Source organism: Acidimicrobiales bacterium (assembly GCA_035546775.1).
In the GTDB taxonomy this organism is placed as follows: domain Bacteria; phylum Actinomycetota; class Acidimicrobiia; order Acidimicrobiales; family JACCXE01; genus JACCXE01.
On record DASZWD010000033.1, the window covers coordinates 1 to 45,608 of the forward strand.

Genomic DNA, 45,608 nt, shown 5'->3' on the forward strand with positions numbered 1-45,608 from the left:
TGGCGGAGGGGGTGGGATTTGAACCCACGGTGAGGTTGCCCCCACAACGGTTTTCGAGACCGTCCGATTCGGCCGCTCTCGCACCCCTCCCGGTACTGCAGGTGTAACAGCGGAGCGATCAGATTACAGATTTCGGCGATCGGCGAAGAAGCCTGAGAGCAGGGCGGACGCTTCGTCGGCTCGCACGCCGTGCTGGAGTTCGACCGTGTGGTTGAGCCGGGGATCGCTGCAGAGGTTGTAGAGCGACCCGCAGGCGCCTGCTTTCGGGTCAAATGCGCCGAAAACCAGCCGTTTCACCCGCCCCGCGACCAGGGCGCCGGCGCACATCGGGCACGGCTCGAGGGTGACGACCAGCGTCGCGTTGGACAGGCGCCAGGTGCCGAGGGTTGCAGCTGCGTCACGAAGCGCGAGTACCTCGGCATGGGCGGTGGGGTCGCCAGTAAGCTCCCGCTCGTTGTGGCGCTGGGACACCACCTCTCCTTCTCGCAGTACGACCGCGCCGACGGGTACGTCGCCGTGGGCGACGGCCGCGGCCGCCTCGAGGAGGGCGATTTCCATCGCCGCGTCGTCGGTCATCGAATTTCCTCGCGTTCTTTTCGGGTGCAGCAGGAACTCACAGGTTCCCGGCCGAACTCTTCTTACATCGATCACTACGTTCGGGCGGCGCTGGGGCCGTCCGGTCGTCTCGAATGCCGGAGCTATCGCAGGGGTCTGATCGCGACATGAGGGGTCTCCGGCGTCGGGTAGCAGCGGCAGTAGCCGTCGCAACGGTCATGGGGCTGCTCGGGGGCGCGCCGGTGCACGACTTGTCGTCGCTGGCGCAGCGCGCCCGTGGCACCGACCACCTGCCCCGCACGTCGCTCTCGCAGGACATGGCGCTGGCGCCGGTCGATCCGGTGGCCTCCGACGGTCTTACGACGCAGGTCTCGGTCCTCCAGTCCGACACGGTGCCGGTCGACTCCGTGATCAAGACCGCGCCGCAGCAGTTCCACGGCGCCGCGCCGGCCCGCGTCGCTCCGCCGTCGTCGCTGGGCGACAGTTCGGTGTCGGCGCAGAGTGCACGCCAGGGCGGTACGTGGGCCGTCTCCATCGGCATCAACGACTATCCGGGCACCGAGAACGATCTGAGCTCGGCGGTCAACGACGCCAACGACGTCGTGCAGGCGCTCGAGTCCCTGGGCGTTACCGGTGACCACATTCTCGAACTGCGCGACGGTCAGGTGAACCGCAGCACCCTGTTGCAGTCGGTGGCGTGGTTGGCCAATCACGCCGGACCCGACGCGGTCGCGGTCTTCTTCTACGCCGGTCACGTCCGCAAGACGCAATATGGCAACGAGGAGATCGTGACGAGCGATGGCTCCTCGGTTTCCGACGCCGAGCTGGCGCGCGGCCTCGACCGCGTCGCCGCCAACCATGCGTGGATCGGCATCGCGTCGTGTTACGGCGGTGGTTTCACAGAAGTGCTCGACCGGCCGGGCCGCGTCCTGACCGCCGCCGCTGGCGCCAACTCGCTCGCCTACGAGAATTCGTCGATCGGACGCAGCTACATGGTCGAGTACATGGTGCACCAGGCGATCATCGAAGGCCGCGCGTCGACGACCGTGGAGACGGCGTTTGACTACGCAGTGCAGCGCATCCAGCAGGAACACCCCGGCCGTGAACCCGTCGAGTACGAGACAGGCAACGGCGCGCTCGACCTGCGCCCGCCCGGTGCGGGGGCGCCGCCGCCGCAGTTCGACGGATCAGGTCCCGCCCCGTCGAACTCGCAGTCGCCGCCGACCACCGCCGCGCCCGAGTCGGGTGGCTCCGGTACCGGCCAGCACTGCACCGGCAAGGGCCTCTTCCGTTACTGCACGAACTAGGACGGCTCGTCGACGAGTTCGATCGGTAGCCCGAAGGCCTTCTCGAACAGGCCGCGCTTGCGCCGCACGCCCCACCGTTCGAGGTCGGTGTCCTCGCTGCCTTCGATCACCAGTTCCACCTTGTCGTCGCGCACGACGGCCGTGACGAGGTCGACGGCGTCGTTGTGGCTGCGGTCGAGTCCGTCGGCGACGCGCAGGATGGCCACCAGTTTGGTGACGCGGTCGCGCTCGTCGTCGTCGAGCTGGCGCATCGGTTCGTAGGACGCCGGCTTCGGCGTGCCGCGGCGATGGAATCGGCAGATCGTCGCCAGCATCACCACTTCTTCGGGCGGGAAGCCGCGCAGGCGGCCGTGCTCGATCAGGTAGGCGCTGTGCTTGTCGTGATTGTCGACGGCGACGTGTTCGCCGATGTCGTGGAGCCACGCCGCGTGCTCGAGCAGTTCGCGGTCGACGGGCGACAGGCCGTGCAGGGCGATGGTGTCGTCGAAGATGGCGGTGGCGAAGCGGGCCACTTGATGGGCGTGCGCTTCGTTGCCGCCGTAGCGACGGAACAGCGCGTGCACGCTCTCGCGTCGCATCGAACGCGGGTCGACCCAGTCGAGCGCGTCGTGGTGCCCGATGGCGTCGAGGATCATGCCCTCGCGCATCGACCACTCACTGACCGTCAACTCGTCGAAGCCGAAGAGCTCCATCGCCACCTGCAATACGACCGAGCCCGCGGGCATGATGTCGGCGCGTCGGGCGTCGAGTCCTTCGATCGAGCGACGCTCGGCGACGGTCATTGTCTGCATGTCCTTGTGCACGCGCTCGAGTTCCTTCGCCGTCACCGTCAGCTGGTGCAGCGCGTTGGGAGTGGCGGTGGCGATGGTGGGCGCGGCGAGGCGGGCGAGCGACGTCAGGGTGCCGCTGGTGCCCACGAGCATGCCCGGGCGGAAGCGCTTGGTCGCTTGAGCGACGGGACCGAGCAGCGCGCGCGCCCGGTCGCGCACGCGGGTGAGCTCGATGGGATCCGGTGGGTCCGACGTCATGAACTCGGCGGTGAGCCGCGCCGCGCCGAGCTTGAGACTGGTGGCCCACAACATCCCCGAGGCGTCGCCCACCGACACCTCGAGGCTGCCGCCACCCTGGTCGATGCACACCGCCGGCGGTTTGTCGATGAGCACGCTGGCGCGCACGGCGGCGAAAATCAGGCGCGCCTCGTCGAGCCCGGTGATGACCTGGATGCCGACGCCCGTCTCCTGCTCGATCAGATCGACGACCTCCGCGCCGTTCTCGGCTTCGCGCAGCGCGGAGGTGGCGTAGACCACCCATTCGTCGACGCCGATCGCTTCGCCATGCGCCCGCATGCGGCTGATGCTTTCGATGGCGGCATCGACCTTGTCGGGCGGGATGCGATGGGTGGTGGCGACGCTCTCGGCGAGGCGCAGCACGTCCTTCTCCCGCAACAGCGTCTCGAAGTGCCCGTCGGCGTGCGCCTCGACGACGATGAGGTGAAAGGAGTTGCTCCCGAGGTCGAGAGCGGCGATGCGCATCCGTCACACCGTACGCCCGCCGGCGCGGCGGCTAGCGCGATCGACCGAGACGCGGGCGCCAGCGCCGCAGCGGCGAGATCGCCGCGACCGCGTCGGTGCGGCGCGAGCCGCGTGCCAACGCCGCGTCGCGCAGCTTGCGCTGGCTGTCGACGAGGTTGTCGCCGATGAGATGGAACCAGTTGCCGTCGGGTTCGAGCTGCCACGCCGAGATGTCGTCGGCGAAGTCGACGTCGATGATCTCCTGCAGCCGGTCCTTCAGCGCGTCATCTTCGACCGGCATGACGACTTCGATGCGCCGGTCGAGGTTGCGTGGCATGAGGTCGGCGGATCCGAGGAAGAACGTCGGCGGCGTCGTGACGCCGCCGAACATCCACAACCGCGAGTGTTCGAGGTACCGGCCGACGACCGAACGCACGCGGATGTTCTCTGACAGTCCCTTTACGCCGGGGCGCAGGCAGCAGATCGAGCGCACCAGCAGGTCGACGCGCACGCCGGCGTTCGACGCGTCGTACAGCGCGTCGATGACGGTGGTGTCGACGAGGCCGTTCATCTTCATCACGATGCGGCCGTTCGTGCCGAGCGCCGCTTGCTCGGCGATGAGTTCGAGCAAGCCGCTGCGCAGGCCGTGCGGGGCCACAAGGAGCTTCTGGTAGCGGGTGTGGCGGCTGTAGCCCGTCAGATAATTGAACAAGTCGTTGAGGTCGTTGCCCACGACGGGATTGGACGACAGCACGCCGAGGTCTTCGTAGATGCGCGCCGTGCGCGGGTTGTAGTTGCCCGTCCCGATGTGCCAGTAGCGGCGGATCTGGCCGCTCTCCTGGCGCACGACGAGCGCCGTCTTCGAGTGCGTCTTCAACCCGATGAGGCCGTAGACGACGTGCACGCCCGCTTCTTCGAGAGCGCGGGCCCACTGGATGTTCGCCTGCTCGTCGAAGCGCGCCTTCAACTCGACGAGCGCTACGACCTCTTTGCCGCGTTCGGCGGCGGTGATGAGCGAATTGACGATCGGGCTGTCGCCCGACGTGCGGTAGAGCGTCTGCTTGATGGCGAGCACACGCGGGTCGAGGGCCGCCTGACGGATGAACTCCTCGACCGAGCTGGCGAAGGAGTCGTAGGGGTGGTGCACGAGCACGTCGCGGTCGCGCAGCACGGAGAAGAAGTTGGTGGGCTCGTCGTCGGAGCGCATGAGCCGCGGCTGGGTGACCGGCGCCCACGGCTCGTCTTTCAGGTCCGGGCGGTCGAGCTCGGCGATCTGCCACAGCTTGCCGAGGTCGAGTGGACCGGTGATGCGGTAGACGTCGGTGTCGTCGAGTTCGAGTTCGCGCACCAGCAGCGCCAGCAGGTCCTCGGGCATGTCGGCGTCGACCTGCAGCGTGACCGGCGTGCCGAAGCGGCGCCGCCGCCGGACTTCGACCTCGATGGCTTCGAGGAGGTCGTCGGCTTCGTCTTCTTCGAGAGCGAGGTCGGCGTTGCGGACGACTTTGAACAGGTGGTGCGACTCCACGACCATGCCCGGGAACATCTCGTCGAGGTTGGCGGCGATGATCTGCTCGAGGGCGACCCAGCGCCGCCCGTCCTCCAGCGCCACGAACCGGGGCAGCACCGCGGGGACCTTGATGCGGGCGAACCGCACCTCGGTGTCGCTCGGGTCGCGCACGGCGACCGCGAGGTTGAGCGACAGGTTCGAGATGTAGGGGAACGGATGGCCGGGGTCGACGGCGAGGGGCGTGAGGACGGGGAAGACCTGCTCCTCGAAGATCGTGGAGAGGTACTGCTGGTCGCGGTCGGTGAGGGCGGCGTACTCGCAGAACTCGATGCCGGCGTGCTTGAGCGCCGGCATGACGTCGTGGGTGAAGCAGCGGGCGTGGTCGAGCATGAGCCGGTCGGCGACCTGATGGATGGCGACCAACTGCTGGCGGGCGTCGAGCCCGTCGGCCGACTTGACCACCACGCCGGCGGCCAGCTGGTCCTTGAGGCCGGCGACGCGCACCTGGAAGAACTCGTCGAGGTTCTGGGCGAAAATGGCGAGGAACTTGACCCGCTCGAGCACGGGCAGGTTGGCGTCGCCCGCCAGGCGCAGCACGCGGGCGTTGAACTCGAGCCAGCTGAGTTCGCGGTTGAAATAGCGCTGCTCGGCGTCGGCCTCGTCGACGAGGTGGAGATCGGCAGCTCGCTGTGCCACGGAGCCACCCTAGGCACCGGAAAAGTGAACGGGGGATGAACAATCCCAACGCGATGGGGTCCGGCCATCCAGAGCGACGACCAGGCGACCCCTGAGTGGGGACAGGGCGCCGCGTGCCGGAGATCGGAGGACGACTTGTCGCGCCACAACGTCGAAGGGTCCGGCCATCCAGAGCGACGACCAGGCGATCTGCGGCACACAGCGTTATCCGCTGAGAGCTGCTGCCTTCCGGCCCTGACTCGGTTCACGGGGACGCCGTTGCGCAGGACCCGGCCGCCGCACTGCATGGTCGGACCCACTCAGAGGATACCTTTACTGGCTGCGTTCACCGAAAGGTGGGCCTCGGAGGGATGCGAGAGCGGCCGAATCGGCACGACTGGAAATCGTGTGTCCTGCAAGGGACCGTGGGTTCAAATCCCACTCTCTCCGCCGAAGAAACGAACACGTCGCGCATCGCGGCCGCTCAGTTGACTTGGCGACCGCCGGCGCTCCAGTAGCGCGCCCGTACCGCTTTGCGGTCGGGCTTGCCGAGACCGGTGAGCGGCAAGTCGGCCACGACCTCGAGCGTCTTCGGCGCGTACACCTTGCCCTTGCGTTCGCGCACGAGATCGATCAGCGACGCCGGGTCGGGCGTCGCGCCCGGGCGGGCGACGACGAAGGCGGTGACGGCTTCGCCCCAGCGTTCGTCGGGCACGCCGATCACGACGGCGGTGGCGACCTCGGCGTGGCTCGTCAAGACGTCCTCGATCTCGCGGGGGTAGATGTTGAACCCGCCCGAGATGACCATGTCCTTCTTGCGGTCGACGATGTAGAGGTACCCCTCGTCGTCGGCCGTCGCCATGTCGCCGGTGTGCAGCCAGTTGCTGCGGAACAACTCCTCGGTCAACTCGGGCCGCTTCCAGTAGCCGTGGGTGACGATGCGGCCGCGCACGCAGATCTCACCGGGCTCGCCGACCGGGACGGGTCGGTCGTCGTCGTCGAGCAACGCCACCTCCACGCCCGGTAGCGGCCGTCCGCACGAGCCGAACAGGTGCGGGCGGTTGACGTCGTGCTCCTGCTTGCGCAGCGTCGTGATGCACGCCGGAGCCTCGGCCTGGCCGTAGAGCTGGAGGAACACCGGACCGAAAACGTCGAGCGCCTCCCGCAGTCGCGTCGGGCTCATCGGCGCGGCGCCGTAGACGATCGTCTCGAGGCTCGACAGGTCAGCCGTGCGCACGCGGGGATGGTCGAGCAGCACGTAGAGCATCGTGGGCACCATGAACGTCGAGGTGATGCGGTGCCGCTCGACCGCGTCGAAGAACGACTCCGCGGTGAAGCCGCGCTGCAACACGATCGTGCCGCCCTGCATCCACGTCGGCAGGACGAACGCGACGGCTGCGTGCGAGATCGGTGTGGCCGCGAGGAAGCGCATCTCGGCGGGCAGCTGCCAACCCGAACAGATCAGGTTGTTCATCTCCACGACCGTGCGGTGGCGCTGCATGATCCCCTTGGGCAGGCCGGTCGTGCCGCCCGAATAACCGAGGCTGCACAAGTCGTCGGCCTCCGCCTGCGAGCGCAGCGGGCCCGCCGGCTCTGCGTCGGCGAGCGCGCTCAGGTCCTCGCCGACGTCGCAGGGCCCGACCGACAGGACGTGCTTCAGTCCCGGCACGCGGGCCGCGATCTCCGCCGCCGCGTCGCGGTACAGCGAGGGGTCGAACACGAGGCCGAGGGCTTCGCAGTCTTCGAGGATGAACGCCTGGTCGTCGACCGCGCCGAGCGGGTGCAGCGCGCCGGCCCAGCTGGCGAGGGTGCGCACCGCTAAGCCGACGAGGAGGGGCTCGGTCATGTTGCCGGCGAGCACCATCAAACCGTTGCCCCGCCCGAACCCGAGCTTCGCCAGCGCGCTCGCCAGCTGCGAGATGCGGTCGCGCACCTGCGCGTACGTGAGCTCGACGTCGCCGTCGACGATGGCGACGTGGTCGGGGTAGCGCTCGAGCGCCCACAGCACGAGGTCGACGTAGGTCGCATCCCGGCGCAGTACTTGGTCGTTGACGGTCACCGTCGTTGTCTCCCCCTGCACGTCGAACCCGCGCACATTAACGTGCGTTTACGCTCGGCAGCAACGAGGGGAGGGCGTATGGGCGACGACACCGAAGCGCGCGACGCGGCGTGGTGGTCGGGTGATCCGGCGCGCACGCCGGCGCGGATGTACGAACGGTCGGTACGCACGAGTCACTACGTCACCGTCCGGGATGGCACGCGCATCGCCGTCGACCTGTATCTGCCCGCGGGCGCGACGGGCCCGGTGCCCACGCTCCTGACGATCACGCCGTACTTCCGCTCGATGGAATTCCGCGCCCCGGTCTTGAAAGCGGTGTTCCGGGCGGCGGGCATGGCGGCGACGGAGTGGGGGCACGAAATGGCGCGCTTCGGCTTCGCCACCGTCCTCATGGACATGCGCGGTGCCGGCGCGTCGTTCGGCCAGAAGAAGTCGATGATGATGTTCGACGTCGTCAACGACGGCTACGACGTCATCGACTGGATCGTGGCCCAGCCGTGGTCGAACGGGCGCGTCGGGTCGACGGGCATCTCCGCGCTGGGCATGACGGGCCAGTGGTTGGCCACGAGCAAGCACCCGGCGCTCAAGGCGATCGCGCCGCGCTTCACCGTGTTCGACATGTATCGCTCGCTCCACTGCAACGGCGTCCACTGCCAGCGCTTCGTCGCCGACGTCGGTCGAATGCTGCGGGCGATGGACTCGAACCGGTTATGGGACACCGTCGAGAACCCTGCGGCCAAGGCGATGTTCTTCGCGCTCGTGCAGGGTGTGACGCCCGTCGACGACGACAAGGGACGCAAGTTGCTCGCCGCCGCCGTGGCCGAGCACGCCGACAACGAGGGTTTCGACGAGGACATCAGCGGCATCAGCTACCGCGACGACCTGTTGCCCGTCGCCGGCGGCGGCGCCACGCTCGACACGCAGGCGCCCGCGACCCACGCCTCCGACATGGAGGCCGCCGGGATCCCGATCTACGCCTACGGCGGTTGGTACGACGCGGCGTTCGGCCGCGAGATGATCAGCCTGCACAACACCGTGCGCACGCCGGGCAGCCGGTTGGTCCTCGGCCCGTGGGATCACGGCGCGAAGAACGACTGCAACCAACCGGTGAGCGGCAAGCGGCCCTCGGCGTTCGACCAAGCCGGCGAGCTGGCGCGGTTTTTCGACCTGCACCTGCGCGACGTCGACCACGGCGTGATCGCCGAAGACCCCGTGCACTACTTCACCATGGGCGAGTGTGTGTGGAAGTCGGCGCCGGCGTGGCCGCCGCCGTCGGAACCGGTGCGGTGGTTCCTCGCCCCGGGCAACGCGCTGTCCACGTCGCCGCCGGCTAACGCGGCGGTCGACGCGTACCGCGTCGACTTCGACGCGGGTACGGGCGTGTGGTCGCGCTTCGGCAAGCACCTGTCCGGCGGGTTCGACCCGGCGTCGTATCCCGAACGCGCCGACCGCGACCACAAGCTGCTCGTCTACGAAACGGCACCGTTTGCCGAGCCGACAGAGGTGACCGGCCACCCGGTCGTGCGCCTGTTCGTGACGTCGTCGGAACCCGACGCGTCGGTGATCCTGTATCTCGAGGACGTCGCGCCCGACGGCACCGTCGTGAACGTCACCGAAGGCCACATGCGCCTGTCGCACCGCAAGCTCGCCGACCCGCCCGACTTCTGGCACACCGGCCCCTTTCACAGCGGCAAGCGACAGGACTGCTCACCGGTCACGCCTGGCGAAACGGTGCAGCTCGACTTCGACCTCATCCCGGTGTCGTGGTTGTTCTGCCCGGGCCACGCGCTGCGCGTCGCCATCGCCGGCGCGGACAAGGACAACTTCGTGCGCATCCCGGCCACCGGCGACCCGGTCCTCGAGTTCGGGCGCGGGGGTGACGCCGCGTCCTACGTCGAGTTGCCCGTCGTCGCGCGGTGAGCGCCACCACCGACACCGCCTGGTTCACCGGGCCACCGAGCGCGAGCCTGTGTTCTGTCGCACCCGAAACGGGTGCGACAGAACACAGGCTCGGCTCTAGCCAGCAGCCGGCACCCATCTACAGCGGCCACACGCGCGAGTCGCGGTACATCACGATGAGCGACGGCACGCGCCTGTCGGCCGACCTGTACATGCCGAAGGGCCTGCCGATGGGCGAGCGCATCCCGGCGCTGATCTCGCAGACGATCTACGGGCGCGGGCTCGAGTTCCGCACGCGGCTGTTCGAGCGGTTGGCGCGGCGTCTCATGCCGGGCGTCATCGACATCGGCGAGGACATGGCGCGTTACGGCTACGCGACGGTGGTGGTCGACCTGCGCGGCTCGGGCGCGTCCTTCGGCAACAAGCGTGCTCACCTCATGCCGGACGCCGTGGCCGACGGCGCGCAGGTCATCGACTGGATCGTCGCCCAGCCGTGGTCGAACGGCCGCGTCGGCGCCACCGGGATCTCGGCGTTGGGGATGGCGGCGATGTGGCTGGCGACGTCGGGTCATCCGGCGCTCAAAGCGGCGGCGCCGCGCTTCAGCATCTTCGACATCTTCGCCGGCACGCATCCTGGCGGGTTGCTGCTGAAGAACCTCGTGGGTGACGTCGGCGCCCGCCTGCGCGCCCTCGACCAGAACCGCGTGCACGAAGGCGGCGGTGCGCCGGTGACGAACGCGCTCATTCGCCTGCTCGTGCGCGGCAACCGTCCCGTCGACGCCGATCGCGACCGTTCGCTGCTCGCGCATGCCGTCGCCGCGCGCGGCGACAACGAGTATTTCGACGAGACGATCGCGTCGAGCCGCTACCGCGACGACGGTCCGGTCGCCGACGGCATGCCGTTGCTCGACGCGCTGAGCCCGGCGACCCACGTCGACGCGATCGCGGGCGCGGGCGTGCCCGTCTACACCGTGGCCGGCTGGGCTGACTCGGCGTTCACGCGCGAGATGGCGAACATGTTCGCGACGCTGAGCCCGCGCGTCCCGGGCTGCCGGCTCACGATCGGTCCGTGGGATCACGGCGCAGCGCGGTTGCGCAGCCCGATGCAGGACAAGAGCCGTGCGCCCGACTTCGACTTCGCCGCCGACCTCGTGCGCTTCTTCGACCTGCACTTGCGCGACCGCGACTGGGGCCTGGCCGACGAGGCGCCCGTGCACTACTTCACCCACGTCGAGGAGCGGTGGCACGAGGCGGACTCGTGGCCGCCGCGTGCGATGCCGCAGGTGCTCTACGCGGGTGACGGCTGCCTGCTCGTGCGCGAACCGCCGGCGGGAGCGGGCGCCGACCGGCTGGTCGTGGCGGGCGACGCCGGCGCGGGGCGACACTCGCGGTACGCGTCTCCCGGCCTCGGGCGCGCCGCGACCGAAGAGCCGGTCGAGGCGACGCCGCCGGGTAGCAGCCTGCTGTATCGCAGCGACGCATTCGGCGAGGACACCGAGGTCACCGGGCATCCGTCGGTCACGCTGTTCGTCGGCTGCGACCGCGACGACGCCGCGCTGTTCGCCTACCTCGAAGACGAAGGGCCCGACGGCGCCCGCCGCCACGTGACCGAAGGGTTCCTGCTGCTGAGCCTGCGCGAGGTGCACGCCGACGCGCCGTACACCCAGGCGGGGCCGTGGCGGCCGATGCGGCGTGCCGACGAGGAGCCGATGAAGCCCGACGCCGTCGAGGAGATAACGCTGGACCTGCTGCCGGCGTCGTGGCTGTTCGCCACCGGTCATCGCGCCGTGTTGCGCGTCGTGGGCGCTGACCCCGCCAACTTCGTGACGCCGCTCGAGCCGGCCCCCACGCTCACGCTGCACCGCGGCGTCGACCGACCCTCTCGGCTCGTCCTTCCCGTCGTCGAAAGGAGCTGACCGTGCACGACGAACTCGCGTTCACGCCCGCGCTCGAGTTGGCGCGGCGCATCCGCGCCAAGGAGTTGTCGCCGGTCGAACTGGTGACGGCGTACCTCGAGCGCATCGAGGCGCTCGACCCGCAGATCAACTCGTACATCACCGTGGCGGCGGACCAGGCGCTCGCGGCCGCGGCCGACGCCGCCGAGGCGGTCGGCGGTGACGAGTTGCCGCCGCTGCACGGCATCCCGATCGGCATCAAGGACCTCATCGACACCGCGGGCATCCGCACGACCTGTGCCACCGCGGCGTGGCGAGAGCGGGTGCCCGCAGTCGACGCCGCGGTCGTCGCCAAGCTGCGCGCCGCGGGGTGCGTCATCCTCGGCAAGCACAACACGCCCGAGTTCGCGGGCGGCACCTTCACCGAGCCGCTCGCCTACGGCGCGTGCCGCAACCCGTGGAACCTGCAGTACTCGCCCGGCGGATCATCCGGCGGTTCGGGCGCCGCCACCGCCGCGGGATTGTGCGCGCTGGCCCTCGGCAGCGACGACGGTGGTTCGATCCGCATCCCGTCGGGGTGGGGCGGGCTCGTGGGCATCAAGCCGACGCGGGGCCGCGTCTCGGCCGCGCCGGAACCGTCGGCGCTGTACTACACGCCCGGCCCGATGGCCCACACCGTCGCCGACGCCGCCGCCATGCTCGACGCGATCTCGGGCTATGTCGTGGGCGACGCCTTCTGGGCGCCGGATCCCGCCCGGCCGTTCCTCCAGGAGGTCGGCGCCGACCCCGGCCGGCTCCGCATCGCCTTCACCACCGCAGGTGCCGACGGGGTGCCGATCGCGCCGGGTAACGCGGCCGCGGTGCACGCGACGGCGCAGGTGCTCGCCAGGCTCGGCCACGACGTGTTCGAGGTCGACGACTGGCCGGGGCGCGGCATGTTTCCCGACGACCGCGCCCTCGGGCTGCACGCGGTGTACGGCGTGCGCTTCGCCGCGCTGACCGACCACGGCGAGATGCCGCCGGCCGACACGCTCGAACCGGGCCAGCAGATGCTCACGATGATCGGCCGCGACGTGAAGGCGACCGACCTGTTCTACGCGTCGTACCTCGAGGGAAAGTCGGCGCGCCAGATCGTCGCGGCGTTCTTCGACCGCTGGGACGTACTGCTCACACCGGTGATCGCGTCGCAACCGACGACGATCGGCGAGATCCAGGCGGACCCGGCCAAGGCGCTGGGCCTGCTCCAGTCCATCCAGTTCACCGGGCAGTTCAGCCAGACCGGTCAGCCCGCGATCGCGGTGCCGGCCGACGTCGACGGCGACGGCCTGCCCGTCGGCGTGCAACTCGTGGGCCGTCCGGCCGACGAGGCCACGCTCATCCGCGTCGCGTCACAACTCGAAGTCGCACAGCCGTGGGCCGGCCGCCACCCCGCGCTGGGTGGTGCGACGACCTAGGGAACGTCGATGAGGCCGCCGGTGTAGCGGTAGCACGTGCACGCGTCGACGAACGCCAGCGGGCGTGCCTGGCGGGCGCCGTCGTAGCGGCCGGGACCGAACCGTGTGCCGAACGTCCACGGCGAGTCGTAGCTGGTGCCGAGCGTGTCGACCGCGGCCTTCAGTCCTGCGGCGGTGAAGACGGGCGACTTGTCGAGGGCGGCCTTGAGGAAGAACAGCCCGTCGCAGTACCGCTTGACCTCGTCGCCGTTGCGCCGCGTGATGGCGTAGCAGAGGTCCTCCGCCGGGTTGGTCCCGTGGGCGATCTCTTTGTAGAAGAGGTCCGAGGCCGGGAGCCACCCCAGCCCGATCGAGTTGTGGAGTTGTTCGGCGGGAGCGTTCTGCGTCACGAACGCCGGCACCTCGAGGCTGTTGAGCGCGTAGCGCGGGTTGTAGTTCTGCGAGTTGGCCGACGGCATGAACACAAACGGGATCGCCCCGCCGGTCGGCGACAGGATCACGTGGTTGATGCCCTCGGCCTTGAAGCGCAGCACGGCGTTGGACGCTTGGGTGAACAGCGCACCGACACCGGCGGCGGAATCGGGCGCATTGAACGCGACTTCGTCCGCGAGCTTGACGCCGTGCGCCGACAGGTGCGGCTTGATCACGTCGTTGGTGAAGTGGTGGTACACGCCGGTGTCCATCTCGACGAGACCGACCTTGGCGCTCGCGGCAAAGTAGCCCTGCGCGAACAGCGTGTCGATCCAAACGCCGAGGCGCTCGGCGCTGATCATGAAGGGCTGGAAGACCAGGCCCGGGTAGCGGTCGTACATCGTGTGGTCGAACAGCACCGCGGTCTGCGCGAGGAACGGCGTCCCCGACTTGGCGAGACAGTCGACCTCGTTGTCGGCGAGCACGGTGCCGATGACGGCGAACACCTTGTCGTCCTGCGTGAACGCGGTGCAGGCCTGCTCGGCTTGCGACTGGAACGTGCCCGCGGTGGGATCGGTGGAGTGATACACCGCCGTCACGGCGCGTCCGCCGATGCCGCCGTGCGTGTTGATCCACGACACGATCGGCTCGATGTAGGTCTTCCAGTCGTCGCCCGTCAGGTTGTTGGCACCGAAGGCGGCGTATGCCGCCGAGAGGTTCTTCGGATACCCGAAACCGATCTTGACCGATCCGTTCAGCGCGCTGTTGGGGGCGGCGGCCGGCTTCGGGGCCACCGCCTTGGTGTCGGCACCGGCGCCACCGGCGCCGCTCGTGCCGGCGGTGCCGCCGGCCGGATCTGTGGTCTCGGGGAGAGCCGTCGTGTCGAGGCCGCCGGTCTGCGCGTCGGCTCCGGTGCGCAGCGTCGCGCCGTCGCGCACCGGCGCGGCACCGGCGCGCAGCCGGGTGGTCGAGTTGCACGCCGCGAAGGCGAGGCATGCGACTGCGCACAGAACGACTCGAAGCGGCTTGACCACTTCGAGGTCGATTCGCGGGCTGCGCATGCGTGCTCCCCTCAGGCCCCCAGCGTGATTCCCCGTTAACGTAGCGGGTGATGGGGGTGGGGCGCGGTGCCTAGAGCCAAGGACAACTTCATCCACGTAGCGCGTTGAAGCGCGCCCGCCTCGTCGCCGGCGCCTTGGCGTTGGCCCTCGGGCTCGCGGCGTGCGCCGGCGGCGGTGGTCGTCGCGTCGATGTCAACGCGATGCTGCGGCGGGACGGCGCGACCGGGACCACCCTCGCCGGTGGCGACGCGACCCCGCCGGGCGGCGACGAGCCCCCGAAGACGGCGGCGACCGCGGCCAGTGTCGCGGCAACGGAATCGTCGTCCGCAACCACGGCGCGCTCGACGCGGGCCACCGCGGGGCGGTCGGCCGCGACCGGCGACGTCGTGATCGGCGTGCGCTACGCCACCGGTGGGGGCGCCGTCATCGGCAGCCTCGGCATCCAGGGCGTGTCGACCGGGGACCAGGAAGGCTTCGCGCAGGCGATGGTCGACCACATCAACGCCACGGGCGGCGCGGCAGGTCATCAGCTGCGGATCGTGTGGTCGCCATTACGCGCGTCCGACGCGCTCGCCAATTCCGCGGGCGCCGACCAGGAGACGTGTTCGCAGTGGACCGAGGACAACCACGTGTTCGCGGCGGTGTCGCCGATGTACAGCACCGCCACGTTGCAGAAGTGCCTCGCCCAGCGGCACGTGCCGTTCATCGAGGACAACTACAACTACTGGAACGGTGACGACAAGGCGATCACGCCGTCGTATTTCGTGCCCGCGTATCCCGACCAGCCGCGCCTGATGACCTTCTACGTGCAGTCGCTGCTCGACGACGGGTGGTTCGGACCGCACCCCAAAATCGGCGTCGGGCGGTCGTCGAACGAAAGCCGCGACCGCGCCGACGCCGGGCTGCGCAAGGCACTGGCGGCGCACGGACTCGCCGTCGCGGACACCGTCTCGTACACGACGCCCGAACAGGTGGCCGCGGGCGTCCTCAAGTTCAAGGCTGAGGACATCAACCGCGTCTTCGTCATCGACGGCTCGGGTGGCATCGAAGCGATGTTGTGGATGACCGACGCCGAACAACAGAAGTTCCGGCCGCTGTACGCCGTCAACTCCCAGACCGGCCCCGTGCTGTTGGCGAACAACGTGCCCGCCGCGCAACTGCACGGGGCGCGGGGCGTCGGGTGGCTGCCGACCGTCGACGTCGACGCGCCCGCGCTGTCGGCGGCGGACATGGAGTGTCTTGACCTGATGCATCGGGCGGGCAAGGAGACACCGGACCAGACCGCCATGCGGTTCGCCCTCGCAACCTGCGACGTCTTCCGTTTCTTCGTGGAGGCGTACACGCGAGGCCACGGCACCACCGCGGCGGCGCTCATCAGCGGCGCCGAGTCGATCGGAACCGCGTTCGTGCCCACGGGATCGTTCGCGGCGCGGATCGGGCCGGGGCGCCACGACGGCACAGCCCAGGCGCGCAAGCTGGCCTTCGACGACGGCTGCCGTTGCTTCCGCTACGTGAGTGCGCCCTTCGACGTGGGGTAGCCGCGGCCGCGGGGTACAGAACGTGAATCGTCGCTAACATCGGCCGTGTGCGGATCCGGGGCGTCGTCGCCTGCCTGTGCCTGGCGTTGTTGGCCTCGGCGTGCAACTCGACCACCCGCCTCACCGCCGCACATCAATCGGCGCCCCGCTTCGACGTCGCGGGCGGCAAGCCCGGCATCGCCGAGGACGAGATCACCGAGGACACGTCGCTCGACGGCGCCGACGCGTCGACCAGCGTCACCGGCGGCTCAACGGCGCCCGGCAGCCCGACTTCGTCGACACCGGGCCCGAAGGCCGCCTCGGCCACGCTGGCGATGGGTACCGGTGTCACCGCCAAGAGCATCCTCATCGGCGTCGAGACCGCGAAGGACATCAACGCCGCCACGGCCGCCGTCGGCGCGTCCACCGACAACCCCGAAGAAGGGGCGGTAGCGCAAGCGGTGATCAACTACGTGAACAAGCACGGCGGCATCGCCGGGCGCCAGGTGAAGGCGGTGTTCCACGAGAAGGACACCACGCAGGGCTCCTGGGAGGTGCACGCCGCGGCTACGTGCGCGGCCTTCACCGAGGACAACCACGTGTTCGCGGCGATCGACAGCAGCGTCGGCGGCAACGACGCGCTGGCGTCGTGCCTCGCGCAGCACGGCGTGCCGCTCGTGGAGACGGACTTCTGGCCCTTCGACGCCGAGGCGTACAAACGGCTCGGCCATTTCCTCTACCAGCCGAGCCGCATGGCACCCGAGCGAGCCATGGCCGTGTACGTCGACGGCTTGGTCTCGCTCGGCTACTTCGCCAACGGCGCCAAGGTCGGCCTCATCGGCTTCGACGCGGCGCCGTTCCAGCGCATGACCGCGGCCGTGAAAGCGCGCCTGGCGTCGCACCACCTTGCGTTGACCGACGAGCGCACGACGATCACGCCCCACGGGGTGACGGACTTCGGCGAGCTCGGCGCGCAGATCCAGAACGCGATCATCAGCTTCCGCTCGCGGGGAGTCGATCACGTGATCTTTTCCGAGTACGCCGGCCAGCTGCCGTTCCTGTTTCTCAAGGCGGCCGACGCGCAGGGATTCCACCCTCGGTACGGCTTCAACAGCATGAGCCGCGCGAACACGCAGGCGAGCCAGGGTCCGGCGTCGATGTCCGGCGCGGTCAACGTCGGCTGGCTGCCGACCGACGACGCGGACGTGACGCAGGAGTACCGCGGCGGGGCCTTCGCCACGTGCATGGACGCCGCGAAGCAAGGCGGCATCTCGGGCAGCGCGTCGGGCCAGCGGCTCTACACCTCCATCTTCTGCGACGCGCTGCTGTTCTTGAAGGCGGGCTTGGAGCAGGCGACCGCGCTCACCCCGGCCGGCTTCGAGGACGCCGTCGGCCGGCTCGGCCGCAGTTTCGACTCGCCCGGGACCTACGCCACCAACTTCTTCCCCGGCCGCCACGACGGCGCCGCGGCCGTGCGCTACACGAAGTACAACGCCGGCTGCGAGTGCATGGTGTACGCCAACGACAAGCTCGACCCAGTCGGATGAGCGCGGTAGCTGCTAGCGCGGCACGCCCACCCGCAGGGCCATGTCGACCAGGAGTTCGCGGGCCCGCTCCTCGCTGACGCCCGCCGCGTGCTGGCTGCCTTCGATGATCATCCCGTACAAGCCGGTGATCATCGTGAACAGCTCCGTGTTCGGCTGTTCGGGCCGGACGCGTGCGAGCACCGCCACCCACTGTCGGGCGCGGTTGCGGTTGAACTCGAGGAGGCGGGCGCGGGCGTCGGGCGCGAGGCTGCGCTGCTCGTTCCACGCCACGCGCGCGTGCGCCGGGTGGTTGCGCACCTCGTTCACCAGCGCAACGAGCGCGTTGCGGAACACGACTTCCGGCTTGCCCTCGGCCGTGAGGGCGCCCTGGTCGACCAGCAGCAGATGCTCGACCGCCTGGTCGATCACGCTCTGCAACAGGTCCTCCTTGCCGGCGAAGTGGCGGTAGATCCCGGGGCCGGTGATGCCGGCGGCGGTGCCGATCTCGTCGATGCCCGTGTCGACGTAGCCGCGCTCGGCGAACATCTCCGCGGCGACGTTCAGGATGACGTCGCGGCGCCGCAGGCGCGGCGCGCGGCCAGCCGCGCGGCGCGCCGGACTCGCCGCCGCACCGTTCGACGACGCGCGTTTCCCGGGCCGGTCGCCGAGCAGGCTCGCCTCGGCCATCTCCTGCATCAGGGCCTCGAGCCGGGTCCGGCTCACGCGGGCGGGAGCGCGGATGACCGCGGCGAGCAGACCCGCCGTCGCGTAGACCCGCATCCGGCGCTCGGCCGCGGGAATGTCGGGCCGCAGGGCCTTCAGTGGCTTGATCCACTGGTTGAAGTGGTGCCGCTCGGCGTCGTCGACCATCTGGCGCGTCTCGGGGGTGAACACCCGCCGGTCGTTGAGCAGGATCGAGGCCAGTTCCGGGTCGTTCAGCGTCGCCCGGATGAAGTTGCGGATCAGTTGCCGCAGCGTGTCCTCGGGCGTCGCCGCGTGGCTGACGATGTCGTCGACGCGGTGGAGGATCTGCGAGATGCCGAGTTCCAGCGCGGTCGAGAGGATGTCGTCCTTGCCGGTGAAGTGGCGGTAGATGCCCGGACCGGTGATGCCAGCGGCCTGCCCGATGTCATCGATGCCCGTCTCGTGGAAGCCGCGTTCGTAGAACAGGTGCACCGCAACTTTCAGCAGTTGGTCCTTGCGCGACGGCTTGCGTTTGCGGCGCGCGCCGGCCGCGGTGGGGGTCGAGGTCGGCGGGCTCACGCCGGCCAGTATCGCAGTTAGGTGAGTTACTGTTCACTGATGGGGGACACACTCGACTTTCGGACGCGCTCGCTCGCGGAGTGGGCCGGTGCCGTCCGCGGCCGCGCCACCTCCGCGCGCGAACTGACTGACGCCGCGCTCGCCAACATCGCGGCCTGGGACAAAAAGGTCAACGCCTTCACCGCGGTCGATGCCGAGCGCGCCCGCGCCGAGGCCGACGCCGTCGACGCGCGCATCGCCGCGGGCGAGGACGTCGGGCCGCTCGCCGGTATCCCGATCGGCGTCAAGGACCTCGAGGACGCGCGCGGTTTCGTGACCTCGATGGGATCGGCGGCCCACGCCGGTGACAAACCGTCCGAGCGTGACTCGGTGCTGGTGGCGCGGTTGCGCGCCGCCGGCTGCGTGGTGCTGGGCAAGACGAACGCACCCGAGTTCGGCCTCAAACCGCAGACGGACAACCCCACGTTCGGCGTCACCCGCAACCCGTGGAATCTCGACGTGACGCCCGGCGGGTCGTCGGGCGGCACCGCCGCGGCGATCGCCGCGGGCATCGTGCCGCTGGCGACGGGTTCCGACGGCGGCGGGTCGATCCGCATCCCCTCGGCGGTGTGCGGCCTGTCGGGTCTCAAGACGTCGCTCGGGCGCGTGCCGTCGGCCGATCCGAACCCGCCGGGGTGGGGTTCGCTGTCGACGAAGGGTCCGATGGCGCGCTGCATCCGCGACGTCGCCCTGGCCCTCGACGCCGTGGTCGGCCCGAGCGCCCGCGACCTGCGTTCGCTGCCGCCCAAGGCCGAGTCGTGGCTCGACGCCATCGCCGCACCGCGCCCGCCCGTGCGCGTCGCGTGGTCGCCCACGCTCGGGTACATGGAAGTCGACGCCGAGATCGTGGCCGCGTGCGAGGCGGCGGTGCAGGCGCTCGCCGACGCCGGCGCCGAGGTCGTCGAGATCGACAAGGTGTTCGCCACCGCTCCCGGAGCGGTGATCGGTGCACTCGTGTCGAGCTACACCCGGCGCAGCATCGAGCCCTATCGCAACACGCCGCTGTGGGATCAGCTCGACCCACTCGTCGTCGTCAGCGCCGAGATGGCGCGGGCGACGATCAGCGGGCTCGACGTGGTCGCCGCCGAAGACAGTTGCCACCGCGTCAACTGGGAGCTGCAGGACGTGCTCGACCAGGCGCCGCTGCTGCTGTGCCCGACCACGTCGGGCATCACGCCGAACGCCTACATGCCCACGACCGTCGACGTACTGCTCGAAGGTCTCGCCACCGCGGGCGTGTACGACTTGTCGGACATCGATCCCGCGGTCGACATCACCGCGATCCTCGACTGGCTGCGCACCAAGGACGCCATCAACATCCCCATGGGCATGGTCAACGGCAAGCCGGTACTCGACTGGACCGGCATGACCCAGCCGTTCAACCTCACGCGTTCACCCGCGGGCACGGTGTGCGCGGGGTTCACCCGCGGCGGCTTGCCGATCGGCCTGCAGGTCGTCGGGCGGCAACACGCCGACGTCGAGGTGCTCTCGGCGATCGCTTTCCTGGAGGAAGCACTGGCGCTCGACACCGTCGCGCCGTTCGTTCCCTAGGTGTAGGGCGTGAACCGGAACGGGCGCGCCAGCAGCTTGGCGTAGTCGGGCCCTTCGGTTTCCCAGTCGAGGACGTCGTGGCCCATCAACGTGGCGAAGCGGGCGCCGCGCCGTCGCACGACGTCGGCGGGCATGTCGCGGCCGACGGGCTCGTGCGGGTGCATGTACTCGCGGTGAAACGCCGTCGCCATGCCGGTGCGCAACCCCGGGGTCGTGCGCGGGTACGAGCCGTGCCACGTGTTGCCGTGCCACACCACGAGCGAACCCGCCGGCGCTTCGATCGCGACGGCGCGCTCGACGCCTTCGCGGCCCTGCGGCTGGCGGCACAGGCGGTGGCTACCGGGCACGAAGGCGAGTGCGCCGGCGTCCTTCGTGTAGTCCGACAGCAACCACGTGACGTTGCACGCGTGGGCGAGCATCGGGAACGGTTCCGGGATCGTGACGTTGTCGCTGTGCAGGCCGAGTTGGAGGCCGCTGCCGTTCTTGGTCACGAGAAGTCCCGCCTCGCCGTTCGCCGGGCCCTTCATGAACAGTTCAGTGCCGGCGATGACCGAGCGCGCGCCGACGAGCATCGTGGCGAGCGCCAGCGCCATGTCGTGGCTGACGAGGTCCTGGAACGACTCGTCCTCGTGGAGGAAGTGGTGCAGGCTCGGCGTGACGACGCCGACGTGGGTCGCGCCGCCGACCACATCAGGACGCGTGCCCGTCCGCTGCTCGATCAGGTCGCAGGCGCGGCCGAAGGCGCGCGCACACACGTCGGCCATGCCGGTGCGATCAGCCGTTACGACGGTGAGGCCGAACACCTCGAGTTCGTACACCGCCCGCTCGAGGCCGAGGCGGGCGACCTCGCGCGCCGCGGCGGTGAGATCACCGTCGGGCCACGACGCGGGATCGAACACCGGCCGCCTACTCGCCGGTGAATACGGCGGCGCGCTTCTCCAAAAACGCAGCCGAGGCTTCGGCGTGGTCCTTGGTCGTGAACAGCCGCGCCAGGCCGTTGCCCACGAACGCCGCCAGTTCGTCGAGGTCGCCGTAGCCGAGGCCGTTGCCGCGCCGCAGCCCCTCCTTGATGTAACGCACGCCAAGCGGCGGGTTGGCGGCGATGCGCGCCGCGATCGCGCGCGCGTCCTGCATGAGGTCGTCGCCGGGCACGACGCGCGACACGAGGCCGATGCGTTCGGCCTCGGCGGCGTCGATGATGTCGCCGGTGAACAACAGCTCGGACGCCTTCGCCAGGCCGACGAGCTGGGGCAGGCGCCAGTAGCCGGTGAAGTCGGCCATCAGCCCCATCTTCACGAACAGCTGGCCGAACTTCGCCCGGTCAGACGCGATGACGAAGTCGCACACGACGGCGAGGTCCATCCCGATCCCGAGCGCCGAGCCGTTGACCGCGGCGATCGTCGGTACGCGGCAGTCGAGGATCGCCTTGGACTCCGGAGTGATGGGCGGGCGGGCGTCGGCGAGTTCGCGCATCGTCTCGGCCATGCGGGGATCGCCCCACGCCGCCTCCACGTCGTCTCCGGTGCAGAAATGCTTGCCCGCGCCCGTGAGGATGACGACGCGCGCATCGCGGTCTTTGTCGGCGCGGCGGAACGCCTCCTGCAGCTGCTCGCCCAACTCGAAGGTGGCGGCGTTGCCGCGCTCGGGGCGGTTGAGCGTGATGGTCGCGACATGGTCGGAGACCTCGTAGAGCACTACCGGTTCGTCGGTCATGGGCGCACGCTAACGCGAACGACGGTTCGCGTTCGGGGCCGGTAACGTGCGGCCGTGAAAACCGACGTTGTCGAGCTAACCGTCGATGCCGGCCTGGCGACGATCACGCTGAATCGTCCCGATGCCGGCAACGCCATCGACCTCGCGGTAGCGCAGGGCCTGTGCGCCGCCGCCACCGAATGCACGGAGCGCCGAGACGTGCGGGCGATCCTTCTGCGGGGCGCCGGGCGCAACTTCTGCGTCGGCGGCGACCTCAAGAGCTTCATCCCGTACGGCGACGACATGGGCCGGCACCTGAAGGACGTCACCACGGCGCTGCACCCGGCGATCTCGCGCCTGGCCCGCGCCGACGCGCCGGTCATCGCCGCGGTCAACGGCAGCGCTGCCGGCGCCGGCTTCAGTCTCGTGTGCTCGGCTGATCTCGTCGTGGCCGCAGCCTCGGCGCGCTTCTTGATGGCGTACACCAAGATCGGGCTCAGTCCCGACGGATCGGGGACGTGGTTCCTGCCGCGCCTCGTCGGCGCGCGGCGCGCCGCCGAACTCACGCTCACCAACCGCATGCTCGACGCCGCCGAGGCGCTCGCGTGGGGGATCGTGACGCAGGTCGTCGCCGACGCGGAGCTCGACGCCGCGGCGACGACGCTCGCCCGCGCGATCGCCGACGGACCGCGCGAAGCGCAAGCGGCGTCGAAACGGTTGCTGCGCGGCAGCTTCGACACGACCCTCGAAACCCAGATGGAGTTGGAGACGCTCGCACTGTCCGAGTGCGCCAACTCGGCCGACGGCAAGGAGGGCATCGCCGCGTTCCTGGAGAAGCGCCCACCCCACTACGGCGGCGAATGAAGCTGCGCCACCCCGGGCGGGTCGTCGCCGTCGTCCTCGCGGCGGCGCTGGCGCTCCTCGTTGTGCGCCACGAGCGATCCCAGGACACGGCGCTGAACGCGCCGGCGGCGTCGCTCGCCGGTTTCTCGGTCGAATACCGCGTCGAGACCCGCGCCGGCGGCACGCGGACCGAGACCCGCAACGTGCAGGTGCGCCGGCCCTTCGACGGCCGTGACGCTTCGTTCGACCCGACTCTCTCGTTGGGCAACTCGGCGTTCGTGAGCAACGGGCGCCATCTCTACAGCCAGACCGGGACCAGCGCCCTCGACTACGGCGAACGCATCGGCGCGCCGCCCGGCGACTACCGGCTCGAGGCGATCGCCGGTGACCTCGTGCGGTTGGGCCTCGCGCGGGCGAGGGGGACGCGCACCGTCGCCGGTCGCGTGTGTCGCGTGTACCGCACCGGGGCGCCACTCGGTGACCCGTTCAAGGGCGCGACGGCCAAGGAGTACGCCGACCTGTGCGTCGGCAAGGACGGTTTGCTGCTCGCCGAGCGCTGGTACCTCAACGGCAAGCTGCTGAGAGACACCGAGGCCACCTCCGTCGACACTTCGGTGCCCGGCGACGCTGCCTTCGCGCCCCCGGTCGGCGACCTCACGGCGAACCCGACGAGCTTCGGGGCGGTGAAGGAGTTGTCGCTGACCAAGCCGCCGAACACCGGGTTGCCGTACTGGACGGCGCGCCGGCCGCCCTGGGGTTTCGCGTTACGGAGTCGGGCGCGGACCATCACGTCGAGCACCACCAGCGGCAGCCCGCAGGTCACCGACATCGCGTACGTCGACACGTACCAGCGCGGCCACGACGCGATCACCGTGACCCATCGTGAGCTGTCCGCGGCGGGCGCGCCGCCCCGCGGCGTCGAGCAGGTCGACGCCGGCGCGCTCGGTGCCGGCCAGGTGACACTGACGACCTCGGGCGCCGCGATCGCGTTTCGCGCCGGCAAGTGGGTCGTGACCGTGCAAGGCCCGTTCGATGTCGCGCACCTGCGGTTCTTCGCGGCGTCGCTGCGACGCGTTGGTTAATGTCTGTTCACATGAACTTCGCGTTGTCGGACGAACAAGTCGAGCTGCGACGCACGGTTCGCTCGTTCCTCGAACAGAAGTCGCCGGAGGCCGAGGTGCGCCGTCTCATGGACACCGACGAGGGCTACGACGCCACCGTGTGGCAGCAGATGGCGAGCCAGCTGGGGCTGCAAGGCCTCGCCATCCCCGAGGAGTTCGGTGGTTCGGGGTTCAGCATGCTCGAACTCGGCATCGTGCTCGAGGAGATGGGTCGGGTGCTGCTGTGCGCCCCGTTCTTCTCGACCGCGGTACTCGCCACCAGCGCGCTGCTGGCCTGCGGTGACGACGCGGTGCGCAAGGCGCTGCTGCCGGGCATCGCGGCGGGCGACACGATCGCCGCGCTGGCGCTGCTCGAAGAGCACGGCGGTTGGAGCGCCGAGGACGTGTCCACCCAGGCGCGGCCGAGCGGCGACGGCTGGACGCTCGACGGCGTGAAGAGCTACGTCGTCGACGGGTGGGTCGCCGACACCGTGCTCGTGGCGGCGCGGGCGCCGCAGGGCGTGAGCCTCTTCGTCGTCGCCGGCGACGCGCCCGGGCTCGCGCGCACGCCGCTGGTGTCGCTCGACCAGACGCGCAAGCTGGCGCGCCTGTCCTTCACGGCCACGCCGGCGCAGCTGATCGGCGCCGAGGGCCAAGGCTGGCCCGTGGTCGAGCAGGCGCTGCGCGTGGCGTCCGTCGCGCTCGCCAACGAACAGGTCGGCGGCGCCCAGCGCTGCATGGAGATGTCGGTCGACTACGCCAAGACCCGGATCCAGTTCGGCCGCCCGATTGGGACGTTCCAAGGCGTGAAGCACCGCTGCGCCGACATGCTCGTGCAGGTCGAGATGGCGAAGTCGGCGGCGTACTACGCGAACTCGTGCCTCGCGGCGGGCGATCCGGACGCCGCGGTCGCTGCCCCGATGGCGCGCTCGTACTGCTCCGACGCGTACATGCGCATCACCGAGGACACGATCCACGTCCACGGCGGGATCGGCTTCACGTGGGAGCACCCGGCGCACCTCTACTACAAGCGCGCCAAGTCGGGTCAGCTCCTGCTCGGCGACCCGCGACACCACCGCAAGCTGCTCGCGCGCGAGCTCGATCTCGTTTAAAGGAGACCCCGTGCCCATCGATCCCGCGAAGGCGCTCGGCGCCGAGATCCCCGAGACCTACGCGCAGTGGGACGCCGACGACGTGATCCTGTATCACCTCGGCCTCGGTGCCGGCGTGCCGGCGACCGATCCCCGCGAACTCGCCTACGTCTACGAGGACGGGCTCAAGGTGTTGCCGAGCTACGGCGTCATCCCGCTCGGCGACTTCCTCGGCGGCGTGAGTTCCATCGACGGCCTGCAGTTCGACCTTGCGATGCTGCTGCACGGCGAGCAGGACCTCGAGATCCGCAAGGCCATCCCGACGGCCGCGAAGGTGTCGAACACCGGTCGCATCGCCGGCGTCTACGACAAGGGCAAGGCCGCCCTCGTCATCGCCGAGACCGAGACGAAGGACGAGCAGGGCGACGTGTTGTTCGTCAACCGGTTCTCGCTGTTCATCCGCGGCGAGGGTGGCTGGGGTGGCGAGTCGGGACCGAAGGTCGGCAACGAGGCGCCCGACCGCGCGCCCGACCTCGTCGTCGAGTCGCCGACGCTGCCGCAGCAGGCGCTGATCTACCGGCTCAGCGGCGACAAGAACCCACTGCACGTCGATCCGGGGTTCGCCAGGCTCGGCGGCTTCGACGCGCCGATCCTCCACGGCCTGTGCAGCTACGGCATCGTGTGCAAGGCCGTCGTCGACAACGTGCTCGACGGCGACACGTCCAAGGTGGCGCGGTACCAAGTGCGCTTCGCCGGCGTCGTGTTCCCCGGCGAGACGATCGTCACCTCGATCTGGAACGAAGGCGACAAGCTGCTGATCAGCGCATCGGCGAAGGAACGCAACACACCGGCGATCACCAACGCCGCCATCACCATTCGATAAGGGGACAAGACATGGGAGCACTCGACGGGCGCGTGGCGATCATCACCGGCGCGGGGCGCGGCATCGGCCGCGAGCACGCGCTGCTGTTCGCCTCGGAGGGAGCGAAGGTCGTCGTCAACGACCTCGGCGGCGCGACCGACGGCAGCGGCAGTGACAAGACCGCCGCCGAACAGGTCGTCGCCGAGATCGAGGCGATGGGCGGGCAAGCCGTGGCCAACGGCGACAGCGTGACCGACTGGGACGGCGCGCAGCGTCTCGTCGCCGCCGCCGTCGAGGCCTTCGGCGACTTGCACGTGCTCGTCAACAACGCCGGGATCCTGCGCGACCGCTTCAGCTTCAACATGAGCGAGGAGGAGTGGGACGCCGTCGTCGCCGTGCACATGAAGGGTCATTTCTGCCCCACGCGCATGGCCGCCGCCTACTGGCGCGACCAGACCAAGGCCGGCAAGACGGTCAACGCCGCGATCGTCAACACCACCTCGGCCGCCGGACTGCTCGGCAACGCCGGTCAGCTCAACTACACCGCCGCCAAGGCGGGCATCGCCGGCATGACGATGGTCGAGGCGATGGAACTCGGCCGCTACGGCGTGCGCGCCAACTGCATCGCACCGGTCGCCCGGACGCGCCTCACGCTGCAGACGCCGGGCCTGGGCGACAACGTCGCCGCGCCCGAGGACGCGGCGGAGTTCGACGCGCTCGACCCGGCCAACATCTCACCGCTGGTCGCCTACCTGGCTACCGCCGACTGCCCGTTCACCGGTGGCGTCTTCCACGTGATGGGTGACGAGGTCGCCCTGTTCGAAGGCTGGAGCGTGACCAACCGCATCAAGAACGACGGCGAACGCTGGAGCGTCGCCGGCCTGGCGGCCGAAGGCAAGCGCCTCCTCGAAGGCCGCCCCGCCTTCGCCTCCCAAGGCACGGACATGACCGACCTCATCGGCGGGATGCTGGGGTCGAACTAAGCCGCAAGGCTCATGATGTTGGGATTTCCGTCGATAGCGATTGGGAGAAACATCAGACTCATTTGGCCTCCTGTTGGGAGGTCGGCCAAAAGTTTGCCGTGATCGCGGTGAACCTCCTAAGCGCGCGCCCAGATTTGAGATCTCGCGCCTTAGCTTCTGTGGGATTGCGTCGATGTTTGTTGGGTGAAAGCACGCACTCTGTTGGGATTTGTTGGGTTGGCGCTGCTGGTGAGCGGCGCGGCGTCGGTGTGGGCGGTTGCCTCGCCACTGTCGCCGGGCTGCGCGGCGGCCGCTGAGGTCGGACCGACCGGTCCGTCGCCGAGCGAGGCGCAGGCGTTCGTGGCCAAGCTCAACGAGTTGCGCGTCTCGAAGGGCCTCAACGCACTGATCGTCGACTCCAACCTCACGGCGATCGCCCAGGAGTGGTCAGCGCAGATGGCGTCCAACGGCGCCATCTCGCATCGCAGCAACCTCAGCGCCGGTGTGACCTCGAACTGGCGGCGTCTGGGCGAGAACGTCGGCGTCGGCCCGACCGTCGACAACCTGATGGCGGCCTTCACGGCGAGCGCGACGCACTACGCCAACATGGTCGACCCGAGCTTCACCCACATCGGCGTCGGCACCTACCGGACCGCCGACGGCGTCGTCTACACGGCCCACGAGTTCGCCTACATCAAGGCGTCCGCTCCGGCTCCCGCGCCGGCTCCGGCCGTAACGCCGGCGGCCGCGTCGGCTCCGGCACCGCGGCGCGCCGCGGCCGTCACCGTCGCACCGGCGCCGTCGACCACGGCCGCACCGACCAGCACCACTGCGGCGCCGACGACGACGACCGCGCCGCCGACCACAGTCGCGCCGCCCGTGACCGCGCACGCCACCGCGGCGCCGGCGCACCACGCCGGCCGCAGCTGCAACGCCTAGCGGCGACTACGCGTTGGGCTCTGAGCCCACCACGCTGATAAACGAGACGCACTCGCCGGGGGCGCCGCCGAGGTTGTGCGTGAGCCCGAGCTTCTTGCCGGCCTTGACCGATGCGATGGCGCGTTCGTCGGGCGCTTCGTTGCGCAGTTGGAGCCAGCACTCGAACAGCATCCGCAGGCCCGACGCGCCGATGGGGTGACCGAAGGACTTGAGGCCGCCGTCGGGGTTGACCGGCAGTTCGCCGCCGAGGTCGTAGGTGCCGGCGATCGCTTCTTTCCACGCCATGCCGCGCTCCGCGAAGCCGAGGTCTTCCATCAGGACGAGTTCGGTCGGCGTGAAACAGTCGTGGACTTCGGCCATCGCGAGCGACGCCCGCGGGTCGTCGATGCCCGCTTGCTTGTAGGCGTCTTCGGCCGAGCGCACGACTTCGGTGAAGGTGGTGTAGTCGTACTCGGGGTCGATCGGCCCGTTGGCCGGACCGGCGACGAAGCTGAGTGCCTTCACGAACAGCGGCTTGTCGGTGTAGCGGTGCGCGTCTTCGGCGCGCACGATGACCGCGGCGGCGGAGCCGTCGCTCACGCCTGAGCAGTCGAAGATGCCGAGTGGGCCGGCGACCAGTGGCGAATTGCAGATCGCCTCCTTCGACACTTCCTTGCGGAACTGGGCGCGGGGGTTCCGCGCGCCGTTGTAGTGGTTCTTCCACGCGATGCGCGTCAGCACGTCTTTCATCTCGTCGTCGGTGACGCCGTACTTCTTGCAGTACGCCGGCGCCAGGAGCGAGAACATCGCCGGTGCCGTCATCGCCGCCTGGGTGCCGTCGCCGGCGACGTCTCCCACGACGAGACCCGAGAACCCCGAGTCCTTCAGCTTCTCGACGCCGATCGCCATCACGATGTCGTACGCGCCCGACGCCACGGCGTAGCAGGCGTTGCGGAACGCCTCGGAGCCGGTGGCGCAGAAGTTCTCGACGCGCGTGACGGGCTTGTAGTCGATCTTGAGCGGCCGGGCGAGGGTGAGGCCGCTGTAGCCCGATCCCATCGTGCCGAGCCAGAACGCGTCGATGTCGTCCTTGGCGACGCCCGCCGACGCGAACGCCGCGGTGGCGGCGTCGACGAGGAGGTCGTCGGCCGACTTGTCCCAGTGCTCGCCGAAGGGCGTGCAGCCCATGCCGACGATCGCGACCTGATCGCAGATTCCCTTGGACGCCATGTCAGCGCTCTCCTTCAGTCGTGGCGCGGATCGGCCGCGCCTTCCAGAAATAGTTCTGTACGCCCTGCGTCTCGTACAGCCGGCGGAACGTCATCTCGACGCGGTCGCCGATACGCACCGCGGCCGGGTCGACGTCGGTGAGCTCGCACTGGAAGCGGCCGCCGCCGTCGAAGTCGAGCACCGCCACGACCACCGGCGGGTTGAGCGAGAACGCGAGGCGGTCGACGGTGTAAGTGGCGATGGTGGCCTGCGCGTTCGCCAGCGACTCGGTCGACATGTGGTCGACGGCGCCGCAGCGCACGCACACACGCTGCGGCGGCAGGTGGCGCGTCGTGCAGTCGTCGCAGCGGCTGGCGACGAAGCCGAACTTCCAGTGCTCGCTGCGGAACGACGGCGGCGCGGCCGGGCGCAATGGTTCGGGCCGGCGCGGCGGCTCGCGGTGCAGCACGCCGCGCCACGTGAGGAACGACGCGTACGGCAGGGCGTCGTTGCCCGACGCCACGAGCGACGCCACCGACGCCGGCCGGCGCGCCGCGGTGATCGCGTCGGTGACGCGGAATACCAGCGCGTCGGCGCCGTCGGCGACCGACACCGCGAGGATCAACTGGCCGGGCGTGGCGCGGTCGAGGGCGTCGGCGAGGCCGAGACCGAGGAAGGCTGCGCCGGCGTTGCCCACGGTTGCGGTTAGGTCGGCCCCGAACGCATCGGCGCGCACGCCGAGGCCGCCGGCAATGACGCGGTTGGCGCGCGTGTGCAGCCCGCCGATCACGACGGCGTCGATCTCGTCGGCGGTGACACCGGCGCTTTTGAGCGCATCGTTGACGGCGTTGTGGGCCAGCGGCACGTACGCCTGCTCGCCGAAGCGCTCCTCCCACTGGCCCGACGACGTCGCGCCGGGCACGCGCCACCGGTCGAGGAACTCGGCGCTGGAAGCACCGGTGCCGATCAACTCCGCGATCACGTTGTCGCCGGACCCGATCAGGAACGCGGCGGCGGCGTCGCCGCCGCCGGCTTCGTCGGCGCCGCCGGGCAAACCGATGCGGATGTCGGATGTCACGACCAGACTCGGTGCGTCGCCGCGCAGCGCGAGGCGCAACGCGCCGACCGCAGATCGCGTCGCGCCGAGCGCGTCGAACGCGGGAACCGACTCGTCGAGCATGAGCGCGGCGTGGATCGCGGTGGCGTTGGTCTTGTCGAGGTACGCCGGCGCGGTCGTCGCGAACACGACGGCCTCGGGATGGGCGCCGTCGGGCGCGGCCGCGAGGCAGGCGCGCGCCGCTTCGACGCCCATCGACGTGGAGTCCTCGTCGTACGACGCCACCGCGCGCGTCCCACGGCCACCGCCGGCGCCGAGCACGGCGGTGATGGCGCTGCGCTGCAAGCGGTTGTACGGGACGTAAGCGCCGTAGCTGATGAGCCCCGTCATGCGAACACCGTCGGCACGTCGGACTCGATCCACAAGTCGCGGCTCAACTTCTCCGGGTCGATGCCGGCGCGCTGGAGGAACTCGGCACGCTGCTCCATGTCGTATTTGGCGAACGCCTGCTCGAAGGCTTCCACGCTCTCCCACCGCTCGACGAAGGTGACGCGGTTGGGGTTGCCGTGGGCCTGGAACACCTCGAGCGACACGAAGCCTTCGGGGTGCGCAACCTGACCGTTGAGCCAGATCATGGCGTCGCGGAAGGCCTCGTAGCTGGGCACCTCAGCGCTTGCTTGCAGCAACATGCATGTCTCCTAGTTCGCGGAACGGTACGTCGCGGTCGAAACTCGGCTCGCGCGGAAGCCCGAGGACGGTTTCGCCGATGATGTTGCGCTGGATCTCGTCGGTGCCGCCGCCGATGTGCATGGCGAAGCTGGCGAGGATGCTGTCGCCCCAGCGCGTCGCTTCGGCGTCGTGGTCGCCGAGCAACATGCCCGCCGCACCCACCAAGCCCGCGCCCGCGAGTGCGACGTCGGTGCCGGCGATGGCGGCGAACAGTTTCAGCACCGACACTTCGGGGCCGGGGATCGCGTTGCGCGACAGCGCGGTCCGCACGCGGGCGGTCGTCAGGTCGAACAAGCGCGCCAGCGTGTAGGCCCGTGCCACGCGCTGGCGGGCGACGGTGTCGGCCCGCGTCTCGCGCGCCAGGGTGAGGAGCGGCGCGATCGTGTCGCTCATCGGCACCATCGCACCGGCGGACAACCGCTCGTTCATCATCGTGGTGCGCGCCACGCGCCAGCCGTCGTTGTAGTCGCCGACCAGGTTCGCCGCCGGCAGGCGCACGTCGTTGAAGAACACCTCGTTGAAATGTGACGCGCCGTTGAGTTGCTTCAGCGGGCGCACCTCCACGCCGGACGTGTCCATCGGGACGATGAAGGCCGAGATGCCGTGGTGCTTCGGCACGTCCGGATCGGTGCGGAAGACGCCGAGGCCGAGGTCGCAGTAGTGCGCGCCGCTCGTCCACACCTTCTGGCCGTTGAGGACGAAGTCGTCTCCGTCGCGCTCGGCGCGGGACTTCAGCCCCGCGAGATCGGACCCGGCATCGGGCTCGCTCCACAGCTGGCACCAGATCTCGTCGCCGGTCGCCATCGGGGGCAGGTAGCGCTGCTTCTGCTCGTCGCTGCCGTGGGCGATGATCGTGGGCCCGATCATGCCGAGGCCGATCGTGAAGAGCTGGACGGGCACGTCGTAGCGCGCCAGTTCCTCGTTGTAGACGATCGACTCGAGCGGTCCGGCGCCGCGGCCCCCGTATTCCTTCGGCCAGGTCAGCGCGCCCCAACCCGCGTCGAACAGCTCGCGCTGCCACTTCTTGCCGAGCGCGATGCCTTCGGGCGTGTCGTCGAAGCCCTGGAGCACCGACAGCGACTGCGATGCCGTGTCCTTCAGCTCGGCGTGCGCGTCGAACCAGGCGCGCACCTCGGCGCGGAACGCGGCCTCGGTGGGAGAGTCTTCGAAGTCCACGGCGCTCAGCCCTGCCGCGGGCTGGTCATGGCCACGACGGCGTTGTGCAACCAGTGCATCCCGCCGAGCGCGTCGCGCAGCTGCGGGGGCATCGGGGTGCGCACGATTCGCTCGAGCTTCCCGTCGGCTTCGAGCTGGGCGGCGAGTGTGCCGACTTCGGCGTCGCGCGCCGTGTCGGCGCCGAAGACGTGGTGGGCGAGCGGTTCGACGGTTTCCCAGTCGGCGATGTTGTTGCTGTCGGCGTCGGCCGGCGGCAGTTCGACCGCGGAGGTCACGACACCGTCACGGACGCGCACGACCCACCCGACGCGTTCGGCGCCCGCCGGCAACAGCCGCGGCGGGACGTCGACGAACTCCTCGCCGAACACGTAGTCGACACCGCGCAGGTCCACCCCGGAGTCGGCGACCTTCTTGTCGATCAGGTCACACAGCGCCTGGAGCCACGCCTGGCTCGCGAACTCGTGCGTCTGCGTCATGCACCCCTCGCTCTCGATGTAAACGACGGTTGACTCTAGCGTGGGTTAACGTCCGCGTCGCCGTGGACATCCTCGCTGACCTCGCCGACGAATACGCCGCACTCGACGCGCTCGTCGCCGACCTCGACGCGGCGGGCCTCGACACGCTCACGCCCGCCGAGGGGTTCACCGTGCGCGACGAGTTGTCGCACCTCGCATTCAGCGAGGAGTTGGCGTCGCTCGCCGCGCTGGACGCCGATGCGTTCCGGGCCAAGCTCGACGACCTGCTCGCCGATCTCCTCAGCGCCGAGGGCGGCCCGAAGCTGCGGGCGGCGTCGATGGCGCCCGCCGAGTTGATCGGGTGGTGGCGCACCGAACGGCAGCGCACGCTCGACGCGTTGCGCGCCCACGCCGTCACGGACCGCATCCCGTGGGTCGTCGGCGACATGAGCGTGACGTCGTTCGCCACCGCCCGTCTGATGGAGACGTGGGCGCACGGCCAGGACGTCGTCGATGCGTTGGGTCTCGACCGCGCGCCCACGGCGCGGCTGCGTCACATCGCGGAGCTCGGCGTGCGGACGCGCGGCTTCAGCTACGCCGTGCGCGGGATGGCGAAACCCGACGCCGACGTGCGCGTTGCGCTCACCGGTCCCGACGGCGACGCGTGGGAATGGGGCGCGCCCGATGCGGCCGACTCCGTCACCGGCCCGGCGCTCGACTTCTGCCTCGTCGTCACCCAGCGCCGCCACGTGCTCGACACCGCGCTCGAGGTGACGGGCGCCGCCGCCGATGAGTGGATGGCGATCGCCCAGGCCTTCGCCGGCCCCCCGACCGACGGCCGCCCCGCCGGCAGCTTCCCTCGTTAGCCGGCCTTCGCGAGCGCGGGTCGAACCGTCCCACCACGACACGACGCCGGCACTCCCCGAACGTCACTTTTGCGACGCTTTCTGGGGGGCGAATTGGGCTCCGAGCACCGGTTTCACCCCCGCAAACGGGCGTGAGTCTTGTGGGTCCCCGGCCGCCGGCTCGTGGCGCCGCTCGGGTCATTTAGCCGGCATTCGGTTCGAGGCGTTGCAGGACCCATCGGGGCCCACCCCGTGGTCTTGGGTGTTTCCGGTTGAGCCGACAAATACGCGACGAGGTCGTCCTCGGTGTACAGATCGCACCAAGCCCCGACCCGAACGACGCGCAAAGTCACCATCAGATCGTGGTCGATGGATGGTTCCCAAGGCGCGTCCTAGCGCCGGACAGGAAAACGTCCCCTCGGGACTTCGCGACCCAAGGGCTGTTCCGCGAACCGCCTTGGCGGAGCGCGAGAAGTGCCGCTCTCGCGTGGTCAGGTAGGCCGCGCAGGCGTCGCCTGCCGGAGCCCGTTGGCGACGACAGTCGCGCCACACCTGTTTCTTTCACGGAGCGATGCCGATCTCGACAGTCGCGAAAGTGGAGAAGAATCCACATTGTGGCTCGTCGGTGTCGGCGGCGCTTCTATGACGACGGGGCGAGCTTCGGCCAGGGGTGGAGTTCTTCGAAGCGGGCGGCGACGGCGAGGGCGAGTGCGTCATCGTGACGGCGCGCCACGATCTGCATCCCGACGGGTAACCCGTCGACGAAGCCCGCGGGGACCGACACGACGGGATTGCCGGAGAAGTTGAACGGCGCCACGAACGCGGCTGGTGCCGCCGGGCCGATCTCTTCGCCGTCCACTACCCGCGGGATGGGGCCGGCGGCGCCGAAGGCGGTCATCGGCATCGTCGGCATGAGGATGACGTCGACCTCGTCGAAGAGCGACGCGATCGCCATGTTCACTGCGTGGCGCGCCTGGTGATTGGCGGCCACGCCCTCGATGGTGAGGGCCGACGGGTCGAAGGACCCCATGAGCAGGTCGGCGGCGCCCTCGGTGTTCATCATGTTGGTCATGACCTCGGGCATGGCATCGACGGTGGTCGGGTCCCAGTCGGCGCGCACGAGCGCGCCGCCGAGGGTCAGCATCGGCGGCAGGTCGAGCGCCAGGCCGTCGACGCGCCGCAAACCGGTGCCGGCGATCAGAGTTGTGGCCGCGGCCTCGACGACGTCTCCGACCGCCGGTTCGGACGGCGAGAGGCTGTTGCGCCGCAGCACGGCGACGCGAACGCCGCTGAGGTCGATCTCCTCGATGGCGCGCTCGAAGGGCACCTCAGGTGCGGGCAGCGACATCGGGTCGCGCTGGTCGACGCCGGCGGCGCAGTCGAGATAGCGCGCCGCGTCGCCCACCGACCGCGCCAGCGGCCCGTAGTGCGTGAGATTGGCCCCGCCGAGGTACCCGGGGCCGCGGGGGATGCGACCGAGGGTTCCCTTCACGCCGACGACGCCACAGCAGGCGGACGGCGTGCGGATCGAGCCGCCCATGTCGCTGCCGGTCGCGAGGGCTACGAGCCCCGCGACGAGCGATGCCGCCGCGCCGCCGCTCGAGCCGCCGGGGGTGCGTTCGAGGTTCCACGGGTTGCGGGTCACGCCGTGCAGGACCGAGTTGGTGAAGAACAGCAGGCCGAGTTCGGGCGACGCGGTGAGGCCGACGGGCACGGCGCCGGCGGCGAGCAGGCGCGCCGACATGGTGGTGGTGTGCGTGGCGATGTTGTCCTTGAACGCGGTGCTGGCCCGCGTCTCGGGCCACCCCTCGACCGACTCGAGTTCCTTGATGCCGAGCGGGACGCCGGCGAGCGGGCCCGGGTCCTCGCCGCGCTTGACCGCGGCGTCGACGTCGGCGGCGACGCCGCGCGCCCGCGCTTCGTCGAGGAAGACCATCGCGTTGATGGCGTCGTTGTGCGACTCGATGCGGGCGAGGTGCTCGTCGAGGACGTCGACGGCGCTGAGCTTTCCGGCGCGAACTTCGTCGGCGATGGTGCGGGCGTCGAGCCCGATCGAGGTGTCCATCAGTTGACCCGCCGCGCTTTGCCCTCCCAGAAGGGGGCGCGCAGTTCGCGCTTGAGGATCTTGCCGCTCGGGTTGCGGGGCAGCACGTCGACGACGTCGACCGACGTCGGGCACTTGTAGTGAGCGAGTCGCTCGCGAGCGAACGCGATGATCTCGGTCTCGTCGATGGTCGCGCCCGGCGCCGCCACCACCATCGCCTTGGGCGTCTCGCCCCAGCGCTCGCTCGGCACGCCGATGACAGCGACGTCGGCGATCGCGGGATGCGACATCAGCGCGTTCTCGATCTCGGCCGGATAGATGTTCTCGCCGCCGGAGATGATCATGTCCTTCACGCGGTCGTGGATGTAGACGTAGCCGTCGGCGTCGAGGTAGCCGGCGTCACCGGTGCGCAGCCAGCCGTCGGCGATCAGCGTCTCGGCGGTGGCTTCGGGCAGGTTGTGGTAGCCGATCATGTTCTGCGGGCTGCGGATGAGGATTTCGCCGACCTCGCCCGCCGGCACCGCCTCGAGCGTCTCGGCGTCGACGACCTTGACCTCGCTGCCCGGCATCGCCTTGCCGGCGGCGCGCAGGCGGTGCTTGTTGGGCCCGGCGGGGTCGTGGTCCTCCGGCGGTAGCAGCACGACGCCGCCGGTGGTCTCGGTCATGCCGTACGCCTGGACGAACGAGCAGCCGAACGTGCGCACGGCGTCGACGAGTACTTCCTCGGAGATCGGCGACGCGCCGTAGACGAGCACCTCCATGCTGGTGAAGTCGGCGGTGCGCGCCTGGGGGAGTTGCAGCACGAACTGGATGACCGCCGGCACGAGGACGGTGTGGGTGATGCGGTGCTGCTCGATGACGTCGATGACCGCCGCCGGGTCGACCTCGCGCATGAGCACGTTGGGGCAGCCGTTGTACAGACCGACGATGCCCCACGCGCCGCCGGCGACGTGGAAGGTCGGCATGGCGACGAGATTCACGGACGCATCGGTGAATCCGAGCATCTCGTTGTTGGCGTGCACGCTGGCGAACAGGTTCTCGTTGGTGAGCATGACGCCCTTGGGCCGTCCGGTGGTGCCCGACGAGTAGAACTGCAGCGCGACGTCATTGGGCGCCGGGTCGATGCGGGGATCCTCGGAGGGCTGGCGCGCCAGCCAGGTCTCGTAGCTCTCGTCCGCCGGGCTGTTGCCGAGCACCAGCACCTTCTGGATTGTCGTGAGTTCGCCGCGGATGGCGTCGAGCATCGGCAGGAACTCTTCGCTGACGATCAGCAGCTTCGCCTGCGAGTCGTTGATGACGTAGGCCGCTTCGGGTGGTGCCAGGCGCCAGTTGACGGCGCACAGCACGGCGTTGAGCTTTGCCGTGCCGAACACCGCCTCGAAGTACTCGGGGCCGGTCTTGTCGAGGAAGGCGACGCGGTCCTGGGCGCCGAGCCCCTCGCTGCGGATGCCTTGCGCGAACCGGTTCGAGCGCGCGTCGAGCTCGGCGTAGGTGATGGTGCGCTCGTCGTCGACGAGCGCGGCGCGATCGGGCACCGCCTTCGCGTGACCGCGCACGATGTCAGCAAGGCTCTCCACGTTTTCCCCCTCCATTGCTGTGAACGGCGGCTTACTCTAGTCTCGCCATGGTGAGCGACGTTGTGGGGATCGTCCAGCAGCTGATCCGAAACCGGTGTGTCAACGACGGAACGCCCGAATCGGGCGAGGAACTACGCAATGCCGACGTGCTCACCAACTTCCTCGAAGGCGCGGGGCTCGAGGTCGAGCGCATCACGACCGCCCCGGGCCGGGCCAACGTCGTGGCCCGCATCGAAGGCTCGGATCCGAACGCACCGACGCTGTGCCTGCTCGGCCACACCGACGTCGTGCCGGTCAACGAGGAGCGCTGGCAGCACGACCCGTTCTGTGGCGACCTGATCGACGGCTACGTATGGGGTCGCGGTGCCATCGACATGTTCAACCTCACCGGCTCCATGGCCGTGGCGATGAAGCACCTCGCGGCGTCGGGCTTCACGCCGAAGGGCACGCTGATCTACGCCGCCGTGGCCGACGAAGAGGCCGGGGGGCACTACGGCGCCGAACAACTCGTCGAGCACGAGGCTGACCACGTTCGCTGCGACTACGTCATCACCGAGTCCGGCGGCATGCCGCTCGACTCGCCCGCCGGCCTGCGCCTGCCCGTCCTCACCGACGAGAAGGGTCCGATGTGGAGCCGTCTGCGCGTCAACGGCACGCCCGGCCACGGCTCGATGCCCTACGAAGCCGACAACGCGCTCATCAAGGCGGCCGAGATCGTGCGCCGCCTTGCCGAGTGGCGCCCGGTGGCCCGCATCGACGACGTATGGCGCGGTTTCGTCGAGGGCCTCGGCATCCCGGCGGAGCTGGCGGAGCCGATGCTGCGCGCCGAAGGCTTCGAAGAGGGCATCGCCGTCCTGCCGCCGGGGCTCAAGAAGATGGCGTACTCGTGCACCCACACGACGATCACCCCGACGGTGATGCACGGCGGGAGCAAGGTCAACATCATCCCCGAGACCGTCGACATCGACTTCGACGTCCGCACGCTGCCCGGCCATGGGCGGGCCGATGTCGAAGCGATGCTCGCCGAGGTGATCGGCGACCTCGCGGATTGCGTCGAGATCCAGGTGGGGCGGGAGGACGCGGCAACCGAGTCACCGATCGACACGCCGCTGTGGGATTCGATGACGCGCGTCGCCCGGCAGTTCTACGCCGACGCCACGCTGCTGCCGATGCGGATGCCGGGGACCACCGACGCACGGCACTTCCGCCGCGCCGGCGCGGTCGGTTACGGGTTCGGCCTGTTCAGCCGGAACATGGGCCTCGAGGAACTCGCCACGATGGGCCACGGCGACAACGAGCGCGTCGACGTCGAGTCGCTCGAGATGTGCACGCAGCTGTTCGAGAGCCTCGCCCGGGACTTCCTCGGATGAGCCTTCCCGCGTTCATCTCGATCGGCGCCCACGTCACGATGTGGGCGCAGGAAAAGCCCGACGACGTCGCGCTGATCGTCGTGGCGCGCGACCGCAGCGAGCGCAGCCTCACGTGGCGTGAACTCGACGAGGCGTCGAACCGGTACGCGCGGTTGTTGCAGTCGAAGGGTGTCGACGCGGACAGCACCGTCGGCATCGGTCTACCGAACTCGATCGAGCACGTCGTCACGCTGATCGCCACGTGGAAGCTCGGCGCGTGCGTGCTGCCCCTCGACGCCCGCATGCCCGCGCCCGAGCGCGACGCGCTGCTCGACCTCGCGAAGCCCGCGGCCGTTGTCGCCGCGTGGACCGACGTACCCGGCGTGGTCGACGTCGCCGATGCCGCGTCGTTCCCGGCGGACGCATTGCCAGACGTCACTCCGCATCCCGGACGGGCCATCGCGTCGGGCGGCTCGACGGGACGGCCCAAGATCATCGTGGACCCGATGCCGCTCGCGGTACCGAAGGGCGCGTACGCGTTCGGCCTCGCCGACCTCGGTGTGACGCACGGCCAGCGCCACCTCGTCGGCTCGCCGCTGTTCCACAACTTCGGCAACGGCCAGGTGATGGTCGGCGTGTACGAGGCGCACACGCTGATCGTGATGGAGCGCTTCGACGCCGAGCTCGCGCTCGACATCGTCGAGCAGCACCGCGTCCAGTACATGACGACGGTCCCCACGATGATGCAGCGCATGCTGCGCGTGCCCGACGTGGCGCAGCGTGACCTGTCGAGCGTCGAGGGCCTGCTGCACACCGCTGCGGTGTGCCCGCCGTGGGTCAAGCGTGGCTGGATCGACCTCATCGGCGCCACCAAGGTGCACGAGGTGTTCGGGTCGACCGAAGCGGTCGGCGCCTGCCTCATCCACGGCGACGAGTGGCTCGAGCGCCCGGGCAGCGTCGGTCGCCCGATGCGCTCGCAAGTGCGCGTCCTCGACGACGACGGCAACGACCTGCCGCCCGGTGAAGTCGGCGAGATCTTCATGCGACAGGAAGGGCTGCTGCCGACCAGCGACGGGTCCGGCCCGTCGTTCCAGTACCTCGGCGGCGCGTCGATCAAAGGTACCGACGACGGGTTCTCCAGCGTGGGCGACCTCGGCTGGCTCGACGACGAAGGGTTCCTCTTCCTCGCTGACCGCCGCGTCGACATCGTGATCACGGGCGGCTCCAACGTGTACCCCGCGGAAGTCGAGGCCGCGCTGTCCGAGCACCCCGGCGTGGTCGACGTCGGCGTCGTCGGGGTGCCCGACGACGACCTCGGCAAGCGCGTGCACGCCATCGTGCAACCGGCCGACCCCGCGCCGACGGCGGAGGAGTTGCGCGCACACTGCACGGCGCGCCTCACGCAATACAAGGTGCCGCGCAGTTTCGAGTTCGTCGAGAAGTTGCCGCGCAACGACGCCGGCAAGCTGCGCCGCTCGGCATTGGTGGCCGAACGCTCGTGAAGGACTGGCTCGACGACGCCACTGCCTGGCTCGACGCCAACGCGCCCCGGCGCGCGTCCGTCGCGGAGGTCGAATGGGGCGAAGGCAGCGACGCCGTCGCCGTGTTCCGCAACCTTCCCGCCGCCGCCGAACGCGCCCACATCGACGCGCTGCGCGCCTGGCAGCGCAAGAAGTTCGACGCCGGCTACGGCGCCATCGCGTGGCCGACCGACGTCGGCGGCGCCGGCCTCACGCCGGCACACGCGAACGCGTTCGCCGTACTCGAAGCCGGCTACGCGACGCCCGAGAGCCACGAGGCGTTCACCATCAGCATGGAGTTGGTCGGGCCGACGATCCTCACGTGCGGCACGCCCGAACAACAGCAGCGCTACGTCCCGCCGCTTCGCCGCGCGGACGAGATGTGGTGCCAGCTGTTCTCCGAGCCGAGCGCGGGTTCCGATCTGGCTGCGCTGGCGACCTCCGCGGTGCGCGACGGCGACACATGGGTCCTCAACGGCCAGAAGGTGTGGACGTCGGGCGCGCAGTATGCCGACTTCGGCTACATCCAGACCCGCACCGATCCGTCGGCGCCGAAGCACGCGGGCATGACGGCGTTTCTGGTCCCGATGGACGCGCCCGGTGTCGAGGTGCGCCCGCTGCGCCAGATGAGCGGTGGCTCGTCGTTCAACGAAGTGTTCCTGACCGACGTGCGCGTACCCGACGCCGACCGGCTCGGCGACGTCGGCGGCGGGTGGGGCGTCGCGCTCACGACGCTCGGATTCGAGCGGATGGCGGCGAGCGAGGGCGGCGAAGGCGGCGAATCCGATCCCGTCGACCGCCTCGTCGCGCTCTCGCGCCACCTCGGGCGCGCGCAGGACGGTGTCGTGCGCCAGCAGCTCGCGGCGGCGTGGACGGCCCGGACGGTGCACGCGCTCACCCTCGAACGCGCCGCGCAGGCGCATAAGGCCGGCGGCGTGCCTGGTCCCGAAGGATCGCTCGGCAAGCTCGGCAAGACGCGCGAGCTGCAACTCACCGCGGCCGCAGCTGCGAACGTGCTCGGCCCTCGACTCGGCGCCGACAGCGGCGAGTGGGGCACCTACGCGTGGAGCGAGTTCGTGAGTGGGCTGCCCGGCTTCCGCATCGCCGGCGGCACCGACGAGATCCAGCGCAACATCATCGGCGAGCGCGTGCTCGGACTGCCACGGGAGCCGCGATGACACCCGACGCCATCACCGAAGACCTCCGCGCCGTCCAGGCCGCGCTCGCCGAGCACGACCTGCTCGCCAACGCGCTCGAACTCGACACCGTCGGCTACACGGTCGTGCCGCCAGAGAAGGCCGCGCCTGCGGGTTTCGTCGACGAGGTGCGCGAGCGGCTGCTCGACGTGGCCGAGCGCCGCGAAGGCGCGCGCCCCGACGTGACCGGCGGGTCGACGCACGAGAACCACAAGCTGCCGAACTACTACTACCTGCTGTTCGAAGACCCGATCTTCGAGCAGTTGCTGATGCAGCCGAGCGCGTTGGCGCTTGTGACGCAGCTGTGCGGGTGGAGTTGCGTGTTGAGCACGTCGACGGCGCTGATCAAAGGCCCGTCGACGAAGGATCCCGAGCGGCTCGACATCGCCCTGCACTGCGACACCGAAATGCACCCGCCGCCATTCCCGCTGTACGCGCAGTACGCCAACGCCACATGGTTGCTGAGCGACTACTCGCGCGAGGGCGGCTCGCTCGGGTTCGTCCCCGGGAGCCACTTGCTTTGCCGCCAGCCCAACGGCGGCGAAGGCCTCGACCGTCTCGTGCCCCTCGAAGCACCGGCCGGTTCGCTCGTCGTCTGGCACGGCAACACGTGGCACGGCGCGTACCGGCGCCAGACGCCGGGCCTGCGCATGGCGATCGCATTCCTCTTCGCCCGCCGCTACCTGCTGCCGCGCGAGCCCTACCGCGAGGACACGACCCCCGAGATGCTCGACCGCAACCCGCCGCGCTTCGCCACGCTCATGGGCCAGCACGTCATGGCCGGGTGGCGCGCCGAGGGCCCGGACTACTCACGCCTGGACACGCGTGCCGTGCCCACGGTGTTCACCTAGGAGGTTGACCATGCAACGCGCGATCGACGAATCGCTCTTCACCTGGCCGGCGGACGAGCCGCGCCTGATCGGTTCCAAATGCGATGGGTGTGGAACCGCCACGTTCCCCCGCGCCCGCAGCTGCCCGCGCTGCGGCGCGGCCGACATGCCGACGCTGGAGTTGTCGCCGGAGGGCACCCTGTGGACCTTCACCACCCAGGAGTTCGAACTGAAGGAGCCCTACCGCCTCGCCGGCCAACGCCAGTTCGAGACGTTCGGCCTCGGCTACGTCGAGTTGCCCGACAACGTGAAGGTCGAGACCCGCCTCACCGAGAGCGACCCCGAGAAGCTCGAGATCGGCATGGACATGAAGCTCGTTTTCATCCCCGCCTACACCGACCCCGACGGCACCGAAGTGATGACCTTTGCCTTCGCGCCCGCGCAGAAAGTCTGAGGAGTAAACCATGGAAATTGCAGACGTCGCCATCGTCGGCATCGGCATCTACCCGTTCGGACGCCACGAGGGCGTGGCCGCCGTCGACATGGGCGCCATTGCCGTGCGCAACGCGATGCGCGACGCCGGCGTCGAGTTCAACGACCTGCAGTTCGCCTTCGGGGGCAGCCTCGGCGGCATGCTCGGCCACGACTCGCCGACGGCCGACACGCTCGTCAACGAGCTGGGGCTCACCGGCCTGCAGTTCATCAACGTGATGAACGGGTGCGCGACGGCGGGCTCCGCGCTGTCGATGGCGGCCACCACCGTCGCGTCGGGACAGTTCGACCTCGGCCTCGCCGTGGGGTTCGACAAGCATCCGCGCGGACACTTCAACGCCGACCCCGCAACCGCCGGCATCGGCCCGTGGTACGGCGAACAAGGCCTCATGGTGACCACCCAGTTCTTCGCCATGAAGATCAACCGCTACATGCACGAGCACGGCATCTCGCACTCGACGCTGGCGAAGGTGGCGGCCAAGGCCTACCGGAACGGGTCGATGAACCCAAACGCCTGGCGGCGCGAACCCATGACGGAGGAGCAGATTCTCAACTCGCGGATGCTCAACTATCCGCTGACGCAGTTCATGTTCTGCTCGCCCGACGAGGGTGCGGCCGCGGTCATCGTGGCGCGGGCCGACAAAGCGCACCTCTACACCGACAAGCCCGTGTACATCCGCGGCGCCACCGTGCGCTCGCGCCGCTTCGGGTCCTTCGAAGTGTTCAGCCCATGGGTGGCGGGCGAGATGGCCGAGAGCCCGACGGTCGACGCGTCCCGCGCGGTGTACGAGATGGCGGGCATCGGTCCCGAAGACGTCGACGTCGCCCAGATCCAGGACAGCGAAGCCGGTGCGGAGATCATCCACATGGCGGAGAACGGCTTTTGCAAGGACGGCGAGCAGGAGGCGCTGATCCAGGCGGGCGAGACCGAGATCGGCGGCAAGCTGCCGATCAACACCGACGGCGGCCTCATCGCCAACGGCGAGCCGATCGGTGCATCGGGCATGCGCCAGATCTACGAGACCGTGCTCCAGCTGCGCGGCGACGCCGGCCCGCGGCAGGTGCCGAACAATCCGCGCGTCGGCTACACGCAGGTGTACGGCGCTCCGGGAATCGGCGCGTGCACGATCCTGACGCGGTGACACTTCGCCGCGGCGCGCTGGTGATCGCCGCGCTGCTCGCGCTGACCGCGTGCGGGTCAGGCGGCGGGCGCCCGCTGAACATGGCGGACGCGTTCTCCCGCGACACCACCACTACGACGGCCGCCGCGGTCCCGGCGACCACGGACACGTCGGTCGGCGCGGCCGACACGGCGGGGTCGGGTGTGGCGGTGGCAGGCCGCAGCGCTGTTGCCACCAGCACGAGCCACGCGACGTCCGTGACCCGCGCCGGTAAGACCGTGCTGGCGCGCGGCGTGAAGTCGGATCGCATCATCCTGGGCTGGGAAGGGCTCTCCGACAGCGCGGCTGGCGCGGTGGCTGCCGTCGGTGTCACGGCACGCGAGGTGTCCGAGGCCGACCAGAAGGCGCAGGTCGACGCGATGGTGAAGGACATCAACGCCCGCGGCGGCATCGGCGGGAAGAAGGTCGTGATGCTGTACCACTTCGTGGACGTCACGCAGGGCACCGCGGATACGCGCGCCCAGCAGACGTGCGAGTTCTTCACCAACGACAACGAGATCTTCGCGCTGGTGTTGCGGGCCAATCACAACGGGACGCTGTCGGCGTGCATGGCCCAGCACAAGACACCGGTGATCGACGTGAGTTCCACGGTGCTGCCCGTCGACCAGAAGGACCTCGACGAGCGCTACCCCTACCTGTACCTGCCGCTGCACGTGAACCTGAGCCGTCTCGGGGCGTACATCGACGCCCTGGCACAGCAGCACTTCCTCGACGGCGGGGCCCGCGTCGGTCTGCTGCGCTACGACATGCCCGCCCACAAGCGCGCCCGTGACCAGGTCATCGTGCCGGCGCTCGCACGCCACGGATCCAAGCTGACCGACGAGTTCGCCTTCACGCCGGTGCGCGAGGTCGCCGACCTCGGCCAGGAAGGTACACAGGCGGCGAATGCGGCGCTGCGCTTCAAAGCCGAAGGCATCAACCGGGTGATCTTCCTTCCCTCGGCGTGGACGATTCTGACTGTCTTCCCGAAAGAGGCGAACTCGGCCGGCTACAAGCCGCGCTACGGCGTCGACAGTTGGGAGTCGCCCGAGTACCTGCGGAACAACGCGCCCGCCGCGCAGCTCCAGGGCGCTGTCGGCCTTGGGTGGTTGCCGCACGACGACGTCCCGCCGAACGTTGCGCTCGCCGAGGAGCGGACGCTGCCCGACTGGAGTCACTGCGCCGCCGCGCTGAAAGCCGCGGGCTACCCGGAAGACTTCGCGACATACTGCACGCCGTTCCTTTTCCTCAAGGAGGCGATGGCGCGTGGGACTGGGCTCACCGCAGCGGGGTTGCGTGCTGGCGCCGACAAGCTGGGCGCGGCGCCGTACTCGACCGCGAATTTCGGCACGTTCTTCGGCCCGGGTCGTAGCGACGGCGCGAGCCTGGGGCGCAACATCGCGTTCGACGGTGGGTGCGCGTGCTTCACGTACGTGAGCGCGCCGTACCCCATCCCATGAGGCGCGTGCTCGTCGTCGTGGTGACGGTCCTGTTCTTCAGCGGGCTCGTGGGCCTGTCGGTGCACTCGACGTTCGGCGAGTCGGCGAGCCAGGGCACCGACGACACTGCGCTGAGCGTCGGCGGCGGCCCCGCCGTGGACGACACCACGCCGGCGGACTTGGGCGCGAGCGGCGACGCGTCGGTGGGCGGCGTCGTGGCGACCGATGCCGGAGGGGCAACGGGAGCGACGACCGCGCCGCTACAGCGTCGTACGACGACCAGTGTCGCCAAGAGCAGTGCCACCAAACCGATCGTGATCGGCATTCACGACGACAACACCGCATCCGCCGCGCAGGCCTACGGCGTCAAGGGACTCCAAGGCAGCCAGATGCCCTGGATCAACGAAGTCATCGACTGGATCAACAAGAACGGCGGGATGGGCGGGCGCAAGCTCGAGGTAGTGGCGCACGTGACGGAAAACCTCAACGGGACCTTCGACCAGCAGGCGCAAGAAGCGTGCGTCGACTTCACGGAAGACCATCACGTCGTCGCGGTCGTGGGCGGCGCCAAGATCCCGACGCTCAACCTCGTCGACTGCCTGGCCAAGCACAAGACGCCGCTGGTGTGGGACTACCACTTCATGGCCGACGGCGCGACGCTCGACCGTTACGCCGACTACCTCTACATGCCCACGATGGTGCGCCTCGAGCGCATGGGTGTGTGGATCGACGCGATCGCGGAGCGCGGGTTCTTCGCCAACAGCAAGATCGGCCTCGTCCGCTACGACGAACCGCTGTCGAAGCGCCTGGCCGATCAGGTGATCAAGCCGCG

Annotated in this window: 37 protein-coding genes, 2 tRNA genes and 1 other RNA gene; 23 read left to right on the forward strand and 17 right to left on the reverse strand. The window is 69.7% G+C overall.

All coding sequences use genetic code 11. The features are described from left to right. Together VHC63_08155 and tadA are read right to left on the reverse strand one after the other, a co-directional pair. A tRNA-Ser gene (locus tag VHC63_08155) sits at window positions 1-90 on the reverse strand. Window positions 91-123: 33 nt separating this feature from the next. After that, window positions 124-576, reverse strand: a complete 453-nt coding sequence (tadA, locus tag VHC63_08160; GenBank protein ID HVV36563.1) for a tRNA adenosine(34) deaminase TadA — start codon at window positions 574-576, stop codon at window positions 124-126. Between the two features lie 197 nt (window positions 577-773). Between tadA and VHC63_08165 the strand changes: the two genes are divergently transcribed. After that, on the forward strand, window positions 774-1,862 hold the full coding sequence (locus tag VHC63_08165) for a caspase family protein (GenBank protein HVV36564.1): 1,089 nt from the start codon (window positions 774-776) through the stop codon (window positions 1,860-1,862). On the opposite strand, the gene VHC63_08170 is transcribed toward VHC63_08165, so the two are convergent. The 3 genes from VHC63_08170 to ffs form a co-directional block, all read right to left on the reverse strand. Then, entirely contained in the window at window positions 1,859-3,394 is a 1,536-nt protein-coding gene (locus tag VHC63_08170) for a Ppx/GppA phosphatase family protein (protein HVV36565.1), read from the reverse strand. The two genes, VHC63_08165 and VHC63_08170, sit on opposite strands and share 4 nt — an antisense overlap. 31 nt (window positions 3,395-3,425) lie before the next feature. Then, entirely contained in the window at window positions 3,426-5,576 is a 2,151-nt protein-coding gene (locus VHC63_08175) for an RNA degradosome polyphosphate kinase (GenBank protein ID HVV36566.1), read from the reverse strand. A gap of 175 nt (window positions 5,577-5,751) precedes the next feature. After that, window positions 5,752-5,851: signal recognition particle sRNA small type (ffs, locus tag VHC63_08180), an RNA gene on the reverse strand. 69 nt (window positions 5,852-5,920) lie between these two features. Between ffs and VHC63_08185 the strand changes: the two genes are divergently transcribed. Further along, window positions 5,921-6,005, forward strand: a tRNA-Ser gene (locus VHC63_08185). A 34-nt stretch (window positions 6,006-6,039) separates the two neighbouring features. On the opposite strand, the gene VHC63_08190 is transcribed toward VHC63_08185, so the two are convergent. Beyond that, window positions 6,040-7,650, reverse strand: coding sequence for an AMP-binding protein (locus VHC63_08190; GenBank protein HVV36567.1), 1,611 nt, complete (start codon window positions 7,648-7,650; stop codon window positions 6,040-6,042). A gap of 42 nt (window positions 7,651-7,692) precedes the next feature. Between VHC63_08190 and VHC63_08195 the strand changes: the two genes are divergently transcribed. The 3 genes from VHC63_08195 (at window position 7,693) to VHC63_08205 (ending at window position 12,862) form a co-directional block, all read left to right on the forward strand. Continuing rightward, complete coding sequence (locus tag VHC63_08195; GenBank protein ID HVV36568.1) at window positions 7,693-9,534, forward strand: CocE/NonD family hydrolase; 1,842 nt, start codon at window positions 7,693-7,695, stop codon at window positions 9,532-9,534. A gap of 155 nt (window positions 9,535-9,689) precedes the next feature. Continuing rightward, window positions 9,690-11,429: a CocE/NonD family hydrolase gene (locus tag VHC63_08200; GenBank protein HVV36569.1), complete on the forward strand. Its 1,740-nt coding sequence runs from the start codon at window positions 9,690-9,692 to the stop codon at window positions 11,427-11,429. A 2-nt stretch (window positions 11,430-11,431) separates the two neighbouring features. Next, entirely contained in the window at window positions 11,432-12,862 is a 1,431-nt protein-coding gene (locus VHC63_08205; GenBank protein HVV36570.1) for an amidase, read from the forward strand. Here VHC63_08205 and VHC63_08210 read toward each other — a convergent pair. Continuing rightward, window positions 12,859-14,334 carry a hypothetical protein gene (locus VHC63_08210; protein HVV36571.1) on the reverse strand — a complete coding sequence of 492 codons (1,476 nt, stop codon included), beginning with the start codon at window positions 14,332-14,334 and terminating at the stop codon, window positions 12,859-12,861. The two genes, VHC63_08205 and VHC63_08210, sit on opposite strands and share 4 nt — an antisense overlap. A 104-nt stretch (window positions 14,335-14,438) precedes the next feature. Between VHC63_08210 and VHC63_08215 the strand changes: the two genes are divergently transcribed. Next, a complete protein-coding gene (locus VHC63_08215; protein HVV36572.1) occupies window positions 14,439-15,872 on the forward strand; it encodes an ABC transporter substrate-binding protein in 1,434 nt (477 codons plus the stop codon). A gap of 47 nt (window positions 15,873-15,919) precedes the next feature. Continuing rightward, window positions 15,920-17,398: an ABC transporter substrate-binding protein gene (locus tag VHC63_08220; protein HVV36573.1), complete on the forward strand. Its 1,479-nt coding sequence runs from the start codon at window positions 15,920-15,922 to the stop codon at window positions 17,396-17,398. 12 nt (window positions 17,399-17,410) lie between these two features. Here the strand turns inward: VHC63_08220 and VHC63_08225 are convergent, their stop codons facing one another. Then, window positions 17,411-18,640: a TetR/AcrR family transcriptional regulator gene (locus tag VHC63_08225; GenBank protein HVV36574.1), complete on the reverse strand. Its 1,230-nt coding sequence runs from the start codon at window positions 18,638-18,640 to the stop codon at window positions 17,411-17,413. Between the two features lie 39 nt (window positions 18,641-18,679). Here VHC63_08225 and VHC63_08230 point away from each other — a divergent pair, with 39 nt between their 5' ends. After that, a complete protein-coding gene (locus tag VHC63_08230) occupies window positions 18,680-20,230 on the forward strand; it encodes an amidase family protein (protein HVV36575.1) in 1,551 nt (516 codons plus the stop codon). Here the strand turns inward: VHC63_08230 and VHC63_08235 are convergent. Together VHC63_08235 and VHC63_08240 are read right to left on the reverse strand one after the other, a co-directional pair. Continuing rightward, entirely contained in the window at window positions 20,227-21,129 is a 903-nt protein-coding gene (locus tag VHC63_08235; protein ID HVV36576.1) for a phytanoyl-CoA dioxygenase family protein, read from the reverse strand. The genes VHC63_08230 and VHC63_08235 overlap by 4 nt on opposite strands. A 7-nt stretch (window positions 21,130-21,136) precedes the next feature. Beyond that, entirely contained in the window at window positions 21,137-21,943 is an 807-nt protein-coding gene (locus tag VHC63_08240) for an enoyl-CoA hydratase-related protein (GenBank protein ID HVV36577.1), read from the reverse strand. A gap of 54 nt (window positions 21,944-21,997) precedes the next feature. On the opposite strand from VHC63_08240, the gene VHC63_08245 reads away from it, so the two are divergent. The 6 genes from VHC63_08245 (at window position 21,998) to VHC63_08270 (ending at window position 27,719) form a co-directional block, all read left to right on the forward strand. Then, entirely contained in the window at window positions 21,998-22,786 is a 789-nt protein-coding gene (locus VHC63_08245; protein ID HVV36578.1) for an enoyl-CoA hydratase-related protein, read from the forward strand. Beyond that, window positions 22,783-23,847 carry a hypothetical protein gene (locus VHC63_08250; GenBank protein ID HVV36579.1) on the forward strand — a complete coding sequence of 355 codons (1,065 nt, stop codon included), beginning with the start codon at window positions 22,783-22,785 and terminating at the stop codon, window positions 23,845-23,847. The genes VHC63_08245 and VHC63_08250 overlap by 4 nt, the downstream gene beginning before the upstream one ends. Window positions 23,848-23,858: 11 nt before the next feature. Continuing rightward, the gene (locus VHC63_08255; GenBank protein ID HVV36580.1) at window positions 23,859-24,977 is read left to right on the forward strand and encodes an acyl-CoA dehydrogenase family protein; all 1,119 of its coding nucleotides are present in this window, start codon (window positions 23,859-23,861) and stop codon (window positions 24,975-24,977) included. A 10-nt stretch (window positions 24,978-24,987) separates the two neighbouring features. Then, complete coding sequence (locus tag VHC63_08260; GenBank protein ID HVV36581.1) at window positions 24,988-25,839, forward strand: MaoC/PaaZ C-terminal domain-containing protein; 852 nt, start codon at window positions 24,988-24,990, stop codon at window positions 25,837-25,839. An 11-nt stretch (window positions 25,840-25,850) separates the two neighbouring features. Continuing rightward, complete coding sequence (locus VHC63_08265) at window positions 25,851-26,801, forward strand: SDR family oxidoreductase (GenBank protein HVV36582.1); 951 nt, start codon at window positions 25,851-25,853, stop codon at window positions 26,799-26,801. 183 nt (window positions 26,802-26,984) lie between these two features. Next, window positions 26,985-27,719, forward strand: a complete 735-nt coding sequence (locus tag VHC63_08270; GenBank protein ID HVV36583.1) for a CAP domain-containing protein — start codon at window positions 26,985-26,987, stop codon at window positions 27,717-27,719. A 6-nt stretch (window positions 27,720-27,725) separates the two neighbouring features. Here the strand turns inward: VHC63_08270 and VHC63_08275 are convergent, their stop codons facing one another. From VHC63_08275 to VHC63_08295, 5 genes are read right to left on the reverse strand one after another with little or no spacing between them, the layout of a single operon-like run. Further along, complete coding sequence (locus VHC63_08275) at window positions 27,726-28,928, reverse strand: acetyl-CoA acetyltransferase (GenBank protein ID HVV36584.1); 1,203 nt, start codon at window positions 28,926-28,928, stop codon at window positions 27,726-27,728. A gap of 1 nt (window position 28,929) precedes the next feature. Continuing rightward, complete coding sequence (locus tag VHC63_08280; GenBank protein ID HVV36585.1) at window positions 28,930-30,354, reverse strand: OB-fold domain-containing protein; 1,425 nt, start codon at window positions 30,352-30,354, stop codon at window positions 28,930-28,932. Continuing rightward, window positions 30,351-30,653, reverse strand: coding sequence for an antibiotic biosynthesis monooxygenase (locus tag VHC63_08285; GenBank protein ID HVV36586.1), 303 nt, complete (start codon window positions 30,651-30,653; stop codon window positions 30,351-30,353). The genes VHC63_08280 and VHC63_08285 overlap by 4 nt, the downstream gene beginning before the upstream one ends. Continuing rightward, a complete protein-coding gene (locus tag VHC63_08290) occupies window positions 30,631-31,869 on the reverse strand; it encodes an acyl-CoA dehydrogenase family protein (protein HVV36587.1) in 1,239 nt (412 codons plus the stop codon). Before VHC63_08290 ends, VHC63_08285 begins: the two co-directional genes overlap by 23 nt. Before the next feature lie 5 nt (window positions 31,870-31,874). Continuing rightward, the gene (locus VHC63_08295) at window positions 31,875-32,345 is read right to left on the reverse strand and encodes a hypothetical protein (GenBank protein ID HVV36588.1); all 471 of its coding nucleotides are present in this window, start codon (window positions 32,343-32,345) and stop codon (window positions 31,875-31,877) included. A 62-nt stretch (window positions 32,346-32,407) separates the two neighbouring features. Between VHC63_08295 and VHC63_08300 the strand changes: the two genes are divergently transcribed. Then, on the forward strand, window positions 32,408-33,190 hold the full coding sequence (locus VHC63_08300; GenBank protein ID HVV36589.1) for a TIGR03084 family metal-binding protein: 783 nt from the start codon (window positions 32,408-32,410) through the stop codon (window positions 33,188-33,190). A 619-nt stretch (window positions 33,191-33,809) separates the two neighbouring features. Here VHC63_08300 and VHC63_08305 read toward each other — a convergent pair. Both VHC63_08305 and VHC63_08310 read right to left on the reverse strand, forming a co-directional pair. Beyond that, a complete protein-coding gene (locus VHC63_08305; GenBank protein HVV36590.1) occupies window positions 33,810-35,234 on the reverse strand; it encodes an amidase in 1,425 nt (474 codons plus the stop codon). Further along, a complete protein-coding gene (locus VHC63_08310; protein HVV36591.1) occupies window positions 35,234-36,790 on the reverse strand; it encodes a fatty acid--CoA ligase in 1,557 nt (518 codons plus the stop codon). Before VHC63_08310 ends, VHC63_08305 begins: the two co-directional genes overlap by 1 nt. 50 nt (window positions 36,791-36,840) lie before the next feature. Between VHC63_08310 and VHC63_08315 the strand changes: the two genes are divergently transcribed. From VHC63_08315 to VHC63_08350, 8 genes are all read left to right on the forward strand, one after another. Then, entirely contained in the window at window positions 36,841-38,160 is a 1,320-nt protein-coding gene (locus tag VHC63_08315) for a M20/M25/M40 family metallo-hydrolase (protein HVV36592.1), read from the forward strand. Continuing rightward, window positions 38,157-39,641, forward strand: a complete 1,485-nt coding sequence (locus VHC63_08320) for an AMP-binding protein (GenBank protein ID HVV36593.1) — start codon at window positions 38,157-38,159, stop codon at window positions 39,639-39,641. Before VHC63_08315 ends, VHC63_08320 begins: the two co-directional genes overlap by 4 nt. Next, window positions 39,638-40,837, forward strand: coding sequence for an acyl-CoA dehydrogenase family protein (locus VHC63_08325; protein HVV36594.1), 1,200 nt, complete (start codon window positions 39,638-39,640; stop codon window positions 40,835-40,837). The genes VHC63_08320 and VHC63_08325 overlap by 4 nt, the downstream gene beginning before the upstream one ends. After that, window positions 40,834-41,706, forward strand: coding sequence for a phytanoyl-CoA dioxygenase family protein (locus VHC63_08330; protein HVV36595.1), 873 nt, complete (start codon window positions 40,834-40,836; stop codon window positions 41,704-41,706). The genes VHC63_08325 and VHC63_08330 overlap by 4 nt, the downstream gene beginning before the upstream one ends. Window positions 41,707-41,716: 10 nt before the next feature. Next, complete coding sequence (locus VHC63_08335; GenBank protein HVV36596.1) at window positions 41,717-42,139, forward strand: OB-fold domain-containing protein; 423 nt, start codon at window positions 41,717-41,719, stop codon at window positions 42,137-42,139. Between the two features lie 10 nt (window positions 42,140-42,149). Continuing rightward, window positions 42,150-43,319 carry a thiolase family protein gene (locus tag VHC63_08340; protein HVV36597.1) on the forward strand — a complete coding sequence of 390 codons (1,170 nt, stop codon included), beginning with the start codon at window positions 42,150-42,152 and terminating at the stop codon, window positions 43,317-43,319. Beyond that, window positions 43,316-44,797, forward strand: a complete 1,482-nt coding sequence (locus tag VHC63_08345) for an ABC transporter substrate-binding protein (GenBank protein ID HVV36598.1) — start codon at window positions 43,316-43,318, stop codon at window positions 44,795-44,797. Before VHC63_08340 ends, VHC63_08345 begins: the two co-directional genes overlap by 4 nt. Window positions 44,798-44,802: 5 nt before the next feature. Further along, window positions 44,803-45,608 (forward strand): hypothetical protein (locus VHC63_08350; GenBank protein HVV36599.1); only part of this gene is annotated, 806 nt, incomplete at its 3' end.

What these genes read in the sequence shown, in the direction of transcription:
- tadA (HVV36563.1), bottom strand. Translation starts at nt 576, where the DNA reads ATGACCGACGACGCGGCGATGGAAATCGCCCTCCTCGAGGCGGCCGCG.
- VHC63_08165 (HVV36564.1), top strand. Translation starts at nt 774, where the DNA reads ATGGGGCTGCTCGGGGGCGCGCCGGTGCACGACTTGTCGTCGCTGGCG.
- VHC63_08170 (HVV36565.1), bottom strand. Translation starts at nt 3,394, where the DNA reads ATGCGCATCGCCGCTCTCGACCTCGGGAGCAACTCCTTTCACCTCATC.
- VHC63_08195 (HVV36568.1), top strand. Translation starts at nt 7,693, where the DNA reads ATGGGCGACGACACCGAAGCGCGCGACGCGGCGTGGTGGTCGGGTGAT.
- VHC63_08200 (HVV36569.1), top strand. Translation starts at nt 9,690, where the DNA reads ATGAGCGACGGCACGCGCCTGTCGGCCGACCTGTACATGCCGAAGGGC.
- VHC63_08210 (HVV36571.1), bottom strand. Translation starts at nt 14,334, where the DNA reads ATGCGCAGCCCGCGAATCGACCTCGAAGTGGTCAAGCCGCTTCGAGTC.
- VHC63_08230 (HVV36575.1), top strand. Translation starts at nt 18,680, where the DNA reads ATGGGGGACACACTCGACTTTCGGACGCGCTCGCTCGCGGAGTGGGCC.
- VHC63_08240 (HVV36577.1), bottom strand. Translation starts at nt 21,943, where the DNA reads ATGACCGACGAACCGGTAGTGCTCTACGAGGTCTCCGACCATGTCGCG.
- VHC63_08250 (HVV36579.1), top strand. Translation starts at nt 22,783, where the DNA reads ATGAAGCTGCGCCACCCCGGGCGGGTCGTCGCCGTCGTCCTCGCGGCG.
- VHC63_08255 (HVV36580.1), top strand. Translation starts at nt 23,859, where the DNA reads ATGAACTTCGCGTTGTCGGACGAACAAGTCGAGCTGCGACGCACGGTT.
- VHC63_08265 (HVV36582.1), top strand. Translation starts at nt 25,851, where the DNA reads ATGGGAGCACTCGACGGGCGCGTGGCGATCATCACCGGCGCGGGGCGC.
- VHC63_08275 (HVV36584.1), bottom strand. Translation starts at nt 28,928, where the DNA reads ATGGCGTCCAAGGGAATCTGCGATCAGGTCGCGATCGTCGGCATGGGC.
- VHC63_08280 (HVV36585.1), bottom strand. Translation starts at nt 30,354, where the DNA reads ATGACGGGGCTCATCAGCTACGGCGCTTACGTCCCGTACAACCGCTTG.
- VHC63_08285 (HVV36586.1), bottom strand. Translation starts at nt 30,653, where the DNA reads ATGTTGCTGCAAGCAAGCGCTGAGGTGCCCAGCTACGAGGCCTTCCGC.
- VHC63_08295 (HVV36588.1), bottom strand. Translation starts at nt 32,345, where the DNA reads ATGACGCAGACGCACGAGTTCGCGAGCCAGGCGTGGCTCCAGGCGCTG.
- VHC63_08305 (HVV36590.1), bottom strand. Translation starts at nt 35,234, where the DNA reads ATGGACACCTCGATCGGGCTCGACGCCCGCACCATCGCCGACGAAGTT.
- VHC63_08320 (HVV36593.1), top strand. Translation starts at nt 38,157, where the DNA reads ATGAGCCTTCCCGCGTTCATCTCGATCGGCGCCCACGTCACGATGTGG.
- VHC63_08330 (HVV36595.1), top strand. Translation starts at nt 40,834, where the DNA reads ATGACACCCGACGCCATCACCGAAGACCTCCGCGCCGTCCAGGCCGCG.
- VHC63_08335 (HVV36596.1), top strand. Translation starts at nt 41,717, where the DNA reads ATGCAACGCGCGATCGACGAATCGCTCTTCACCTGGCCGGCGGACGAG.
- VHC63_08340 (HVV36597.1), top strand. Translation starts at nt 42,150, where the DNA reads ATGGAAATTGCAGACGTCGCCATCGTCGGCATCGGCATCTACCCGTTC.